The following is a 54,064-nucleotide window of genomic DNA, read 5'->3' on the forward strand; positions in this document are numbered from 1 at the left end:
TGCTGAAGACGAAAGCGCAATTGGCGTGATGTGCACGGATGTGTTTGGGCCTGGATGGGGCAGCTTCCGCATTGCACATCTATCCACTGGTGACCGGGTTGGAGTCGAAATCTTCCAGTTCAATAACGCCGAGCGTCCCGCGAACAACTTCGAGTACTGGAAGTCGGGCGTCTTCCACTTCTGTATTCAGGATCCGGACGTTGAAGGCCTGGCCGCTCGGATTGTGGCAGCTGGTGGAAAGCAGCGAATGCCGGTTCGAGAGTACTTCCCAGGGGAGAAGCCCTATCGGATGGTTTACATGGAGGATCCGCTGGGCAACATCCTGGAGATCTACAGCCACAGCTACGAGCTTACGTATTCAGCTGGCGCGTACGTCTAGCTCCACGCACACCCTCAGCCAGCTTTCGACTGCCAGGCAGTCCTCGCCAAACTGAGACACGACGGTACGGAGCAAGTGTCTCGGCTGTAGAAGTCAGAGGTCTGCAAGTTAGAAGCTGGCGAACGTAATTTTAACGATTCATCGGCGAGCCGCGCCGCTAGCCCTAAGGAGCATATGATGAAAATGAACGGCATTCGTTGGCCGGAAGGCTACCTTCCTGGTTACACCGAAAACTTTGTCTCGAATGAGCTGATCGTCCTCGGCCTTGCCGCAGCTGATGTTTGGCCGTTGCTTGAAGAGCCACGTCTGTGGCCGACCTACTACGGAAATTCAGCCAATGTGCGCTTCCACGATGGCGCCGGCCCTCTGTTGCGAAACGGGGATCGATTCTACTTTGAAACCTTTGGCTTCCCCGTGGAGGCTCAATGCGTCGAGCATGAGGCTCCTACCTCCGAGGGTCCGGGCCGGATCGCTTGGCATGGCTGGGCCGGTGAGCCCGGGTCTGCCGATCGACTTGACGTTCATCATGCGTGGATTGTCGAAGACCTTGATGGTGGCCGAGTGCGGATCCTCACGCAGGAGACGCAGAAGGGACAGCCTGCAGAAGCCCTGCGTCTGGCCAAGCCGAATCCAATGATCAATGGTCACCAGGATTGGCTGGACGGCCTGGTGGAAGCAGCTCGAGCCGCCAAGTCAACGTCCTAAGCCGGAGTAAATCCCCGTGCTTGCTCCTCTTGCTCTCCCCAAAGCCCCGTTTATGTCTGCCCTGTTTAGCCCATTCGAGCTCAAAGGTGTCACTCTTAAGAATCGTATCGCGGTGCCGCCCATGTGCCAGTACAGTGCGGAGGACGGCCGTATCAACGATTGGCATCTCAGCCACTATGCCGCGCTTGCGCGCGGAGGCGCTGGGCTCGTGATTGTCGAGGCTACCGCCGTGTCTCCGGAAGGACGCATCACCCCGGGATGTGCTGGCCTGTGGGGTGATGAGCAAATTCCAGGAATGGCAGCCATCGCTTCTGCCATCAAGCAAGGCGGTGCCGTAGCTGGCATCCAGATCGGCCACGCAGGGCGCAAGGCTAGTGCAAATCGGCCATGGCAAGGCGATGACCACATCGCAGCCGATGATCCCGCAGGATGGGCGATCCTTGGTCCCTCGCCGATCGCCTTTGGCGGCTCGCTCGATAGAGTTCCCAACGAGATGACGGTTGAGGACATTCATCGCGTTCAAGCGGATTTCGTCGCTGCAGCCAAGCGTGCGCTTGCTGCAGGATTTGAATGGCTGGAGCTTCACTTCGCTCATGGCTATCTGGCGCAGAGCTTCTTCAGCCCCGACAGCAACAAGCGGGAGGATCGCTACGGTGGCAGTGCGGAGAACAGAGCACGCTTCCTGCTGGAGACATTGGCGGCCGTCCGTAAGGTTTGGCCCGAGCATCTGCCGCTGACCGCGCGCTTTGGAGTTGTGGAGTACAACTCGCGCGATGGCCAAGCACTGGTCGACTCCATTGAGATTGGCAAAGAAATGCGAGAGTTGGGGCTTGATCTGCTCAACGTGAGCATTGGCTTCAGTGCTCTTGGTGGCCGCGTCCCATGGGGTACACAGGCGTTCCTGGCACCCCTTGCTGAGCGATTTGCTAATGAAACTGGGCTTCCGGTGGCCACAGGTTGGTGCATCGATGATCCACAGACTGCCGAGCGCGTTGTAGCGGACTGTCAGGTTGACCTAGTGATGATCGGGCGGGCCCACCTATCCAATCCGCACTATCCGTACCAAATGGCCATTGCGCTTGGCCAGGAGCTCCCAGCCAGCGTGCTACCCACGCCTTACAGCTATTGGCTGAGCAGATACAAAGGCCCGGGCAAGGCGTCGGCTCAATAGGAGCGAGCCAGCCCCCTCCTCCATCGAGCAATAGGGGCAAATGATCTGGCTCCCATCGAGAATCCCTAACGCCATTGCAAGCTGCTACCCCGCCTCAACACAGGCGGGGACAGGCACCATTAAAGTTGCTCCGCCTTGTCCGCCAGGGGTCACCGAAGCGGCTGCGTGAGCGAGACGGGATGGGAGGTCTGACTAGGCGCCGAAGAAGACTCGAGCTAGCGAGAGGCACTTGGCCGACGCTGCCTTGCCGGCATGCTCAAGCGCGAGCGCTCCGCCGCCGACAAGATGACCATCAGCACAAAGGGGTTGGCTACCTGAATCATGACTACGGACGTCTCTGAGATTGCACCTTGCAGCAGGAGAATCATCGGAATAGTGAGTAGGGCATGGAACAACACTCCCGCACCAACCAAAAGGGCTAGTGCTCGATAGCTCATACGACCCGCGCCAAAGGATGTGTAGATCATCCAAGCGCAGAGGGGGATGAAGATGATGATCGCAGTTAGCGTTCCCGCGCCGTAGCCGACCCCGAGAATCAGCGGGATCACGTGGAAGACAACGTTGATCATGATGATGCTGTAGATCGCATAGCCCCTTGAGCCAGGGCAAGGCTGGAAAGATTGAAGGCGGCGATCGCCTGCCCTGGGTGAAGACGCGTGGTGAGGACAACTACGCGATCTCAGAGCAAATCGGCTGGCAGGTCCATGTCTATGGACGAGCCAGTACTGAACTAAAGGGCTGGTGCGACAGCCGCGGCATGGCTCTTCGCGAGTTTACCTGGCACGAAGAACATGGCCGCGCTGGACGTCAGCAGGACGCTGTCTACGTTCTGCGGCCTGACACTTGGGTGGGATTGGCACAGCCAACGCAGTCCCTAGACGAGCTGCAGCGCTATTGGGATTCCCGCATGGGCAAGAGATTGAGCACGTGAGCGAGATGCAACCTAAGTGGAGTCGTCGCAAGGAGGCGCGGCCGCTCGAGATTGTAGACGCTGCGGTAGATGTTTTCCTTGAGAACGGCTTTGCTGCCGCAAAGCTCTCTGATATCGCGAAGCGCGCACGAGTCGCGAAGGGCACGATCTACCTCTACTTTGAAACCAAGGAAGAGCTGTTTCGAGCCGCAGCGCGCCAGTTGATCTCCACAAATCTGGAAGGCCTTGAGACGGCACAGGCGACCTTCGACGGGTCGATTGAGGAGCTAATCCCGACGCTCCTCCAGCGAGCGGTCTCATCAGGTGGCGATGCCCGCTTGTCTGCAGCATTGCGAATGGTGCTATCGGAGAGCCGAATGTTTCCTGAGCTTGCGAGGATCTGGCATGACGAAGTTGCATCTCGCATGATCCGGCTGGTGGCAAGCGCTGTCGAGCGGGCGCAGGCCAAGGGGACCGTCCGCGCCGGCGACTCAAATCTCATGGCCTTTTCAATCACGGCTCCGATCGTAATGGGTGTGCTGTTCCACGAGCTGTTCGGGACCTCGAGTCCGCATGCACCTGCGCTGGACAAACTTGCGTCCCAGCATGCTTCAATGATCCTTCATGGCATCACTGTGGATGCGATGTAAGCCGCCCTCACGGAGTTGTTAAGGGTTAGGCCACATCTATCCCTCCATGATTGAGATCAGTTGTCCTAGCCCTGCGACTTCGAGGGTGATCGTCTGCCGGCCAGAAGCAGATTCAGCGCGGCACAATCCTAGCCAGCGCATGCGCCCAAGGCATTGCTACTTGAAGGATGGGCAGCCATTGGCAAGCCACCAGCAGGCTACCGTCCTTCGTCGCCCCATGCGCACCGTCACGCAGTTCGAGCAGGGCATCCGGCCCGGGTTAGTCGTCCATCCCGCTGCAGACGATCAGGTCGAAACGACCCGTCGGCCACTCCTGCAGTTTCTGGGCGCAGGCCGCCGGAAGCGATAGAACGTTGAGTGTCGGTCCGAGGGCTGGCGCACCTCGTAGCCGCTGCCTCGATATCCCCCCGAGAACCGCTGGCCGAACGCAAGCGTCAGCGCCTCCACGCTCAGCACCACGTTCCAGATCCTTCGTGGCCCCACTTGCCGCTTCGCTTCCTGCGTTACGACGGCCAGCGCAACGGCCCCGATGACCGCGGACTGGTACCGGAGTTCAGGCACCACTCGCCGAGCTCCCGCGCGCCTGCGATCAGACGAAGACCTCATCGAGCAGGTCCCGCAGCGCGCCGTTCAGCCTCGGGTCGCCCTGTCCCTGCAAGGACAGGTACAGCGACAACGGGTCCACGACGGTGCCCGCGCCACCCAGGCGGGTGGAGTACGCCCAATGCTGCACGTCTGCATAGCCCTCGCCGGCCACGGGAAACCATTCCGGCTCCGGATGCCGACGGAAGCAGTCTCGTCCGATCGCAGCGATCGGACGCGATGGCGCCGCCAGTTCGGTGAGAACGGACAGGCCGGTTTCTCCCGCAGCACGACAATGATCGGCCAGCAGCATGTCCAAGCCACTTTTGCCGATGCAAGTGGTGCGCAGCACCGGCGAGCGCAGCCGCGGCAGCGCGACCGCCCACAAGGAGCGGCGCGCTTTCAAGAACCGTAGCTTCGTCTCCCGCCCCTCGCGCTGGGCGCTGACGAGGTTAGCCGCCACCAGTTCACGGGCGACCCGCGAGGCAGTCATGCGTGAGTAGCCTGCCTCGCGCGCCAGGTCGAGCGGCACCCACGGGACGCTGCCAGGGATGCCGCGCTCCTCCAAGTCGGGCCGCAACAGGGCCGCGATCAGAACCGCTTGTGCCGGATGGCTCAACCGCTCCCCAGCGGATGTGAGCACCCTTGGAGACGAATCGCGCTCGCGTAAGCTCATCAGGAAGCTCGGAGCGAACAGTTGGCTACCAGGCACAACGAAATCCACCCGAGACTCGATGAGCTTGGAGCGAATGTAGGGCGAAACGCCGGAGAGCACGAGAATGACCCTCAAGCCGGCCTTTTCCGCCAATCGATGCACCTGCGCGATCAGCCGCAAAGGTGGCAACGGTTCCGTCTGCGCCGGGACGGTGGCCAGCAGCACCCTGTGGCCGAGCAGGTCAAGCTCGGCCAGGCCGAATAGGGTGGCGAGGAAGTGGGGTAAGCCGCGCGTCTTGGAGCTGGGCCAGGGCTCGAGCTCACCGACCATGTCGGGTAGTAGACCCTGAAGATAGCGGGCTGCGGCGTCGAGGTCGTTCATAGCAGCGAATGTAACGGAGGTTCTTTACCGTAACAAGGCGCGGTGACAGTGAAACTGCTCTGTTACAGTCCAGTGCACCAGGCCCCTGCTACATCGCCAGGCGAGTTCCCCCGTTCAGACGCCAGCTACTCCCTCCGACTCCGCACGATTTGCCGGATAGCCCTCGGCAGTGGATTACTAGAGAGAGGTTTGTGACTATTACCGCGTAGTTGTAACGAACAGCATTTGCATGGGCTATTCATTAGGCAGCACGATTGTGTCGTAGTTGAAGTCTCGAGGCCGCTGACCGGTTGCCTTGATTGCTTCTTCGACGGCTCTATCGAGCATGAGCAGGTACTTTTTAACGATCTCGCTCCCCCGCCCCTTTTTCATCTCTTCTTTTCTCAGAAAGAGTTCCTGGATCTCCTTAAGTGCACTCACAGCCGTTGCTGATTGCTGCAGCGCAATCGCCAAGGATCGGTTCGGCACGTCAACATAGTTGACTGAATCGAAAGCCTTATGAAGCTGGGTCAGATGCGCCAAGATCAGCCGGGGGCCGCCGAATCCTCCCTCGAACTGCGCCAGCATCAGTGTCGCTGGAAATCGCGCATAGGAAATCAGCTCTATGAGGGACTGTGTGACCTCCCGTCTCCTGACTCTGGCGTGCCAAAGGGGGATCAGTCCCGCGGCGATGATGGCTGCGATGCTGCCGATCGCTTGCACCCACGCCGGCCAGTCAAGCGCTAACGTGGCGGATTTGGGACTCGGCTTGCTCATGAGTGCCCAAGTCAAGACGGCTCCTGCGGCAAAGGTCATCACAGCGACCACCGCCCAATCTCTGTCAGTTCTTCCCTGCTTCATGGCGTTCCTCCTCCGGCGTGCTGGTTTCTACCGTTCGTACGGGGCCTGTCGCGCCGTGCTCTCGGGCGCGGTCGAGGATGAACTTTGGGGGGGGGCGTGTACGTCCTCCAAGTCTTTCGGGGAAAGAAGCCTTGATCGAATGGATGGCCTCAAGTCTTAGATTTCCTGCTATTGGGTTCTTGTGTCGGCTCGCCCACTCTTCTGGGCGCGGTGCGGCGTGGCTTGCTTTGCCTGCTTGGCGTTGCCGTGTTCGCTCTCCCTTGTCGGAGTGCCTCGGTAACTTGCCGAGTGGTTTCCTTCAGTGACGTCAGCTGCGCCTCCAAGCCATCAGCCCGCGCGTTCACGCCTTCCAGTCGGCGCAATGCCTGTTGCTCGCGGTTGGCAGCAGCAATGGCTTGTTGCTCGCTCTCTCGCAATGAGGTGGCCAAGGCCATGCGCTCCCGCCCCCACTCCTGCTCGGCTGACCGCAACGCCTGGCGATGCCGGTCAACCTCCGTATGGGCACGATCCTCCACTGCCCTGACGTGCGCCTGGAGCGCCCTCCTCTCTTCTTCGTGAGCGGCCGCGGCCTCGCCCAGACTGCGGCGTACGGCATCCAGTTCCTGCTCGAGTCGCTCCGCCCGTCCATAGGCTCCATCGCGTTGGCGCAGCAGGTCTTGTACTTGTGCCGTCATCTGGGAGACCTGTGCCGCCAACTGCTCCGCGGTGGTGGCGGCGGCCTGAGTCTGGACCTGAGCCTCCCTTTCGCGCTTCTGGCTGGCCTCAATCGCCAGCGTCAGGGCCACCCGGTCCTCCTCCAGCAGGCGCTCGCGTTCCTCCAGTGCGTGCCTGGTCGACTCCAGCTGGGTCTGAGCGAGCTCGCCGGCATCCTGCAGCGCGGCCTGCCACAAACGCTGGCTCAGGTGAGCTACCCGCTCTGGGATGCCTGGAACCGCCGCCTCAATGGCGCGCTGGCGCAGGCGAAAGCCTACGGTCTGCCACCAGGTCTCCAGCCAACGCGTGACGGTGTTGGGCGAGCCGGTGCCCAAGTGGGCTCGGATTCGCTCGACGGTGGGACGTTCGCCGGCGGCGATGATGTCGTCCGCTGCCTGGTGCACATCCAGTTCGCTGATGCCCTTGGCCATTGGGTGTCCTTCTGCGGAACGGTGAGAATTGGCAGGCCATGTCTGATAAGGCATATTTATCAGATGTAGCTCAACCTAATCATAGTGCACAATACATAGTACATATGAATAATATCACTGCTGCGTCAGGGGAACTCGTTTCGGGGCTGGTTCCGGAGCGGCTGGCCACTTCCGCCGCAGAAGCGGTGCGAGACATCCTGCAGGAGGCCGAAGCGCCTAACACCATTCGCAGCTACGCCGGCGCCCTGCGCTATTGGGCGGGCTGGTTCGAAGGGCGCTATGGCAGGCCCATCGCCCTACCCGTCCCCCCGGCGGCAGTGGTTCAGTTCATCGTGGATCACATGGGGCGCTCAGGCGATTTGGGGCTTCGTTGGGATCTGCCTGCAGACTTGGATAGTGCCTTGGTGCATGCGGGCCTGAAGAAGAAGCCTGGGCCGCTGGCGTTCTCCAGCCTGGTCCACCGGGTGGCGGTCTTGTCGGCGGCCCACAAGCAGGCCCGCCAAGACAACCCTTGCGAGGATCGCGCCGTGAGGACCCTACTGTCCAAGGGGCGCAGGGCTTCTCACAAACGAGGCGAGCGCCCGGCCAAGAAGACCGCGCTGTCAGCCGCAGATCTGCGCGCAATGGCGGCCACCTGCGACACCTCGCTCAAGGGGAAGCGCGATCGCGCCCTGCTCTACTTTGCCTTTGCTAGCGGCGGGCGCCGCCGCAGCGAAGTCGCCGAGGCGACGGTGAATCACCTCACCCGACTGCCCGAAGGCGGCTACACCTATCGCTTGGATCACGGAAAAACCTTGCAGTCCGGGCCAGTGGTTGGCAGCAGCCCCGACAAGCCCATCCTGGGAGAGGCAGCCACCGCACTGCAGGACTGGCTGGACGTGGCCGAGATTACCGACGGCCCCCTGTTCCGGCGCGTCTGGCCACGGTCATTGGGCGGCGCGCTCAGCGGCAAGGCGGTCGCCGCCATCGTTAAGGACCGGGCGCGGTTGGCCGGTCTGGACGGGGACTTTGCCGGCCACAGCCTGCGCTCGGGCTTTGTTACCGAAGGTGCGCGGCGTGGGGTGGCCCTGCCGGCGCTGATGGCGATGACCGATCACCGCTCCGTGGCCAGCGTGATCGGATATTTCCAGCAGGGCGGCGTCGGCAGCAACCCCGCCGCGCGCCTGATGGATGAGGACTGAGCCTCCGGCCCGAGCGGCCAGCAGTGCGCGTTGAATGTGCCCCGCTCGGGCCCTATCCTGCACAAGACGCGCACCATCCACGGCAGGAATCAGGGGGCAGCATGAAGCTAGTCAAGGCACGGATCCGAAACTTCCGTTCTGCAGAGGATTCCGGAACGTTCGATGTCGGAGAGCTGACCTGCTTGGTCGGTAAGAACGAGGCGGGCAAGACTGCAATTCTCACGGCGTTGTTTGGTACCCGTCCCATCGCCGACCAGTTTGCTTACGACACGGTGCGCGATTACCCCCGCCGCTTCCTCACGCGGTATGAGGAACGCCACGACGACGAACCCGCACCGGTTGCCACCCTGACCTGGGAGCTCAGCCACGAAGACCAAAAGGCGGTCGCCGACGTCCTGGGTGCCGGCGCGTTAAGTAGTACGACCGTTGACGTAACGACAGATTACAGTGGCCACAGCACTTGGAGCATTCACGTCGATCCCAACGTGGTGCGCGCGTTTCTGCTCGACCAGCACGGTGTGGCAGGCGAAGAGCGGGAGAAGTTTTCCAAGATATTGCTGGATCGACTCGTGGTCGAGATAGATGCGCACCCCGAGCCGTCTGACCAATTGCAGGCGGTCAAGCGGTCCATCAGCGGCTTCCGCAAGGGGAAACCAGTGCTGGCGGCCATCGATATCCTGCAGAAAAGGATGCCGGCGTTCTTCTATACCTCTCACTTTGATCGCATGTCCGGGGAGATATCGCTGGACAAGCTGTCTCGTGACACCCAAAGCGGCGCGACGATCTCCCCGGGTGACCAGATTTTCCTCGACTTCCTCGAGTACGCCGGGACGTCGGTCAGCGAATTGCAGTCCAGCACACGCCTGGAAGAGCTCAACGCACGTTGCCAAGCCGCCTCCAATGAAATTACCGATGAGATCTTCGAGTTTTGGAGTCAGAACGACGCGCTCAGTGTAGAGATAGCGCTTGCCCAAGGCCTCTCCGAGGATCCCGCCCCCTTCAATAGCGGGACTGTTGCCAAAATCCGCATTCGGAATGACAACCACAAGGTTTCGGTGCCCCTGTCTGAGCGCAGCGCCGGATTCGTCTGGTTCTTCTCCTTCCTGTCGCAGTTCAAGCAGATGCGAAAGAGGAACCCCGGTGCGATCATCCTTCTGGATGAGCCTGGATTGACGCTACATGGAAAGGCGCAAGCTGATCTGCTCCGCTACATCATTGAGCGTCTACTCCCCGACCACCAGGTCATCTACAGCACCCACTCGCCCTTTATGGTGCCGGCCGATCGTCTTGCGGACGTTCGCGTCGTCGAGGACGTTGTCACCTACGACCAGCGTCGCCGCCCCACCGTTAAGGGCACACAGGTCTCCGCGGACGTCCTGAGCGTCGATCAGGACACGCTGTTCCCCCTTCAGGCCCATCTCGGTTACGAGGTTACCCAAAGCCTGTTTGTGGGAGCGCATACCCTGTTGGTCGAAGGACCTTCGGATGTGCTCTATCTTCAGGCGGCATCGCACGCGCTCAAGCAACGCAAGCGCCAAGGCTTGGACAGCCGGTGGGTGATCTGCCCCACAGGCGGCATAGACAAAGTGCAATCGTTCGCCTCGCTCTTCTCTGGCAAGGGCATCCACATGGTCGCCTTGTGTGACTACGGCAATGGCGATAAAGGCAAGGTGCAGCGGCTGAGGGAGTCTCAGATCATGAAGACTTCCGGCGTCTTGGTAGCCACGGATTTCACCGGAAAGGCGGAGAGCGACATTGAGGACTTCTTCGCACCCGCCGTCTTCGCCGACATCCTCAACGGTGCCTACGGTCTGAAGGGAAAAGGGCAAATTTCCGCCCGGCAGTTCAGCCAAGACGGTGCCCTGACGCGCCAGGTCAAACAGGCCGAAGCACTGTTTAATGTCATGGGGGCTTCCGTTCCGCCCCTGGATCATTTCACTCCCGCCAACTGGCTCATCCAGAATCAGCACGTGCTGGCCGCGGAAACTACGGCCATCAATGAAACGCTGGAGCGCTTTGAGAAGGCCTTCGCTGAGATCAATGCGGCGCTAGGGGCCGGTGCGTAGATGAACCTCTGCCAGAGCTCCGCAATGGCAGCGGGTTCCTCTCCCGGCGCGCACTCATCGGAGGGCAGGACTCGGCTGCCTGACTCCCGCGCCATGAAATCGGCCTCTAACAGTGCGCCCTTTCCCTGCCATGCTGGCCCTGCGAATGCCGGGTCCGCAGAGGGCGCTTTAGACGCGCCAAGCCCAGTCTGATCCGTGAATGCGGCGACCACCCTGCCGGTTCCAGCGGAACGCCTCCCACATCAGAGTCGGCGGCGTTCCACCGTACTTCAACTCATCAGCCAACCGGATGAACACCTCATCGGTAATCCAGGTTGACGGGGCAAGGTCCAGGTCCGTGAGCTTGGCCGCATGATTGGCCGCGCGTCCAACCCAGACGATGTCGTTGCCGCCTCGAATGCCCGTGCGAGCAGCTCGGATTGGGCTGCTGTCGATTCCGACGACATGCCTCACGGTACCTGTCCAGTCGGGGTACTGCTGTTTCAACGCTGGCATGACGATCATCTTGACCGCATAGTTGATTTTCAACCCGGCCTTAGCCGCCGGCGTGGCTTGCCGGTCACCCACCCAGATGCCCATGAAACGATCTCCGTCGTAGGAGGTGATCTTGCCGCCCTCTTTCCTGATGATCGTCGCTGCACAGTGCAGGAACGCTTTGTAGATCTCTGCACTCAACTGCCAGGCTTCGGTGTCGACCATATTCGTTGAGCCGTTCAGGTCCGCGTACAAAACAGTGGCACGATCAAACTCCACTGCGTCATTGCCCAATCGCAGATCTTCTGGATCGGGTACAACTTGACCTCTCCGTGTAGACCATCGGGTTTGTGCTATCGCCTGCACGGCGGCCGTCATCTCTTCCAGCAGTGCCACCGTCAGTCCCTCGGCCCAGCTTCGAGAATGCGGGAGCGAATTTGTTCGCATGCCGGTGCAATCAAAGCCCGGGCGTCCGGGCCAGGGGTGTATCGGTAGGGGACGGTCGTGAGCCCCGTGAGATCACTGGGAAGCTTCAGCTTGTCTTCGCGCGGCTCCATCAAGAAGGCGCGCCGACGCCCCAGGAATCCAATGAACATACCCAGTTCAAAGACGACGTTGTCGCGCATGACAGGCCACTCGTCACCGCGGCTGATGACCATGTCATCCGCGTGGGCCACGGCAATGGCAAAGTCTGCCTGTTCCAGCTGGCGCTCGAGCTCGTCAAGTGTGTAGTTGGCGGCGCGGAACACCCCGTGGTCCCATACCACCGTCAGGAACGGGTCGTGCTCGAAGTGCTGTACCAGCAACCGCGTGACAGGGAGCGCCTCCACCGACGACATCACAAAGACCCGGACCTGTCCGCGAGGTTGGGTAATCATGTGATTGCGCTCTTTTAGACGGCGCGAAAGGGTCGCGGCCAGCCGCCGCCAGATGACGGGGTGTGAATCCGCAATCCTGCTGAAATCGATTTCCGGCACCTTTAGCACTACGGTCGGCTCGCGTGCAGTAACAGTTGCCGCCCGCAGTTGCGCCGGTTCGATGGCTGCCATTTCGCCGACGTGGTCCCCAGCCCTTCGGGTATTAACCACTTTGCCGTTGACCAGCACGTCCACGGAGCCGGAGACAATGAAGAAAACGTCGGTCTCTGGGGCGTCCTGAGTGATAAAGGCCTGCCCTGTCCCCACGTCGAGCAATTCCCCGGCCTGTGCCAGCTGGGCTGCGGCCGCGTCCAAGCCGGCCAGCAGGCGGAACTCAGCCAAGGCGGCGATCAGTCGCCTGCCATCATCCGCCGCGAGGCGCTCGACGATCCCAGTCCCCATACTGCCCCCTTGAAAGTGTGAACTGGGTCCCAATATACGCCCAAAGGAGCTGGAATGAATCCGGCTGCCAGCCACGCCGTAGGCGACGCGACCCGCCCGGCCTGGCCTCCTCTTGGGCGCAGGGAGTAGCACGATGGGACACAGCTGGAAAAAAGATCGCACCAAGAAGCGCATTGCCACCCGTTACGCCGAAGTCCGCGACGTGGACATCCGCGATTACAAGCGGGAAACCTCGCTGGTGGATATTCCAGTCAATCGCGCCTATCGCGTCCAAGGGGCGCATGTCTACATCGACATCGTCAATCTGGCGGACATGCTTAGCTGCACTGACATCGAAGGCGAAACCTGCCACAAGCGGGCCCTTCGATTCCTGAATCAGCACTACCGCGCCGTCCATCGCATCCTCGTTGAAAGTGATGCCATCCGTGTGGACTTTCACAACCAGCGGCTGCATGCGGTTGTGACCAAGCCGTACGGCGATGCCAACGAACGCGCCCGGATCGAGCGCGCGGTTGCGATCGCCCAGCTCGCCATCGATGTGCTGGCTGAAACGGGCGACTCGGACGCGCACATCCCCAATGCCCAGGTTCGTGTCGGCATTGACAGCGGGATGGCGTTGGCCGTCAACAATGGTCGTCGCGCCAGCCGAGAACCTCTTTTCTTAGGCTCCCCAGCCAATCAGGCGGCCAAGTGTGCCGGGCATGGAGGGGCTGAAGGCATCTACCTGACGCACGGCGCACGTGCCGTGCTTGAACTGCCTACCTTGACCGGCAACAAGGACCGCACCACTTCGCTGACCGATGCTCAGATTTCCGCATGCGTCGAGGCCGCTGCACTCGGCATTTCCAAGTCGCGCATCATCGAACTCTGGAAAGATGAACAGGCCGAGCTCCCTATCGGCGAATTCAAGTTCAGTCGACCGACGCCTCCGCTTTCTGATCTGGACTTCTCCCTGCTCAGCGCGGCGAACTCAAGGCGATTTGATGGCGTTTCGATCTATGCCGACATTGACGGATTCACCGACTTCGTGGACAAGCACTTAGAGGAGGATCCCGAACATCTGGTTCGAACACTGCACGTATTGCGCTCTGAGCTGGATGCGGTCGTACACGAGGATTTTGGCGGGCGTCGTGTCCGTTTTATTGGCGACTGCCTTCATGGGGTGCTGCTGGAGGGCACGTCACGGACGACAGATGCGCAGGACACGGTCAGCACCGCTGCCCAGTGCGCGGGTGCATTGCGCAGCAGTTTCTCCACTGCCCTGGAGCAACTGAGCGCCGAAGGCGCGGAAGTGGCAGAGCTGGGATTGGCCATTGGCTTCGAACTTGGCCCCCTTGCCATTTCCCGCCTGGGCATGAAGGGGAGCCTTCTGCGGTGTGCCACGGGGCGAGCGGTGTTGGAATCTGAAGCCCAACAACGACTCTGCGACGGTGTGGAGACGGCCATTGGTGAAAATGCCTACAAGGCCGCCAGCGCCGCGATACGGACCGTCTTTACCGACAAGCGAAAGGCGGCGAACCTAGACTATGCCGCAGCGGTGGAGGAACTCGCCGCATCCGGGGACCGCGTGGCGAAGGCAACACTGGAGGCACACTACGCTGAAGTGGCACCCGCAGTGGCTCCTGCGCTCGCGCAGCCGATCCGTCCTCATGTGGCCGCGACGTGACGCCAAGGCCTTTGGAGCTGCTGCAGCGCGTGGCACCGGACTACGGTGCCACGTTGATCGTAGACCCTGTCGGGGGGCTGGTTGGGATCACAGTGGTTCGGGCCGGCGGAGCCGAGTACGCATTTAGATTGCTCGTCTCCGTTGCAGGCGAGCACGTCTCAGTGCGCGAGATCGCCGACCCCGGCATGCTGCCGGGGTTCTGTCCCGATCGGCATATCAACGGTGACCGTAGCTTCTGCCTCGGCTGGGGAGAAGACAATCCGAGCCGGATCCAAGACGAAGCAGCAGCGAGGCATTGGTGGGCCACGGTCTACCAGTACCTGACCTACCAGATCGGCGCGAACGCCCGCCGGGTCTTTCCTGGAGCGGAGAACGGCCGCGCGCACGGTCGTGCTGCGCAGCATCAGGCCAATGCTGAGCAGGCAGCCGAACGACTGGGTCCGGCATTCAAGGCAGATGTGCTCGCGGGGCAGTTCATGGTCCGCAAGGATTCGCGCCCTCAGAAGCGGAGGCTCGAGCTCTGGCACGGCAAACTACTCCTTGCTCGGGTGTCGACGCGCACTGAAACCTTGGTCGGGAGACCCCCAGTCTGCCCATGTGGCCGCGATCCTGACGGTGCGATCACTGCATGTGGCGACCACGCTGCGGCCCTGGTCACTTTCATCTTGGAACAGCACCGATGTGCGCTGGCCGACACAGCTTTCCTTGAGGATTGTGCGGCTGCAGGAGCGCGCTGCTGCGGAACGCTGGACATCTGCGGTCTTCGATCTGCCATCAAACGAACACAAACCGTATCCCTCAAGACAGAGAACTCACCCCGTGCAAGAACCTCAAAATTCTGGCGGCCACCCGCCAAATCAAAGCGACCGCGTTAGTGCCGCTTGGCAGCAGCTGAATTTGGTCTTGGGCTTCTTCTCCCGTGTAGACACAAAACTCTCGGTCGGCCTGGGTATCAACCTGGGCATGCTTGCCATGATCGCGACGCGGCTGCCGAAACTTGATGAACTAACGGCCCTGATCTCGGTTGTGGGCGTTTTGTTCCTTACACCGCTTACTGTTAGCTTCTGGCACCTGTGGTACGGATATTTTCCGGAACTGCGAGGCGGGTCAAATTCGCTCATCTTCTTTGAACGGGTGTCGAGCATGGCCGAGCACGAGTTCTTGCAGAAGTGCGCGGAGCGTACGCTGATGGAGTTCGAGGAAGACCTCCTGGGTCAATGTTGGCGCAATTCCAAGATTCTCTCGTCAAAATTCAGCTGTTTGAAGTACGCGTACATTGCCACTGTTCTGGCAATCGCCCCATGGATGGCACTCATCGTTGTGCTGCCTCCGCCGGCAAAGTGACACACAAGTGGCTTCTGCTCATCCAGTTGTTGAGCCGGAGCCCCGGGCAGCGCTGACAGGGCCGGGCCTTCCGGCCCAAGTCGGCCCAAGGTGAGAAACGGTGCTGGCCATTGCCGGAGTTTGGCCATCGGCTATCACACGCACGTCGCAGTTAGCTCCCTTTCGGAAGGGGATGCCAGCCTAGACGTGCAGCAAACTCACGACGATAGACGGTGTCAATCTGGGGCGGGGCTCGCCGGACGTACTCTTCTGCGAGCGTCGCAGTTTGCCCTGAGAGGCTTGCGAGGTAGGCAACTGCTTCTTCCACTGATGGGACGCGTTGATTTTCCCCGTTGAACTTCGGTGGCAGCGCCGTCCATAGCACAGTGGTAATCCCGCGAGCAGCGGCCCAGTCAGCGAGCCCAGGAATACTCGCCGGTGCTGGACAGCCATGTGTCCAGACCCCCAAGTGTCGCTCCATGTTCTTTGAGGGAATGGCTTCCCGCTCACGCAAGGCTCGCTTGGCGTCGCCCTCGTCGTCGGTACCAGCCTCAACCCAGAAGGAGGTGACAGCAGACGCGGCCGCATGCATGACCAACGTAAGCCGTCCATTGCCGGATTGCCTTAAAAACTCTACGCAAACCGTTGGCCCGTCTGCCAGCCACTGTCCACGAACCGGTAGACCGTCGGGTTGCCATACCAGCGACCCCCAACCAAGATAGGCAATCATCTTGAGCCTCTACTCGACTGCGACAGCCGTGCCGCCCACCACAAGCGGCTCATTTCGTAATCGGTCGAGCCTTTAGTCTCTGCGCTCACCATCCTGGATGCCTCCTCGTCTCAACAAGACTCTGTATTGATAGCGCTACCGCGCCATCTGCCGCGATGTTGCGCTGCAGGGTCCGACGCCGGGCGAGAAGAAGCGCGAAGACGGAGCATGCTGCTGATTGCGGACTACCCGCAAGAGCGGGTGACGCATGCCTGGGAGATAGTCGAACCCGCTGTCTTCAAGCTCAAGTACGAGGCGGGAGAGAACCTCATGCTGCAGGAGCAAGCGGCGTCGCGACGATGCAATCCGAACACCCCGGCACCCTGTGAAAGGAAGCACGAAATGGCTGAAGTACCAGAACAGCTCTTCGGCAATAAGCTGGATGGGACTATCCTGCCCCACCAGTAGCAGGCAATCGTGCAGTGCACGCCCCAAGGCAAAGCAGTCATGCCGTCTGCCCTGCTCATGGGCGACCCTCAACATCACCACTAGTGCCGCCAGGCTATCCAGAGTGCCCAGCCCGCACAAGCCCTCGGTGATCTCTCGTAACCGACGGTCTCGGCGGACAAACATGCCGGCTCGCAAGCTCGCTCCGCTGAACACTTCCAGTTGCACAGGTGCACTGAGCGACATGAGTATTGATTCTCCACAACCGCCAAGTGCCTCGTGGACATTCAGAGCGGCCCAGACCGGTGAACATAGAACCATGCGGGAGCCGGGATAGCGCGCCTCGGCTGCTGCCTGCGTCGCCTGGGACGGGACGTGTTCCGCATGGGCATATTTCACCCACACATTGGAGTGGCAGCCGGGACGCTCCGGGGATATCGACTGTCCGAGCGCGTATGCGCTGGATAGGCCCATTCGGCTTCGCAAGCATTCAAACCACAATCCGACACTGAGTGATCGCAGGCAGTACGACACGGCTCGGTTGGCGGGAAGTATGCTCGTGCTTGCACGCATGCGGGCAAGTCGCGCCTCGCCGTAAAAGGGTATCTCTTTGAGCGCCATGGCCGTGCCCCTCCCCATTCACCTTTGATGGGTAACGAAACGCGAGTTTGTTACTCCTTCCACCATCCGTATTAGAGGGGCAGAATCAGGAGGACACAAGCGACGGGGTGTGACCACGCCATGACGGAGCGGACCAACGAATCAATCCTGGCCCCGGAACGCCGTGAGATCGAAAGAGAATTGACCTTTCATTTCGGGCCTCTCATCGGCTATGAAAACTTGCCGCGAGCTCTTGGCTATCGCTCCAGCCACGCGCTCCGCCAAGCAGAGGCACGCGGAACCTTGCCCGTGAAGATATTCAAAGTGCCCGGCCGCCGCGGCAAATTTGCCTTTGCGATGGACATCGCCGACTGGATGGTTGGGCTGAGGGCCGCAATCAGTCCGCCGGCAGTATCTGGCACCCCGCAAGATGAAGCGGCTGCTCTGAAGCCCAACCAGGAATGACGCCCCACAACCCAAACTCAAGGGGCCGGGCTTGTAGCGTTTCAAGAACAGACTCAAGACGTCCCCGAAGATGCGCTCGCCGAGCGCCGAGGAGAGTACCAAGAGCCGGAAACTAACATCTCCGAACCCTGGAAATGACTTGCCCCCGTTGGCGCGGGGGCAAGTGACATCTGTTGGAGCAGATGGTGGTGAAACTCAGCCTGTACCCTGAGGCTCACCCTTTTCCTTGACAAAGTCAAGCGACTTCCCGTTCGCGCGGAGGGGTGCGCCCATTTCCTCCCCATCTCATATGGCGGAGGCGAACCTGAATGGGCACCTTGTTCCAATCTCGAGACCGGGCAGACGTTCGCAAGCCGACGGCTGAGGAGCAGGATGATGACCGCAGGAAAAAGCGCGACCGCCAAACCGACGGACGAAGACCGCCGTGAGGGGCATCTGCCCCATTCCCCTCTCGAGCTAGCACGCGGCAAGCGCGACCGCCGCGAAATCTTTGTATTTCAGTCCCCGAAGAATGGGCGGACCGTAACGGTGGCCGACCTGGTCAACTTTTGCCAGGCGCTGATGCTCGAATTTGACCCCCAGGTGGAGATGTATGTTGAGAGGCCGCGTCGAATCACGGTAGGCGAGAAGCGCGACCTTGAGTTGAGCTTCTGGGTCGGGCGGAGGGATGGCACCCAGCACTACCAGTTTGTAATCCCTACAAAACGGGTGGCTTCACTGAGCGTTGGCTTAGTCAAGCTTCCCGCAGATGACGAGCTCATCCACATGGCCTTGAATCAAGGGCTCGTATTGCGACTTGTCCACGAAAACTCTCTGGCATCTCGCGCCAGCGAGGTCGCTGTTGCCTACGAACTACTTCCGCTTGTCTGGGCCAATGCAAAGATCGCGGGGGCCAGGCAGTTGGAAGTGAGGATTGAGGACATGCTCCAGAACGTTGAGCGCCTCACCATGAGCGCATTACAACTGCAGACGGGCCAGGCCCGGTTCGCAGTGGCTTGCGCAGTGGCAAGCCTCGTCTACACCGGCCGCGTACAACTCGTGGACTATCGCCCAGGGGATCCGGATGCCCTCGTGGAGGTGCGTCATGGCTAGGTACGAAATCTATGATCAGGCGACACTCGACGAGTGGTACTCCCCACATCCGGTTGATATTGCACCAGATCATCTCTCCAAGTTCCGCGTGGCCAAGGAAGCACTCACCGCCTTGCTTCTGGGCCGTTCCACCATCACCGCTATATCCCGGAGATATGGAATCTGCCACAAACGCCTGAAGCGCATGGCAATGAAAGCGCCCACGATAGCCCACGATGGCATGCCGCACGGATTTCGCGTATGCATTCCATGGGGCAGTTACTCGACTGAGCTTTCCTTCGAACCCGCGGAATTGCCGCTGGTTCCAGGAAGATTTGCGTGGCACAAAGTCTCCGAAGCTGTGCCGAGTGTTAAAGCCTTGATCGATGGCTTTGCAACCCATCTGCCGCCGGGCCGCCCTCCAAGCGCGTTCGTAAAATTGCACCAACGAGTCCTTGCGGAGCTGAAGCAGCACAACCTGGAGGACAAATTCCCCCTGAACGATCCTGGCAAGGGGAAGCGCTCGCTGCTTGCTTTGCTCAAGCGGCGGCAGTCGGCAGTAGCCGACGTGGACCTTTATGAACCTCAATCGGCATCGAACGCTCCTGTCGCTTTGGAGCAAGCAGTACGGATGGGCCTGTTCGCCAGAACGGAGTTTGACGCGCACCAAATCGATGTTGAATGCAAGATCTCCATCGATATGCCCAATGGCGCGCGTGTTACGCGCAAAGTGTCACGGCTATGGCTTCTCATCGAAATAGAGACTGAATCCAGGGCGGTAACGGGATGGCTTCTCTGTGTCGGCCAGAGCTATGACAATCTTGATGTAGCGCTCTGCTTGTCCAAGTCAATGGAACCCTGGGCTCCCAGGGACCTGACGATCCCGGACCTCTTCTACGCACCTGGCGCTGGAATGCCCGTCTATCAGGCAGCAACGCCGATAGTCACGCGCTCGGCCGCTGTCGCACTGGACAACTTCCTTGCGCACTCGGCCCATGCACTCGAAGCAGCATTCTGCAGGGCTCGGGGAGGTGTGATGATCTTCGGAAAGTCGCACACACCGCGCTCACGACCCATTGTAGAGCAATTCTTCTCGCGCTTGGAACGTGGTGCGCTGCGTAAGATCCCCGGCGGTTTTGAGCCCGCCAAACGGCTGGGGGAAAACAAGATCAGGATCAGCAACTTCTCTCCGGATGCCCATCCCATCCAGATGCACCTTCTCGAGGAGCTCCTGGACGTCATCATAGCCAACTACAACGCGACGCCTCACTCCGCACTCGGACAGATGACGCCGCTAGCGTATCTCACGAATCGCAAAGAGTCAGCGTTTGCGTTTGCGCCGGAAACCTGTGGCCTGGATGCTGCAGATATGGCTTCGACAATCGTAAGCCTGCCCGTAAAAGGCAACAAGGATAATGGGGAGTTGCCCCATGTCACCTACTTGTATGCGGACTACCGATCCCCTTCCCTTAACGATAAATGGGGACTGATTGGCACCAGGATTCTTGCGCGCGTGAATAGGCGCGATCTTCGTTCAATCGTGCTACTTCAAAGTGCCACCGTGCCATTCGGAGTGGCTACCGCGCGAGCGCCTTGGTCGCGCGCGCCGCATGACGAGAGGACGCGAAGGATCATCTGTCGTTGGTCCAAACAGCGCAGTGATTTCTCAATCGCTGGCGTGGAGTGTGCAATTGAAGCCTTCATAGCGCATCTTCGATCTACTGCAGACACGTCCCAACCCGCAGTCGACCAACTTGCGCGCTTGCAGCAGTTGCACTTCGGCCGTCTGCCCGACATTCGGTCCCAGCCAGCTCACATCCCGGTAAGAGTCCCCCGGGGAGGCAAGGTGAATCTTGATGACTAGATCGGACCTTGCGGAGGCCATCATGGCCGTCCGTCGCCTTGACCCCGACCATCCACTTTTCATTGAGTCTGGCTACCGTATCAACACGAAGCCTGTCGAACGCATGGCGGATTTCGTTCTGTACAACATTCAGCAGGGTCATCATGGATGCTCTCTTTATTCAGAGAGCGGGGTTGGCAAATCCACGGCGCAAGACTATCTAGTCGAAACCGACTGGCGCTGGCTCGTGGAGGACGGACGCCGCGCAGGTGTGGCCAGGGCAATCGTCGCAACCTCAGATGCATGCAGGAGCCCGCTGAGCTTCTGGCACGCGCTTTCACATCAACTGGGAATGCCGCGCTGGTCATCGGCCAGGCCTCACGAGCTGAGGGCACGAGTACACAATCACATGCGCGCCGCGTGTGGGCACGCCGACGTACGCAGGTACGTATTGTTCATCGACAGTGCTCAACGGCTCACCAATCTTGAGTTTCAGTGCTTAGAAGATCTTGATAACTTGATGAGCAAGGACAGGCTTACTCTCTTTTTGGTCTTTGTGTACCAAAGTGACCAGCAGGGCATCGAGCTTGGCGACATGTGGCAGCACCATCCGTCACATGTTGTTCGCCGGTGGTTTCTGGACTCAGCCCCATTTCTTCCTCTTGCGGCGCGAGATGAAGTCAGGCATGCCCTGTCGCGCTACGACGGCGCAGCATGGTGGCCGACAGAGGACATGCCATTTTCTAGATACTTCGCCACCGACGCATTTGATCGCGGATGGCGGCTGGAATCTGAAACGGAGATGATTTGCGATGCTGTGTCCGCCCTCCGGAGGGAGGTGGGACTTCCCGAACATAGTGGCTGGCCGATGTGCTCCTTCACATCGACCGTGCGGAATCTGCTAACGAACGCTTGGTTTCAGCAGAGTTTCGAACGCTTCACTCCATCTGACGTCCGTGCTGCGCTTGTGCATGTCGGGTACCTGCGAACCGAGTTCATTCGCATGCGCGAGAAGATGTCCGACAAGGCAATCGCCATCATTGAGAAGATACAGAATACGGCAAACCAGGTAGGGGGAAGCAATGAATAGCTCTCGCGCCGTAAATCCTTCTACGCCTCGGATTGTCGGCGCAGAGCATGAGTTCTATCCATACATATCGGGCTACGGCGTGCTGCAGCGGATCGTTGCACTGGGCATGCCAACAAGTGAGCAACTCATGATCATGGGGGTGAGGCGTAAGACTGGGCGCTCCATGCTCCGCCCTTTGCTTCTGCCGGGCCGGGTGCAGGATACTTTTGCGTCAGCCATCGAAGTCCGTGACGTCACAACGAAGAATCTATGGAATCCGGCCGCGTGGCTTCCAGTTCAATCACTTCGACTTCTCGCGGGTAGTGAGCTTCCATATATGCGGTGCCCCGCATGCGCACTTCACGGCTACCATTGTTCACTATTTCTCCTTCCTTCCATCTCTGCGTGCCCTTGGCATGGCGAGAAGCTCATCAGCCACTGCGAGGCATGCGGAAGGACGCTGGGCACCAGTTTTGACCACTCCGGTGGTCTCGGGACTTGTACTTGTGGATTTCAGCCAATCGACGCCCACACAGCGCTACTGGACGTCAGGCAATTTCCCGCTCGTGAAGTGTCGCAGTGGGTGGATGACTACCTTCATTGGGCATCACGCCAGCGGGCAGGCCGAGTGATTCACTTCCCCAGTGATGCGCAAAGCTGGCCTTCAGCTCTGGCGCGCCTGATTGATAGAACGACTCCTATGCCGCCCGTCCACCAGGACGATGGCAATGCTCACGTAAGGTATGAGGCTTTCCAGCCATCCGCTGACGATCCGGAGCCAGGGGCGTTCTGGGGCTGGGCAATGATTGGCGGCAACTCGGGCCTCATGTGCGCTCCGCTCCCATTGATGGCCTACGATGCTTTGACGCGGGCCACTGCAGCGGCATGCGCCAGGGTCGGACTTGAAGGCCTATCTGTCCTGAGCTTCCGCTCAACGCACTACGACACCCAAGGACCCACTGAGGTAGAGCGGCACGAGTCGTTCCTAGCTCCCTATGGTGTTTCTGCCAGCGGCGCGACTTGGCTCAATCTCTCGGTTGTCGACCCGATGGTAACGTTAGCGTGCGGCACAGCGCTGGAGCTGGCCGCTGCGGCCTTTGGTATCGCGAACGACAAGCCGGATAGGTCCCCTTCCGTAATCGTCGCTTCGGTATTGGACAGCATTAAGGGAAGATCCGCCTTGGTCGACGCGCTTGTGTGGGTTCTGGCAACCGCTTATGAGGAAGGCTTGGCGTTGACGCTTGCAAGGGTGTTCAAGCTGAATCCGAAGGATGTACTGCCTTCAGGTGGGTATCCGGTCATCGAGCTTCAGGGTTCCGCCCGTTCCTTGAGAGAAGTCCGGGTCGCCTGGGTGACACCTCGAAAAACAGCTAGAATCCAGCAGAAATCCTAAGGCAGGCAGTTCTTAGCAATTTTTGCCATCATTGGGGCAACGGCACTGTCTCGTGCCGGACTGCGAACGGCAGTAGCCTTCATGCGAGTACGCAACACAAGGGGAGGCTTTGCCGCCGCGTGGGCTAATTGGCAATTCTAATGAACCCCCGGCAGTCGTGGGCGTGTTTTATGGGCTTCCGGAACTGTTGGGCGTTATTTATGTACTTCTGGAAATGCCGGGCGTCTTTGGTGAACTTCCGGGAATATCGGGCATCTTTGGTGGACTTCCGGAAATATCGGGCATCTTTGGTGGACGGAAGCTGCCAGGAAGAGGCTAAGCTCACCCCATCCATATCTTCTAAAATCAATGCGTTAGAGGCCGGGCGTTTTCGGTGCGGCAGACATCTGGCTTGGCTCTTGCCTGCCTGCTGGCTCCCCCGACAAGGATGAGCTTGCAGCATGATCAAGATGGATCCGCACGACAGAATTGACCTGACCGGCCCTTGGGCCGGTTTCGGCTTCCAAGCTGGACACATGTTCACGCCCGAAGGTCACCAGCTGGAGCCCTCCGACATGGCCTGGTGGTCCCTGACCTGCAACATTGCGCGGGAATGGCGACTGATGATGGCCGAGGCTCGCGCAGACTTGGCTGCACGATCGGCTCCGGCCTCCACGGGATCCGCCAAGGCGAAATCCGGCGTGATCTACCTTGCCGAAGTCCTCAGAATTCGCCGAGAACGGCGGTTGGGCGTCGGTGATCCCGGCTCCGGCGCCGAAACCTCCAATGTGGTCTACATGAGCCGTGGGCCGAGGCCCCGCCAGCGCGTGTGAGGCGCTTCCGTAGGGGCGCCGCCCCTACACCCCGGCTACTTGCATGATTCATACACCAAGTCGTCCATTTGGCGGCTCAGCGCGAAGGTGCGTCGGTGCCCCGCAGCCTCGAAGGCGGCGGCACGTTGGGCCTTCGCCCAAGCGCAGCGATCCGGATTCTTGTACTGGGAGAACTGGATTGCGGTGCCGCGAGAAGCCGGTGTAGTGCGTGTGCGTTGTGTCCTGGCGGCAGATTCTTGGCGGATCAGATCGAGGCGACGCTCATTGGCGACTACTTCGGGCGATCTTGGGGCAACCTCCGCAGACCACGTCTTGGCCGCAACACCATCATCGCAAGGTCCGGATCGATATTCGGTACCGGTCTTGGTAACGCATTTGTTGACCTGCTGGGCGTGCGCGCTGCACGCGAACAGCAGAAGACCTGCTGAAATCCATGTCTTCATTGCTTCCCCCTCTGCAGGCGGAAGCTTACCTCGCGGAGCGTGTCAGGCCAATCGGGCGTGACGCGTCACGTTAATCAGAAGCTTGGCGGGTAGGGTTTGGATTCCGGGAACGTGCCCATGGGGCGCTCACCTACGCGCACGATGGCGCCTCCACTACTTGCCGCCATGACCGCGCCCGCGCCGCCGCCGCTTCCACTCGCTACGCTCGCAGAACCAGCGGCAGCACGGTCACTGTCCAGGCGGTACAGCGTTGGCTCTTCTTCGCGCCGGGGTGCCTCCCTCGGCCACGCCGTTGCAACCGTCTCAAAAGAACCCGCCGTGAGGCGAACTCCGTAGACGGCAACCCTGAGCCGGTAGCCCATCGCAATCAGCGCATCGAAGCTCAACTGATCGACCGTGTTCCCTGAGCCATCGACCCATTCGACCATGCCGACCGAACGGTCTCCGAACTGAGCAGTGAAGGCCAACCGAATTCGATTCGCCTGCGTCATGGCGGCCACGTAGCGCTGCTCGACGGTCATCCCGGCCAATGGATCCGAGGCGGGCACCGCAACGGCTGCGGCCGGCACAGCGCCGGTGCTGATGGCCTTGTGGGCGCCCTGCCCCTGCGTTGCCTTGGCGCCTGCCGGTGCCTCCACGGTCGCTTCCGGCTCGTCGCTGTGCATCATCCTGATGAAGTAGCCGCCGAATGCCCATACGCCGAAGATGAGCCCCACGGCTGCAATAGCAATCTTGGGTGCAAGCTGTTTCCAAATGTTGGTGCCGCCTTCCTCATACACCTCTGCATTCTCGGCGCCGACTGCATAGCCGTGGTAGAGCGGATAGATGGCCGGATCGTACTTGAGCGTCTTCCCGCCGACGACCTCGAATTTGCCCGGGCTGGTGGTGTGGTAATAGGTGACGCGATATCGCGATTTCAGGCCCACAGCCGTGAGCTTCTGGAAGACATTCTTGCGCTCGATACGCGCCCTCACCGCCTGATGCACGCGGTTGATCCACTGCGTCATGATCAGCACGTCGCCGCCGTTCTGGCCGATCAGTGCGAAAAAGTTCTCCACTTCCTCCGGCAGCTGGTTGCGCTGTGCAACGTAGAACTCGTGCACCTCATCGATCACCGTGAGCGCATCCTTGAACTCATCGGGAATGCACCATTGGCCGGTTTCCGGATGCCTGGAGCATACGAAGGTTGTTGCAACGTCCTTGGTCTCCACCAGCGTCAGCAGCTTGTAGACCTCATCCACGGGCATGTTCAAATACTCGGCGATGCGCTCATGGTTCAGGCCATTGAGGCGCGCAAATACCCGGCGCCCCTTCTTGAGTGTGGGCAGAATGTGATTCTTGACCGCATCGTAGCTCTTGCCTGCACGCGGCACGCCCTCGTTGAAAACCAGCATGTCACCACTTCCCCAAGGTCAGAATTTTCCGGGTGATGAAGAACACGATTCCGAGCGACACCACGGTCATGCACTCGGGAATCTTGAAGATGTTGACGAACCACGCGATGGTCGGCCCCGCGTTTGCGAACAGGGTTCCGAGCTTGTACTCGGTCATGAACTCCGGTACCGGCAGCTTCTCCAGCGCGTGTGCGGCCAAGTCCAGGACTTGTTCGATCGCGTACAGCACGAGGTCACGAAAGAACTCAACGATGGCATTCCACAGGCGTTCCACCTGCTTGCGTATGTACTCGGTCAGGTCGTTAAGCCATCCGGCTTGAAGCGTCACGAATGCGATTAGGTTGATCATGTGAGCGCGATCTTGATTGCGTGGAAGGCGGCGAACGCGAGCAGCAGCCAGCCCAGCAGTTGAAGGATGGCGACAATCTCAGGCTTGCACAGGAAATCAAATGTCATGGCATCCCAATACGCCGTCGCCGGGAAAGTGAAGATCGGGCAAGAGGCGCTGACGCTGATCTCAAAGAAGCTCTTGGTGGCGTCAATGATCGGGGCCTTGCTCACCCGCTCGGCGAAGTCGTCATAAAGCTTCTCGACGGTCTTGCCTTCCGACTCATACAGCGCATCACCATCGCCGCCCGGCTGCCCGGGGCCGTCCCCATCACCATCACCGTCGCCGGGACCCGGTCCGGGACCAGTGCCGCCACCGCCACCGCCATCCCCGCCATCGCCGTCGCCTTCGCCGTCGCCCGGTCCGGTGCCCCCGCCTCCATCGCCGTCACCACCGCCGGGATCGGTGCCGCCCCCGCCATCGCCGCCGCCGTTGTCGCCGCCCCCATCGCCGCCGCCCGGATCGGTGCCCCCGCCATCACCGCCTCCGCCCTCGCCCGGATCACCTCCGTCACCAGCAGGCGTCGGAGCGGGCGCATCGGTCTCTGTGCAGGCGCCCCCTGTTGGGTAGTACGTGAACCCAGATGGGCTCGATGGATCAAGACTGCTGCTGTACATGCAGCCGGTATGACAAACATTCACCGTTGCAGCTGTCTCGCCGCCCTGCCAGCCAGACTCATCAGGCCGCTTATCGCAGCTCTTATCTTTCGACCACGAGAACCATTGCCAGCCCACATCACGCCCGTTCTTGTCCCAAGCGGCGTAATTGCCACTGCCATCGCTTGATTTACTCTCTCTGCACCTCATCGGCTGCCACGCCGCGGTGCCCTTCGCAATTGCAGCCATGCAAGCGGCATACGCCGCCCCCTGATCCGCATACATCGCCGCTATCGCGCGTGGTGACGTAGTCAGGATCATCAAGAGGACGCCGGCAATAAGCGGATGACGAATCACGCACGGATCCCCATGACTACAGCGATGCCGCACAGCGCGCTGATGAAGCCGGCGAACAGGCAGAGGATCATTTGACACCCCGCGTCAAGAACAGCCGGGCCACCTTCGGGCCCGCCCACAGGCCGAACTTCAACTGGGCAATGACGGCACAGCCGCCCAGCACCGCAAGAACCACCATGCCGACCTGGAGGCCGCCGATGATCATCTGATAGTCCATATCACTCCCCTGAAATAGAAAGGGGAGGCATGGCCTCCCCTACCCCACCACTGCTCGGCTTACGACTTGCCGAACAGGCCCGCCACCTTGCGGCCACCCCACAGGGAGAAGCCGACGACGGCGATCAGGGCGAAGCCACCACCCAAGGCGGTGAGCGCAGCAGCGACGGACAGGCCGGTCAGAATCGAATCGAAATCCATGTAAATCCCCTTTCATTGTTGAGTTAATGGCGGCCTACGATTTGTCGAACACAGCTGCAACACGGCCACCGATGTGCGCAGCCAAATACAGGGTCATGATCAGAATGAACGGCCCCGACGCCCATCCTGCGAGTACGTCTTTGTCCGGCACCTTGAACGCCTCAGCGAACATGGCGACGGAGGAAGCCTCTGCGCTGCTCATCAGCACATACCCCGTGCACTGATCGACGGGCTGACCGGTTGGGATCAGCGTTCCGTTCTCCCCTAAAGCAACGCAGAGGCTCATGACTTAGGCCTTCGACGTGGCCGGCGCAGCCTTGAACCCGATGGGAGTCAGGTCCACGTAGCGCTTGAGCACCAGATCGCCATACGGCGACAGCGCGAACGACTTGGGATCAATGTCGTACTCGCCAGCCGGGTACGGCGGACGCTGGCCGAGGCCGACACGGAACGGCAGTTCAAAGCCGTTGCCCAGGTCGAGGCCGACCATCTGGGAACGGATGATGGAATTGGTCTTGGCGTTGTGCTGTTCATCGACAGCAGCCGACTTCACGCGGCAGATAGGCATAGTTCTTCTCTCACATAGCGATGGAGTGGTTCACCCTTTGCAATGCCGCGAAAACGTCCGGGGTGACCATCACGGACGACGCGGGCCAGCAGGAAGTCGGTAAACGAATCACCGAAGGCTCCGTGCAGAACACCGATAGCTGGGCCAGCCTGACGCTCCAACCAGAGCACCATCGCCTCAGCGGAAACTTCAACGTGCTTGCGAATCGTGCGCAGTCGGGTGCACACGCCCTTGATGAGGTCCTGCAGCGCGCTGTACGAACCGCGCAGGTACGCGCCCGGGTTCAACAGCACATCCAGCGGGATTTCCATGTGCTTGCCGTACAGGCGCACTTCCGCGCGCACCCAGCGCGAGGACGGCAGGCCCTCGGCCTTCCCCTTCTCGTATACGCACAGTTCCTTGTGGCCTTTTCCGCCGACGTACAGCGTGCAGCCGGTGTTGTGGCCTTCATCGGAAATGAAGCGGTGACGCGGCGGGCAACCGCCTTCGGTGAAGCCGCCCTGAGCAGCAACCTCGCGGAGCGCATGCACGTCCAGGCGTTCGCCTTCGTAGTCGTCGTGCGCGCAGTCAACGCGGGTAATCTTGGCGTCGAGCATGGAGCACTGCTTGTAGACGCGCGGCCAGTCACGAATCCACTTGCAACCCATGCCAGTGAGGCTGAGGCAAACAGTGTTCTTCTTACCCCCGATGCCAACGCGGCCCACTACCTCGTTCTCTCGGTCGATGAGCACTGCCGACTGCTCATAGAAGTTCCAACTCTTCTCACGGATGGCACCGGCAACGACCTCGCCACGGAAGCCGAAGATGCGGAACAGCAAGAGGTCGAGCTTCTTGCAATTCACTTCCTCAAGTGCAGAGAGCGGGACCACAATGGTCAGGTAGTCGATGATTGCGTCTTCCTGACCCTTTTGGCCCGTGTTACTCCCCGGGCCAATTCCCGCCGCCGCCCGCTGACCCTTTTCACCGGGCGAAAGCGGGGAAAAGCCCCCTGCCCCGCCAACGACAGCCATGCGAAACCGTGCGCGATCAACGGCCATCGTCCGCCCCCTCTTGGTCGACAAGGCGGCCCTCATCCAACAGGGCATCCATGCACCACTTCCAGGCCCCCACGAATGCCCAAAGACCGAGAACAGCGCCGACGAAACCGGCGATGGCGAGCCAGATCGCGCGAAAGGCAGTCCAGAAGTCGTCGCCGAGCAGCGCCCCGACGCCAGCCAATGCGCTCACGACAACGCAAACGAGGATGAGCAGGCCAGCAGCCCCAGCCGTCTTGCGCGCGGCCACGCGAAGGGGCGAGCGATCAACGGCCATTGCGCATGCTCCCCATCACGTAATGCAGGAAGCCGAAGACGACCAGCACGAGTGTTACCGGGTTCGGGACGGCTGCGAAGACGCCGATAGCGAGAAGGACCCACGGGAAGGGGCTGTTACGGAACATGGCAACCCTCCTGCTGATTGATGAGGCAAACCGGCGCCAGCGATGCCGTGCGATGATTCGTGTCCAGGCAAACGGAGACGCCCATGCGCACACCCATGAAGTTCAGCGGCAAGCCGCAGTCGTACGTAAAACAGCTGGAGGCCCGTATTGCGGCACTCGAATCAGCAGTGACGGCACTGGTGATGGTCAACAGATCACCGGAGTTTGCGAAGGCGCTTGGCGCGTCCGCAGACTGGAGCGAGGGATTCATGAGCGCCCCCGAGACGCGAGCAACTCCGGAGTTTGTGCGCGACTGGCGGACAGCCCTGATGCACGTCCTGACGGAGCCCCCGGCACCAGAGGCCCGCTCACCTGACGCCAATCGCGGCGAATCCGGCGATCCGCAGAGGAGTTCGACAGACTGAGGTCTTTCCGAAGCCCGTCACGCACGGCGCACCTCCCGCAGATGCCTCAGGGAAGCGCCCTGTTGGGCGCGAATGGATTGGAACGCAGCTTCTTCCTCAGCGGTCCAGCCTGATGCGGCCAGTTCGGCGCGTGCCTGGGCAACGACGGCCGCTTCCTTGGCGCGCTGGACGGCGGCATGGTCACGCCGGTCCAGCAGCCACGAAACGATGCGAGCGCCGCCAATGGAGATGGCCGCGATGGCCCCCAGAAGCGCGAGGGCAAGGAGGGGCTCTGTCATGGCAGAATCCCCGGCGTAGGACTCATCGCAAAGGGGCGAAGATGGATCTGGATCGCAAGTTTTGGGGTCGAATGCTCATTCGGATGCGAAGCATTACGCCGCATGGCGTCACGACGTTCGCCCTCGGCCTCGCCGTGGCGGTGCTGATCTACCTGCTTCTTAAAGCGCCCGCGCTCCCTCCCCTCTCCAGTTCCGATAGTGCCTCTGACTGGGTCTCCGCACTGGCCGCCGCAGTCGCTGCTGTTGCAACAATCGTAATCGGGCGCTTTGCGCACCAGTTCACCAAGGAGGCAGAGGAAGGCCGAGCGATTGAGGCGCGCAAGCAGAAGAGGCGCATTCACGAAACGATAGTCGCGCGACTGCGCGTAATGAGGAACACCGCGAGAAGAGCTCAGTACCCCGTCGAGGCAATGGAGCGACTTTTCGCAGCCATCGCGGGGGACGGCCAAGCCAATCGAGGCGAAGCGCTTCCAGGATTCGAACCGATGACAAATGAGGTGAGAAGGGAGAGGTTGGCCGTCGTTCTTCAGCTTGAGATGACTGAGCGATATCTGGACAGCATCAGCTGGAGCGATGAGTTCAAAACGACCCTTGATGCGGCCTGCATTGATGCACTCTTTGAACTTGAGAAGAAGGTCCTTTGGTATCGGACTGTAATTTCGCTCAAGATCAAGGAGCTTCGATCGCAGGAGGAGCGAGGAGGACACGAAGCCGGCGCTTACGACGCCGCTCAAGACGCTCATCTGCTCGGCATTCGACAAATAGCGAGGGATCTTGCAGGTGCTGCTGCAACGTTCATGGTTGCACTGGATGAGCGAATTGCCGTGTTCATCGTCGATTAGCATGACCCTGCCCGTTAGCCCCAAGAGGACCCGCCAGCGGCCTTGGGGTGCCGATGGCGGGGATGTTCAAGGTCAATGAACATCGGGTGCATGTATATTCCCCTTGAACACAGCCTGTCAAGGGGCATGAACATGCAAGACATCAATTCGCTGCTGGACGCGTGCAAGGTCGCAGCCGGGGTAAGCAGCGATAACCAGCTGGCGGCAGCCCTTGGCGTAGGCCGCTCAGCAATCAGCAACTACAGGCACGCAAGGGCGCTTCCGGACCCTGTCGTCTGCGCAACCATCGCCGGATTGAGCGGAATTCCGTTGGCCCGTGTGTTGGGAGTTGTCGGTGAGGCGCGTGCCATAAGCCGGGAAGAGAAGGCTGTCTGGCGAAAACTCGCCGCTACCGCGATGGCGCTATGCCTGGCTGTTGGCTTCGCCCTACCCCACAAGGTTCGGGCGGCGGTGCCGGGCTTCGACAAGGCACAAGCTGTATACATTATGCGAAATCACGTACCCACCGAATCTGGGCCTTTATTGGCTCCGCATGGCAATGGCTGGGCCTCTGGCTCGGCTCCTGCCTCCGCCCCGAGACTGCCCAGCCAAGTATGAGATCGCGGCATGATCGTGTTCGACCCGCACCACCGTATTGACCTGACCGGCCTTCGGGCGGGCGTGCCGGAGCCTGCTCTGATGGACCGGGTGCTGCAGCTGCTGGCTGGTGAGATACCTGATGGGGTGCGATGTGGCATGCCGTAGCCGAGCTTGGCTCGGCTCTACTGTGGCGCTGGTTGCGGGGGCTCGGGCTCGTGGGTGGAGCCCTCGAGCAGGGCGACGTAAGTATCCAGGCGGGTGCGGAGGCTGATCAGCATCCAGCCCAGTAGGTACAGCAGCACCATGGCGAAGATCAACAATGCGCCGAGCAGGCTGACGTCGAACGCGCTCGCCCAGTCACCCCATTTCCATTCGCGGAATTGCAGGTAGAGCGCGATCAGCAGTGGAAACGGCCCGAGCCGCTGCAGGCCGCCATACATCATGCCCATGCGCTCGATCATATTGGTGCGCAGCGTGCTGACATAGCGAAGGCGTCGCTCACGCTCGATGCGGGGGAAGCGGCGAAGCTCGGTAACCACCGTTTGCCAGTGCGCGAAGTCGCCGTCCATCTCCTTGGCGTGCGAGAGCCGTGGCTGGCTGAACTGGTGAATTCCTCTGCAGGCGGCCAGGGCGACTCCAACGATGAAGCCGCCGATCTCGATGGCCAGGCACGCAACAACCACTTGCAGCACCACACTCACAGGTAGCCACCGATCAGGCAGCTGGCCACAGAGAATGCCAACGATTGCGGCGGCCAAGCCAATGCGAAACGCCCACGTTTCCACCCTGCCCGCCTTCGGATAGATGCTGTGCTCAGCCAGCCCCTGGACCCGCTGGTAGAGCCAGTGGAAGGTCAGTTCCTGCGAATCAGTCTTTGCCGGCGAATCGAGTTCGCCCGCTGCCTGCATATCCATTGCGTCCCCTGCCACCGGCTACGATGCCGACCGTAGCATCTCAGAAATAGACCCCGATATTGAGGTTCAGCCGTGAATGCCAGCGCGACGGGCCGCCATTGTTGATGCCGATGCCATCACCGCCGGCAAACCACATGTTGCGGCCGGCAATCCAGTCGACATGGGTGAGCATCCCGCCCCTTCTGCAGGCTGCAGCCGGTGACGTTCTGCCAGGAGTCGCGCCCCCCCCGCTGCTGTGCCCCACCAGACGGGTCATGCTGAGGTTGTTGCAGCAGGTCAGGTCGTCCAGCCAGGCGCGCGGGCCAAAGGAATAGGCAACGTTGGCACTGGGCACATCGGCCTCGGCCGCGATTTCAAACGGGGCCGAACCCGCGTGCGACTCACTCAGTATCGACCCAGCCCGCATCGCGCGCACGCGCAAGATCTTCTGGCGTGTCGATGTCCAGGGCCAGTTCCGGTGCCCGTAGGACATGCACCGTATCGGCAGGAAGTTGCCGCAGGCTCGCTCCGAAGCCGCGGTCACCGGCTGCACCCACAGGGATGAACCAGGCGCGCGGTACTACCGCGGGAACGCCAAGCGCACTCCCATGACGGGTGCCAGCGCACCCTGACGCCGAGACGCGGGCACCTGAAAGCAGCGCCTGCAGATGGGAGCGCTCGATTGCGGGCTGGTCACATGCCACGACCATCACGGCGCTCACCGTCGGCGGCAGGTGTGCGCCGGCGACCTGCAGACTGCTCGCCAGGCCGCGTTCCCAGTGGTGGTTGGTTACCGGGGTGGCATCCAGCCCGGCAATGCTGGATGTCACTGCCTGTGCGTTCGCGCCTACCACGACCAACACCTGCGCTGGCGCGAGCGCCAGCGCCAATCGGACCACGCGATGTACCAGGGTCTCGCCCTGCCGGGTCAGAAGCTGCTTGGGCTGACCAAGTCGGGTGCTCCCGCCGGCAGCAAGCACGACGACCGCATGCGGGTCAGTCACCTGCCGTGCGCGCTTCGCCATTGCTGCAGCTGCGCGGCGATGCTGAGCGAAATCGCCTCTGGCCCTCTGCCGCCGATTTTCAGGCCAACCGGTGATCGAAGTCTCGGGGACAGGCGGTGGCGCTGATCCGGTGTCAGCAGTTTGAATAGGTCCTCGCGCCTTCGCTGCGGACCCAGCAGTCCAATGAACGCGACTTTGGTATCAGCCAGGGCCACCAGCGCCTCCCGGTCAAGTTCGAAATCGTGATGCATCACCAGTACCGCGTCGCACGGGTCGCCATGGAGGGCCTCGGCCGGGCTGGTCTGCAACTGTGCATCCGCGCCCTGCCCCGCTGAGGCCCAGCGCGCTCGCCGTTCGGCCACGCTGATCCGCCACCCCAGGCCACGCAGCAACGGAACCAGGAAGGGCGTTTCAGGACCGCCCCCCAGGATCAGGGCCCGCGGAAGCCGGGGCAGCGTCAAACACCACGCACCCTCACCAAAGGGCTGCATACCGTCCATCGGATGCAGCTGCCACGTCCGCTCGCGATGGCCCGCGCGGAAAACGATCTGCCCCGATGCGCGAAGCTCGCGCTGTAGTGGCACACCCTCGCGCAGCCATGCCTCGATGACAACGTCGATGCCGGCCATGGCACGCAATGGCAGAAGTGCAATCCGCAGACGACCACGGCACCCAAGCGCGGACCCACTCAGCAGGTCCTCGTCACTGCGCGTGTCGATCTCGATCCAATCGACCTGCCCTGCCGCGCTCACCTGCTCTGCGCGTCGCGCGAGCTCGGGCTCCAGGCATCCGCCGCTCAGCCAGCCGACCTGGCTGCCGTTGCAGAACAGCACCATGTCGCCGGCACCGGCGTAGGTGGAGCCATCGGTTTCCAGCACCAGCGCCAGCACGGCGTGCTCCCCCGCGCGCGCGCGCGTCAAGGCCGTCTCGAGCACGCTCCGCGGGCTTCCTTCGGTGAGGAAGCCCGGTGCTGCGGACAATTGCCCGGCAGCATCCCTGGGCCCTCCTCCGCCTATCGCGGAGGCCTCCAGAGTGGCTGAGGCCGCGGGTTGGTCCATGCGCAAGGGTCAGCCCACGTCGGGCAAGCCGGGCAACAGCTTGTCCAGGGTGATGGGATAGTTGCGTACGCGCACCCCGGTTGCGTTGTAGACCGCATTGGCGATCGCGGCGCCGACCCCACAGATGCCCAGTTCACCCACGCCCTTGGCCTTCATCGGAGAGATCACCGGATCCAGCGTATCGAGGAAGACCACTTCCTGGTACGGAATATCGGCGTGCACGGGAACCTCGTAGCCGGCCAGGTCGTGGTTGATGAACAAGCCAAGCCGCTTGTCGACCACCAGTTCCTCCATGAGGGTCGCCCCCGCGCCCATCACCATCCCGCCGATGACCTGGCTGCGCGCGGACAGCGGATTGAGGATCCGGCCGCCATCGCATACGGCAAGCATGCGGCGAATGCGCGTCTCTCCAGTGTAGGCATGCACGGCGACCTCGCAGAAATGCCCTGCATAGGTGCCGACGTCGTAGCCTTGTTTGAAGTCGCCGAAGGCAATGCCGTCCTCCGCCGACAGTGTCCCCGCCTCCGCCAGCTTGATGGTCCGCCCACCCGCCTGGATGCTGCCATCGGCGAAGTTTGCGGTGTCGCCGTCGAAGCCCAGTTTCTCGCCCACCTTGCGGCGCAGGCTGACACACGCCGCGTACACGCCTGCGGTGGAGCTTGCCGCGCCCCACTGGCCGCCGGAACCGGCGGAGGCGGGATGACGGGAGTCGCCGAGGGTCACCTGTACCCGGTCCAGCGGCACGCCCATGGTCTCGGCTGCCGTCTGCGCGATGATCGTGTAGGAGCCCGTGCCGATGTCGGTCATGTCGGTTTCCACGATCACGCCGCCTTGGCCGTCGAGCCGCACCCGCGCCGCCGACTTCATCGTCGGTGCGCCGCGATAGCCCGCGGACACGCCCATGCCGACCAGCCAGTGCCCTTCCCTTACCTGCGCCGGCCTGGGATTGCGCTTGTTCCAGTTGAAGCGCTTCGCGCCTTCGCGCAGACAGCGGACCAGGTTGCGGTCGGAGAACTTCTTGGACGGGTCGCCGGGTACGACCTCCGGCTCGTTGAGGATGCGGAACGCGATCGGGTCGAGGCCCAGCTTCTCGGCCATCTCGTCCATCGCCACTTCCAGCGCCATGTGGCCTGGCGCTTCGCCCGGCGCGCGCATTGCATTGCCTTCGGGCATGTCGAGCGTGGCGATGTAGTTGGCCACCAGGCGGTTGGCGCCCGCATAGAGCTTGGGCGTCTGCAGGGTGCCGTTCTCGCCGTCCTCGCCGTTGATGTTGCCCGACCAGTTCTCATGGGCGATGGCAGAGATCCTGCCGTCTTTCGCGCAACCGATCCGGACGCGTTGAATGGTTGCGTGCCGGTGGGTGGTGTTGTTGGCCATCAAAGGCCGTTGCAGCGCGATCTTCACCGGTCGCCCGACCTGCTTGGCCGCCAACGCGGCCAGCACCGCGTCGGCACGGATGAACAACTTGCCGCCGAAGCCGCCGCCGATATAGGGCGAGTCCACGCGCACCTTGGCAGGATCGATGCCGAGGATCGCCGCCATGCCCTGCCTGGCCCAGTCGATCATCTGGTTCGCCGTCCACAGCGTGAGCGTGTCGTCCTCCCAGGCGGCGATGGTGGCGTGCGGCTCCATCATCGAATGACTTTCGTCGGAGGTGTGGTAGGTCTCGTCGAGTTTGACCGCGGCGCTCGCGTAGGCGGTGTCGAAATCGCCCAGCGCCTGCCGGTCGGGCTTGCCATCGCGCCCCTTTGCCAGCGGCGCGGACGGCGCCAGTGCGGGAAAATCGAAGCGGCCCTTGCCGCGCTCATAGCGGGTGCGGATCAGAGCCGCGGCGGCGCGGGCCTGCTCGAAGGTCTCGGCCACCACGCAGGCGATGGCCTGGTGGTAGTGGGCCACATCGGGGCCGCCGAACAGCGGCGCATTGTTCCAGTTCGATTTTCCGACCGGCTTGGTCTCCGGTGCGGTGATGACCGCCAGTACGCCTGGCGCGGCGCGTGCGCGGGAGGCATCCATCGAAATGATGCGGCCCTTGCCGATGCCCGCGCCGACGATATAGCCGTAGGCCTGGTTCGGTGCCACGTCATGGCGCTCGTACGCATAAGGGGCGGTGCCGGTGGTCTTGCGTGGACCGTCGATGCGCGGCGTCGACTTGCCGACGACCTTCGCCTTGTCGAACAGGTTGTCACCGGCGGGGGCGTTGAATTCAAGGGGCATCAGTGCTCTCCTTCCACCAGCACGGCTGCAAGGGTGCGCTCGGCGAGAGCGATCTTGAACGCGTTCTCCCGCGTCGGACGGGCGCCGGCGAACACCTGCCGGGCCGCGGCCTTTACGCCGTCGCGCAGCAGGGGTTCGGCTGCCTCGATGCGCCACGGCTTCGGCGCAACTCCACCGAAGGCGAACCGCGCCGAGCCGTCTTGCTGCACGACCGCGGCGACCGACACCAGTGCGAACGCATAGGACGCGCGGTCACGTACCTTGTGGTACACGTGCCGACCGCCCAGGGGTTCCGGCAGCGTGACGTGGGTGATCAGCTCGCCGCGCTGCAGCACGTTGTCCTGCTGCGGCCTGTCGCCGGGGGATCGATGGAAATCGGCGATCGGGATGCTGCGCGTACTACCGTCACCCCTGACGGTCTGGATCGAGGCGTCCAGCACCCGCAGGGCCACCGCCATGTCGCCCGGATAGGTCGCGATGCAGCTGTCCGAGGTGCCGATCACGCCCATCTGGCGGGAGAACCCTTCGAGCGCGCCGCAGCCTGATCCGGGCAGGCGCTTGTTGCAGGGCAGATGGGGGTCGTAGAAATACGGGCAGCGCGTGCGCTGCAGCAGATTTCCGCCGGTGGTGGCTTTGTTGCGCAGCTGCCCGGAGGCGCCTGCCACGATCGCGCGGGTCAACACCGCGTAGTCGCGGCGCACGCGCTCATGCGAGGCCAGTGCGGTATTGGTGACCAGCGTGCCGATGCGCAGGCCGCCCTCGTCGGTGGGTTCGATCCTGTCCAGGCCGATGTCCTGCACGTCGACCAGGTGCGTTGGCGTCTCGACCTCCAGCTTCATCAGGTCGAGCAGGTTGGTCCCTCCGGCCAGGAACTTCGCGCCCTCGGTACCGGCGACGGCCTTGGCGGCCTCGGCCGGGGATTTTGCACGTTCGTAACTGAAGGCCCTCATGAGCGCCTCCCTGCAGAGGTCACGCCAGCGACCTCCTGCATTGCCTCGGCAATATTGGAATAGGCGCCGCATCGGCAGAGGTTGCCACTCATGCGCTCACGCATTTCCATGCTGGTGGTCCGGGGCCGTGCGCTGACGTCCGCCTGCACATGACTGGGGACACCCCGCTTGATCTCGTCCAGTACCGCCACCGCCGAACAGATCTGCCCCGGCGTGCAATACCCGCACTGGTAACCGTCATGCTTGATGAAGGCGGCCTGCATCGGATGCAGGTCATCGGGGGTTCCGAGGCCTTCGATGGTGGTGATGGCATCGCCCTGGTGCTGCACCGCCAGGCTGAGGCAGGCATTGATGCGCTCACCGTTGACCAGCACGGTACAGGCGCCGCATTGACCGTGGTCGCAGCCCTTCTTGGTCCCGGTCAGCTTCAGATGTTCGCGCAGGGCATCGAGCAGCGTGGTCCGCGTGTCGAGCTCAAGCTCCCGGCGCACGCCGTTGACGGTCAAGGCCACCGTGCTGATGACCGGCGGCCTGGGCGGCGGGGATGCCGCCAGTTCGGCGGCGAGCGATGACGCCCCCGGTGCGGCGGACATCGCCACGGTCGTGGCGCCGCCGGCGATCACCTGGCGACGCGTCAACTTCATTCCTTCATCCCAACTTGGCACAGTGACCTCCTGGCGTTCGGGGAAACCCCGTGGCTGGATGGACGCGCTCACACTACTCAAAGGGCACTATGCCCGTCTGCGGGGTACAGATTTGTGAAACCGGCCCGAGGCGTGCCGGAATCGTCGGTCGAGCCTACTGGCCGGTCATCTTCAATGCTGCCTCTGGCAAACGTGCGCCACTGACACTGACCGCCGCCACTTGCTTACTGATGCGCGCCAGTTCGGTTCCATCCAGCGCCAGATCCACCGCGCCCAGATTCTCATCCAGCCGGTGAAGCTTGGTGGTGCCTGGAATCGGCGAAATGTACGACCCTTGGGCAAGCAGCCACGCCAGAGCGACCTGCGCGGGCGTAGCCTTCTTCGCTGCAGCCAGCGTTTTCACCGCGTCGACCAAGGCCATGTTGGCCCGGCGTGACTCCGTGGAGAAGCGGGGTACCGAGTTGCGGAAGTCCGTCGCATCGAACTGCGTGTGCTCGTCAATCTTTCCGGTCAGGAAGCCAGCGCCCAGTGGACTGAAGGGTACGAAGCCAATGCCCAGCTCCTCAAGCAGCGGCAGAAGTTCTGCTTCCGGCTCACGCCAGAACAGCGAGAACTCGCTCTGCACAGCCGTCAACGGTTGCACTGCATGGGCCCGGCGGATCGTCTGCACGCCGGCTTCAGACAGGCCGAAATGCGCAACCTTGCCCTCTGCAATAAGGGCCTTCACCGTATCGGCAACCTGCTCGATGGGCACCGCCGGGTCAACGCGGTGCTGGTAAAGCAGATCGATGCGATCAATGCCAAGCCGTTTCAGGCTGCCCTCCACGGCGGCCCGGATATGCGCGGGCTGGCTGTTGGTACCGGCGCCACGGGCACCGGTCGCAGGATCGATGTCGAAGCCGAACTTGGTGGCGATCACCACATGGTCGCGAACCGGCGCCAAGGCCTCGCCCACCAGCACTTCGTTGGCGAAGGGGCCGTAGGCTTCGGCGGTGTCGAAGTGGGTGACGCCACGCTCCACCGCCGTGCGGATCAACGCGATCATTTCCCGCTTGTCGGCGGCCGGGCCGTACGCCGAGCTCATGCCCATGCAGCCAAGGCCGAGGGCAGAGACTTCAAGGCCTTGTCCAAGCGTGCGGGTCTTCATGCTCGAATCCTCATCGGGGAGTGTGCGGAGCTGCCAACCAGGCGTTGACGCTCTCCATGGTTTTGCGCTCCTGGTCGGCCTGCATCACGAATGCCTGCAATATGCGTGCATCAGGCGCGTGGCGAGCAAGCACGCGTAGGCTGCTACCCACGCCGTAGCCGCCATGGGTTATGAACGGCACGATGGTCTTGCCACTCATGTCGTGCTGCGACAGTAGTGATCGAATGATCGGCGGCGTGGTTTCACCCCAGATCGGGAAACCCAGGTACACGGTGTCATAGCGATCAATGCCGGTAATACGCGTGCGCAGCGCAGGTTCCACGTCGTCGTCGCGCTCCTGCCGCGCCTTCGCCACCGTTTCCAGGTAGTCCGCCGGGTAGTCCACGGCAGTCTGTATCTCAAACAGGTCGCTGGGCATGCTGCGATGAATGAGCCCGGCGACAACCCGGGTGTTGCCCGAGCGTGAGAAGCAGGCAATCAAGGTCCGTGCACTTGATCGGTCAGCGACCATACCCTCCTCCGGCACTGTGGCGGAACATCCCAGCGGGAGCGAGGCCAGGGCGGCGATGACGGCCCGGCGACCAAGGTTGGGGTTTGGAATCGTCATGGCGCCAATCTACGCCCCCAAAACAAATTCTTGCAGAGGCATAATCGGATATCGCTTATATCCGGTGCGCATCAATGAGCGTCGAGAATTACGATCAGCTGGCCATGTTCGTGCTGGTGGCCAGGGAACGCAGCTTTACCCGGGCTGCGGCCCAGCTCGGCATGTCCCAGCCTGCCCTGAGCCGGTCGATGCGTCAGCTCGAAGAGCGCCTGGGGGTGCGCTTGCTTGCCCGGACCACCCGCAGCGTTTCGCCCACCGAGGCCGGAGAGCAGTTGCTGCGGGTGATTGCACCGCGCTTCGAGGAGATCGACAGCGAGCTTGCGCAGCTGAATGCCTACCGCGACAAGCCCGCCGGGCGCCTGCGCATCACTGCCGGCGAACATGCGGCGATTACCGTGATGCAGCCGGTACTGGGCAAGCTGCTGCCGGCCAATCCTGATCTGAACATCGAGGTGATCGTCGACTACGGGCTGACCGACATCGTGGCCGAGGGCTTCGACGCCGGCATCCGCATGGGCGAGCAGGTGGCCAAGGACATGATTGCCGTGCGCGTTGGGCCCGACCTGCGCATGGCCGTGGTCGGATCGCCTGCCTACTTCCAGCGTCATCCAAAGCCGAAATCACCGCACGACCTCACCCGGCACAACTGCATCACCATCCGCCTGCCGACCCACGGCGGCATTTTCGCGTGGGAGTTCGAAAAGAAGGGCCAGGAGTTGAAGGTGCGGGTGGAAGGCCAGCTGGTGTTCAACAACATTGCCCTGCGCCTGGGAGCTGCACTGGAGGGATTGGGGCTGGCCTACATGCCCGAGGATCTGGTGAGCCCCCACGTGCAGGCAGGCACCCTGGTCCACGTGCTGCAGGACTGGTGCCCCTCCTTCCCCGGCTACCACCTGTACTACCCCAGCCGCAGGCAGTCGTCGCCTGCGTTCACCGTGCTGCGCGATGCTCTGCGCTATCGCGGTTGAACGGCGGCACGGTCATGGCGAAGGCGCGGGGGTTTGCTCCAGTGTCTGCACTGCGCGGGCTGACGCGGCCGCATGACCGCCATGTGCCAGCAGCCGGGCCAGGTGTTCCAATTGCGCGCGACTGAGGCCTACGCGCTGGCTGGCCGCCATGTGCGAGCGCAGTTGCGCCTCCACGCCGGGCATGGCCGCCAGCGCACCCACCGTGGCCAGTTCACGGCTCTGCCAATCCAGGTTGTCGCGCTCGAAGATGTCACCGAACAGGTGGGTCTGCAGGTATTGGTTGATGATGGGCGCGAAGTCCATGACCGGCCCGGTGACCGGGGCGCCGGAGATGCGGGTCTGGTTGGCGGTGCCCACGGCGCGCAGTGCATCGCCCACAGGCACTTCAGCGGTGGGTGGCTGCCCGGCTGCGGTGGCGATCCTCTGCGCCTCGCGCTCGCGTACCACGCTCAGCAGTTCGCCCAGCGCATTGAGGCTCTTGGGGAAGCCTGCATAGGCATACAGCTGCACGAGCACTTCCTTCGCTTCGCTCACGGTCAAGCCGGCATCCAGCCCTCGATTCAGTGCGGCGTTGAGCTGGGGCATGTTGCTGCTGGCAGCTGCGGCTGCAATGAGCGGGATCGATTGCTGCCTGGGCGTTAGCGGCCCGGCCACGGGGGCGTCGACACTTGCTGATGCCTCGCGATACTGGTCATCGGTTACCTGCTCCAGCCAGTCCACCGATTTCCCGCCTGCCACGCCGGTGACCGTGAGGTGGGTCATCGCACTGTGTGGCGCCGCGCCGTGCCAGTGCTTGACGCCGGCTGGGCATACCACCACATCGCCGGCCTGTATCTGCTGCACCGGCTTGCCCCATTCCTGGGTCAACCCCACACCTGAGGTCACCACCAGACGCTGCCCGGCAGGATGGGTGTGCCAGGCCGAACGTGCGCCGGGCTCGAACGTGACGTAGGCAGAGGCGGCCTGCACGTCATCGTTCGCCGGGAACAGCGGATCGACGCGAACCTGGCCAACGAAGGTCTCGGCGGGGCCGGCAACCGACGCCTGGGCCCCTGCCCGGGTGATCTGCTGCGTGGGCGTCTCGCCGGCGTCGGCAAAGGGTGCCGCCACGCTCAATGCAGCGCCCAGCAGCGCGGTGTGCGCGGGTGATTTACGAGGTGTAGTCATAGCGCAAGCGTCCGGCTGTAGAACGTGGTGAGCGAAGCAACGGCGGCATCCACGTACTTGGGCACCCAGTACGTCTCGATGTGCGTGGCACCGTCCAGCAGCACCAGTTGCTTGTCGGTGGTGCCGGTCGCCTTGGCGAAGGCGTCCTGGCTCATGTACAGGCTGTCGGCCTTACTGCCGGCAATCATCAGCAGCGGCTGGTTGATCAGTTCGATCTGGTCGGTGGCGTCCCAGCGCATCAGGTCCAGCAGGCTGCTGGTGGTGTAGCGGAAGGTGGAATTGGGATGGGCATGCGTCTTCCAGTAGTACTCATAGCCTTGCCGATACAGATCGAAGGGTAGTTTGGCGATCTGTTCGTCGCTGAGGTTGGCGTCGCCGGAGTACATCACTTCGCCGCCAGCGGCTTCCTGCGCACGGGCCTGCGAAGCCTGTCGCAGGCGTTGCTGGAGAGTGTCGCGCTGTGAGTCGCCATAGCCGTTGCGGCGCACACGGCCGGAATTGAACATGCTGATGGTGGCGATGGCCTTGAAGCGCTTGTCGGTCTGCGCGGCGGCCAGCGAATAGCCGCCACCGCCACAGATGCCCAGCAAGCCCAGGCGCGAGGTATCCACCCAAGGGAATCGGCTGATGAAATCCGCCATGCCATGGATGTCTTCGATGCGGTGCGACGGCGTGTCCACGTTGCGCGGCTGGCCGCCACTGGCGCCCTGATAGGCCGCGTCGGCGGTAATGGCGATGTAGCCCTGCTCGGCCAGGCGCTGTGCGTAGAGGCCGGCGACCTGCTCTTTCACGCCGCCGTTGGGGTGGGCCACCACGATGGTCGGGTACTTCCGCGAGGCATCAAAGTTGGCGGGCGTGTAGAAGTTGGCCGCGATCTCGATTCCATTCAGCGGATAGGACACCGAATGGATGTTGACCTCGCTGGGTACGTTGCGGGTGATGGCACCTTCATAGGCCAGTTTGAAGGGATTGAGCCTGTAGTCCGCAGCGCAGGCGTTGCCTGTCGCCAGGCCGAGCGATATGGCCAACAGCGTGGCGTGCACGATGTGCTTCATTCAAGTGCTCCCAGTCTGGATATTCCCCGACCGGAGCGCACTGGGCGCCTGCGTTGGCGGGGATCAGAAGTAAAGCTAACCGTCGCGCACTCATGGAAACAGGGCATCATCCGGATATCAGTCATGCACGCATGTTATGAATGGCAATTCGGCTCAGTGATCCAGATGCTTCTTCTCCAGAAATGCACTCACCAGATCGGCGATCTGGACGTTGTTGAGGTCCGAGAACGGGAAGTGACTGTTGCCGCGAATACCCAGGTCTGGCAGATGGACAAGGGTGACATCCCCACCCTGCCGATTGACGGCATCACGCCAGGCGCGGGCCATTTCCAGTCGCGCCCGCCAGCTGTCCTGCGCGGGCAGGTCAACGGGCGTGTCGGGGATGTTGTCGCCATACAGCACCAGAATCGGAATGCGGGTCAGCGCCTTGAACTGTTCGGGCGAAACCACTGCGGGTGCTACGGTGTCGAAGGCACTGGGAATCGGTGCGGGCGCATCACCCTCTGCAAACACGAAGCTGCTGCCTGGCTCGAAGGCAACGATTGCGCGAACGTTCGGGCTCTTTATGGCCGTCATCCAGCCAGGACCACCTGCCTGCGAATGGGTAAACAGGATGGCAGGTCCTGTCTTCTGCAGTAGTGCCGCTACGCCGTCGGAGACCACATCCAGGTCAAACGGCCCGGTGTTGGGAGTGACCGAACGGAAGAACTGCTCAAGCACGGCCTCGCCTTTCGGGAACTGGCTGCCACTGAAGTAGTTTGGCCAGAGCCCGATGCGGAACTGGTTGAACCACATCTGATCGTCTGCCACGGGTGCCAGCGAGGCCTCCACCATGCTTCGGCCGGCTTTGCCTCGGCGTGGCTGATCGATCAGGTAAGTCGTGAAGCCACGACGCAGGAACAGATTCTGGAAGCCCTCGCGCCCATCGGCGGTCGTTTCCCAGCTCTTCGATGACTGCCCTGCCCCGTGCCACATCACGATCGGCAGCGGACGCGCATTCACCGGCTTCTGGTAGAAGGCGTAGACGTGGTCACCGTGGTAGCTCTGCCCGGCCGGGTTGGAGGGCTTGAGCGGATCGAACGTGCCAGGTTCCGTCTTTTTCGTGCCGCCCGCGAGAAGGCTTCCTTGCGATTCGATCTGCAGTGGCTCGCTGGCAAGCGCAGCGGTGGCGCAGAGGGAGGCCGCAATCCAGATCAGTGTGGCGGGAAAACAAGGCACCAGGGTGCGGAGGCGGGTGCGAGTCTGCATGGGTCACTCCGTGACGGATTGTCAGGGGAATCTAGCCTCCGCGCCGTGCCGGAAGAAGCACGTGTGTGCATATGACTGATGCATGCAAGGTATATATGCATGTGTACGCTGCAGTGGTTGCGTGCGAGCGAGGATCTTCAATCGGCAGCTAGTCGGACTGGATGCGAATCTCCACCGGCCCCTTCTTTCGAAGGTGCTGCAACCCGCCTTCTACTCGACCCAGTCTGACCAGGCCTTTCGAGTAGGCAAACGGCCTATGGAAGATCGCCAAATTTCCCCATGGCGCATAGAAGGCGATGTCACCCGCCAACGGCGTGATTCCCTCCGGCTCGCCCGTCACGTTGAGACGGCGCGGAAGCTGCGCGATCTTCTCGGTCTCTGCGTAGTCTTCAAGCTGCAGGGTCAGTGGCAACTGGGCGATGAACTCGCGTGCGGGAAGGCTGTCTTCCAGGGTGGCCGACAGCCGTTGGTCGTTGATGATCAGTCGAATCTTCATGGGATGAACCTCTTGGTTGGCGCTAGTCCTGGTGGTCGCGACAACTTGATGATCGGGCGCGGCTCGGCATGCTGCTGCCGTCGCAGATGCTACGAGGAGCAAGAGAAGTTTCGCGGAAGGCGACGTAAAGCGTGTCATCGCTTCGGAACATCCCTGGGAATCGCCGCTGCTGACGTGTCCAGATCTTCCGAAGCCGTGAGGTAGGCAAGCAGCGCGGCAAACAACAGGAAGCCCGCACCGGCCAGGAAAGTACTGGCAAAACCGCAACTATCGAACAGCAGTCCGCCAAGGGCGGCGCCCAGCGCGATGGAGCACTGCACCACGGCAACCATCAGCCCGCCACCGGCTTCGGCATTATCGGTGAACGTGCGCGCCAGCCAGCTCCACCAGCCAACCGGTGCAGCCGTGGCCAACAGCCCCCAGGCCGAAAGCAGTACGGTGGTCGGCCAAAGGTGCGCCCCCAGCGGAATCAGGCCGACGGCAATCAGCGCCATCAGGGCCGGAAGGGTCACCAGTGTGCGATAGAGCCCGCGGCTGACAAACGCACCGATGGCCAGTGTGCCCACGAAGCCACTCACCCCGATGGCCAGCAGCACCCATGGAACATCAGATGCCCCCGCAAGGGTCACCCGCTCCAGGAACGGCCGCACGTAGGTGAACAGGGCGAACTGCCCCATGAAGAAGGCGGCGCAGGCCGTCATGCCCAGTGCCACCACCCGCCGCCGCAACAACACGACCACCCCGCTGCGTGATTGACCTTCCTCCGCAGCCATGGACGGCAGACAAAACCACTGCCACGCCAGGGCGACAGCAGCCACCGGCAGAAGGCACAGGAAAGCGCCGCGCCATCCGATCATGCTGCCGAGGTAGCTACCCAGTGGCGCCGCAATGACCGTTGCAAGCGCGTTGCCGCTGTTGAATACCGCCAAGGCTCGCGGGACCTCGGCCTCCGGCACCAGCCGCATCGCCGTTGCGGCGGACAACGACCAGAAGCCACCGATCACCACGCCGATCAGCGCACGGCCTGTCATGTAGACCGGATAGTTCGGGGCCAGCGCTACCACCAGTCCCGATACCGCCATCAACGCCGTGAGGATCAACAGCAACGTTCGCCGGTTCACGTTGCCCGCCAACCGGGAGATCGACAGGCTGGTCAGCACCGCAAAGGCACCCGAGATCGCAATGCCGTAGCCGGCAAGGCCTTCGGTCACGCCCAGATCTGCTGCCAAGGGCGTGAGCAGGCTCACCGGCATGAATTCCGAGGCGATCAACGCGAAGACGCATAGCGTCATTGCGAGCACCCCGCCCCAGTTCGCGCGATCCGGGAGGGCCTCGGTGCTGCTCATTTCGCCGCCAGACTGCGCTGGAAGAATGTGGTCAGCTTGTAAAAGGGAATCAGCGGGGTGCGATCGTACAGATCCACGTGGCCGGCGCCCTTCACCCAGTAGAGCTCCTTCGGCTGCCCTGCCCTTCGGTAGGCGTCTTCGCTGAACTCACGGGAATGCGCGGCGTCGCCGGAGATGAAGAGCATTGGCCGAGGCGAGATCGTCTCAATGTCGTTGAAGGGATAGAAGTTCATGAATTTGACCAGGCTGCTGAAGAGCGGCTGGGTTGTCAGTTCGGCCTTGTCACCCTTTGGCGTGTAGGCGCCGCGCGGGGTGCGGTAGAAGTCGAAGAACTCACGCTGGATGGCGGGCGTGTCAGCATCGAGTTGGTTCACGGTGCCAGGCACGAACACCGGCGCCCCGCCCTTGAATTCGGCCAGACGCTGGTCTGTCGCGGACTGGATCACCGCCTTGCGCTGCTCCAGCGACTGGCCATTGTTCAGCCCCTGCCGTGCCGCCGCGCCCATGTCGTACATGCTCACCGTGGCGATGGCCTTGATGCGCGAGTCGATCTTGGCGGCACTGATCACAAAGCTGCCGCTGCCACAGATGCCCAGGCCGCCGATGCGGTCGGGGTCGACAAAGGACTGAGTGCTCAGGAAATCCACGGCCGCACTGATATCGTCCGAGTAGATTTCCGGCGCCACTAGGTGTCGGGGGGCGCCAGCACTCTCGCCCCAGAAGGAAAGGTCGATCGCCAGCGTAACGAAACCCTGCTCGGCCAACTTCTGCGCGTAGAGCTGCGAGCTCTGCTCCTTCACTGCGCCCATCGGGTGGCCAACCACCACTGCGGGGGCGCGGCTGCCGCCAGGCAAGCCTTGAGGGCGATAAAGCGTGCCCACCACCTCCATCTGGTACTGGTTGTGGAAGCTCACGCGCTCCCCCTTGACCGTTGGGCTGCGGTAGAAGTTGTCGGCTCCAAGAGCCCGGGCCGGCACCGGTGCGTCAGCGGCCATGGCCGAAGCCGGAACATTGAGGCTGGCGAGCAGTGCCAGCAGCAGCGTGGTGCGTTTCATGGGCGTGTGGCCTCGGTTGGGGGACTTGGGTCGCCACGATAGGCCCCGGCCCCTATATCGATAAGCCGCTTGAAAGTTGATGCATTGCTGAGTTGAGCTCACAATTGATCCATGAGCACCGTGAAGACTCACGATCTGCAAGCGTTCCTGGTTGTGGCGCAGGAGCAGAGTTTCACCAAGGCGGCTGTTCGTCTTGGGGTAACGCCCTCTGCGCTGAGCCATTCGATGCGGTTGCTGGAAGAGCGCCTGGGCATTCGCCTCCTGGCCAGGACGACGCGCAACGTATCGCCCACGGAGGCAGGCGAGCGACTGATGCGCTCGATCGCGCCGCATTTCGAAGCTATCGGCGCCAGCGTAGAGGCGTTGGGAGACCTGCGCGACCGACCCGCCGGAACGCTACGGATCTCCTGCACTGACGATTCCATGGAAACCGTCATCCGCCCGCGGCTTGCTGGGTTCCTGGCCGAGTACCCGGACATCACGCTTGAGTTCTACGTGGATTACGGCTTCACCAATGTGGTGGAGCAACGCTTCGATGCGGGCATCCGGCTCGGGGAGGCGCTGAGCAAGGACATGATCGCTGTCAGGGTTGGCCCCGATTGGCGTCTGGTCGTGGTGGGCTCGCCCGACTACTTCGAGAAGCATCCGAAACCGAAGAAGCCCGCCGACATTACGCACCACCGCTGCGTCCACATCCGACACCGCCCAAACGGTGCCATCTATGCATGGGAGTTCGAAGAGAAAGGCAAGGAATTCACCGTGCGCGGCGACGGGCCGTTGGTCTTCAACAGCATGACCCACGTCATCAATGCCGCACTGGATGGCCTGGGCTTGGCTTACGTGCCGGAACCGCTGGTGGCCGAGCACATCGCGCACGGCAGGCTGCTGGCCGTGCTGGACAGGTGGTGCGTTCCTTTCCCCGGCTACCACCTCTACTACCCGAACCGTCGGCAGCCGTCGCCCGCATTTGCGGCACTGGTCGCGTGGTGGAAGCTGGATAGGTGATGTGGAGGCCGATGCCGGGTGCGGTCCTAATTCCCCCTTTGTGCCCTGTATCGGCTGGAAATGGACATCCGCCCCACCCTCGATAAACATCCCTAATCACACCTGACCCTTCGCACGTTGCCGAGTGACCAAGGCCCGGGCAAACCAACAACGCACATCCAGGGGCAGCGTCAGAACCCCCTCCTGATAGATGTCAACGCGTGCCCATGCTGACACGCCACTCCATACCTGCAGATACTATCGCCTGTCTCGATTGCCCTGAATTTCTGCAACAACGACTCAGGCAGTCGTCACCACGACAGCCCAAGCCTGAAATCACGCCAAACCCTTGCACGACGGGCGCCTCCCTGCCCTTGCCTGCCATGCGACAACGCAAGAAGCGTCGAGGGCGTTGTCGGCATCTACCCCATGCCCTTGGCCTCCCACATGACCGGGAGTAATTCTTGGCGCGCCACCGAAAACGGGTTCCGGGCTTCGAAGCCTCGGTTCTACGCCGAAGTACACGCTTGCCAGCCAGCTATGGCGGGCGGTGCGCGGAGGCCTTGTGCCTGCCGGTTCCAGCGTAGACCGGGTTTTCGAGCCTCGCACCGTCCGCCACCTTTATCGGTGGCGGCTTCCGTTTATCTGTTCGGAGCCCTGCAACGCCTACTCCCCTCCTCCGCAGCCGATCCGCCTGCATCCCGCCAACGAGCCCACACCGGATCGCAACGCCTTCGTTTCGCTACTGCACAGCATCGGCGCAGGTGCAGCGTCCAACGGCCGGCCCTGGCCGGAGGGTCATCTGCCGCAAGGGCGACGCATGGCGCTGTCCGACGCCGACTGCTCTCTCAACCGCCTGCGCGTGGTGATGGAAATTCTGCTTGCCGCAGAGCGCGCACGGCAGCATGGAGAGCGTGACCAGTATGTCGGCAACCGCGTGCTGGAGCAGCCGGCCAGACCGGCAGGCGGCATCCATTAACGTGACGCATCACACCCAACCACGTACCGTTAACAGCCGCGCACTATCCTCGAAGCCCCTGAACCTTCACGAGCCGAGTCCATGACCAAGCTCCACACCGTGCTGATTACCGGCTGCCTGCTGGCCCTGAGCCCGCTGGCCTCGGCCGAGACCGTGAACCTGACCAACAGCGCCGAAGGCGCCAACCGCGATGCCGGCATTGCTGCGGTCAAGAAGAAGCTGCAGGACGCCTGCACCGATCGCAAGGGCTCGCCGGATACCGACTCGTTCGAGGTGGTCTTCGACAAGACCAGCGACAACCCCAACGTGCCCAAGCCGTACTACGTGGACGGAAAGATGAAGTGCGAGCTGCCGGGTTGAACCCGGCGACCGCTATCGACCGGCGTCGTCCCCGGACATGACGCGGTCGATCCAGTCGGCGTAGCGTGAGATGCGCACGTTGAACACCACCTGGCCATAGAAGCCGGCCTCAAGGGCGTGCTCGGGAACGGCGGTGATCCAGGAGCCCAGGCCGACCAGCTGCCAGCGGCCCTGCGCATTGATGACCAGCGGGCCGCCGCTGTCGCCGTTGCCCAGCACGCCTTCCAGCGGCAGGGCGCTCGGCGGCGGATCGAACCGGTACCAGAGATAGCGGTCGTTGCCGCCAGTGATGGCGTTGCACGCCCGCCGCAGGGCGGTGCGATGCGACCCGCCGGGAATCAACCCCTCGGCGCCATTACCGGTGGCGCCCTTCCCTATCAAGGTGGCCACCTGCGCAACCTCGCCCGCGCCCCGATAAAGCGCGACCGGCTCGACATCCGCGACAGGCGTGGCCAGCCGGATCAACGCAATGTCATCCGATGCCGCCAGGAACACGTGGATGTTCGCGGCACTGCCCGTTGCCAGGGCTTCGTCGCCCAGCGCGGCCGGCATCCGCCTGAAACCGGGGTGCAGATACACACCCGCGACGGCGTAGTTGCGCCCACCGACGGTGACCTCGGCACCCATGCCGTCCATCGGTGCCGCGTGCGCGGCGGTGACCACCCAGCGCGGAGCGATCAGTACGCCGTGCCCCTCTCCCGGCAGGTCGGTCAGGGCCGGGAAGGCAGATCCATCGATGCGGTAACGGGCATCGTCCACGTCGTCACGGATGACGATGGCCCCGGCAGCAAACGGGACCGTTACAAGCATCAGGAAGAGCCAGCGTTTCATGTATTTCTGCATCCCCGTGTTCAAGTGCCCACGCTAGCCGAAATGCACCTGCCTGGTGAGCGGCATGCGACCAGACCCGAAGAAGGCCGACGAAGACCGGCAAACCGGGCGCGGAGTCAGGGCTGTGCTTGCACCTGCTGCGCAGCCGACGGGTTCTCTGCGGCGCTTCCGAAGCATTCAATCAACATCTCGGTCAGCACGCGCACCTTGCGCGCCGGGTGCGGCGTTGGCGGCCTCACCACGTACATGCCCGCGGGCCGCACCGGGTGGTGTTCCATGAGCGACACCAGTGCGCCCGAGGCAAGGTGTTCGCTGACCAGGCCCTCGGGCACCATTGCGATGCCCAGGCCCGCCAGCGCAGCGGCCACCAGCGCCGTACCGTTGTCGCCCTTGAAGCGCCCCTGTGGACGCACAGCGATTACGGTATCCCCGTCCATGAACTGCCAGCTCTCCGTGCCCTGCATCAGGCATTCGTGGGAAAGCAAGGCATCCGGTGTCTGCGGCGCGCCGCGCGTGGCGACATAGCCGGGTGTGGCCACCAGCTTTCCGAAGATCGGCCCGATACGCCGCGCGATCAGGTTGGAATCGGGAAGGTGGCCAAGCCGTATCGCACAGTCGTAGCCCTCGACCACCAGGTCCACATGCCGATCGCTGTAGCAGGCATGCACGTGCAGGTGCGGATGGCGCTGCGCCAGCCTGGCGAAGATGGGCGCCAGATGGGTCGGTCCGAACGACAACGGTGCGGCGATGCGCAGGCGTCCGCGCAGTTCGCCCGCCGGAAGCAGCGTTTCCTTGGCGATATCGATTTCGGCGGTGACCCTGGCCGCATAGTCGCGGAAGGTGGCGCCGGCTTCTGTCAGCGACGCGCCACGGGTTGTGCGGGCCAGCAGCTGGATGCCGAGATCCGCTTCGAGCCGTGCCAGCCGCCGGCTGACGATCGACTTGGCGATGCCGAGCCGCTGCGCCGCCGCGGTGACGCCACCGGCATCGGCCACTTCGACAAATGTCCGCAGTTCCTCGATGTCCATGGCGCGTTCCCCGATGTGCGACACAGTGTAGCCCGGTCGGTGGCTACTGTCCCGAAACGCGGAATGCCAGTATCGATCCCGGGTCGCACCCGCATACCGGCCCTCACATCCATCCGCATCTCACTGCCAGAGGAACAGTCATGACGTTTCGCAACGGTCTGGATTCACTGCTTCGCCCGGAAGATTCCGTCCTCGTGCTGATCGACCATCAGCCCTACCAGCTCGCGAACGTGAACAGCCACGACCCGCAGGCGGTGGTGAACAACGCCACGGCGCTGGCCAAGTCGGCCAAGGTATTCGACGTGCCGGTCATTCTGACCAGCGTGATCGCCGAGCGCGGCGGACTGCTGTTCCGCCACATCACCGATGTGTTCCCGGGCCAGGAGGTCATCGACCGGACCTCCATCAATACCTGGGAAGACAAGGCCGTTGTGGACGCAGTCAAGGCGACGGGCCGCAAGCAGCTCATCATCGCCGGCCTGTGGACCGAAATCTGCGTTGCGATGCCGGCGATCCAGGCTGCGGGGGAAGGCTGGGACGTCACGGTCATTACCGATGCCTCAGGCGGCGTCTCCACCGAAGCGCACGAGGTAGCCATCCAGCGGATGATCGCGGCCGGCGTCAACATGATGACCTGGCTGGCGCTTGCCGCCGAGTGGCAGCGCGACTGGGCACGCGTGGCATCGGGCGAGAAGCTGACGCAGGTGATGATCGATCACGTCGGCGGCAGCGGCATCGCCTACATGTGGGAACAGCAGCTGCTCAATACGCCGGTGCCTGCCAAGGCGGGCTGATCGAACAGTGCCGAGGGTGCGCTCAGGCACCCTTCGTTCTGCCCAGCTCCACCACCCGGTCGGCGTCGGTGACGACACTGCGCCGATGGGTGATGGCCAGCACGGTCACCTCGCTGGCCAGCGCCCGGATATGGCCCATGATCTCGCGTTCGGTCGCCTCGTCCAGGGCGGAGCTCGCTTCGTCCAGCAACAGGATCGCGGGCTCGCCATACAGTGCGCGTGCGATGGCGATGCGCTGCCGCTCGCCGCCGGAGAGCTTCAGGCCACGCTCGCCAACCGTGGTCTCGAAGTGCTCGGGCAGCGCTTCGATCAAGGCGAGGATGGCAGCCTTGCGTGCGGCGTGCCGGAGTCGCTCGTCATCGCGCGGGCGCCCCAGCAGGATGTTATCGGCCACGCTCTCGTTGAGCAGCATCACGTCCTGCGGAACGACCGCGACGGCCGCGTGCCACGTCGCGCGATCAATCCGCGCCAGATCGGTACCGTCCACCCGTATCCGGCCGTGCTGGGGCTCGATGGATTTCAGCGCCAGCTTGAACAGTGTCGACTTGCCGGCACCGGTCTCTCCCATCAGGAAGGTGATGCCGCCGCGTCCGGCGTGGAAGGTTGCATCGGTGACGCCGCGCCCGTTGTCATAGCGGTGGCTCACTCCGTCGAACTGGAGCAGGCCAATGCGGGCGGAGAACCGTTCGGCATGGGCCACCTGCGGTTCCTCGGGCGCGGCCCACAGGGCAGAGAGCGGCGCCAGCATGCTCCACGAACGGGCGACGTCATCGATGGAGCGCGCGATCATCTCCAGCGGCAGATTGAGCTGGAGCAGCAGCAGATTGAACAGGACGATGTCGCCCACGCTCAGCTGTCCATTCTGGTAGCGCGGCAGCAGCAGGCTGAAGGTGACGATGAACTCGATGGCCAGGCCGATGCCCAGCAGGGCAATGAAGCCTACGCGCTGCAGTACGTAGGCGCGCCAGCTGTCGCGCACGCTCTGTGCCTTCTGCTCGAAGCGCTGCACCATCCAGCTGCTGCCGCCAAACTGCCTGAGTGTTTCCATCGCATTCATGGCATTGCCGACGAAGCGGGCGTTCTGCTGGCCGGCCTCGACGGCCGCTTCGCGGTGGATGCGTGCACGTCGGGTAGCGAGCGCGGAAAGCGCGACGGCCACCGTGCCGTAGCCCAGCACGATGGCGACGATCTGCAGGTTGATCAGCGCGCCCAGGGTGACCAGGGTCAACACGATCTGCAGGGCACTGGGAATGAAGGCCACCAGGCCCAGCTGCACGACGATCTTGAGCGCCCCCCGCCCCTTTTCGCCGGCCACTTGCAGTTCCGCTGCGTTGTATTCCACGAAGAAGCTGCTGGTCTTCTTCAGCAGGCGCGCGAAATAGCGGGTACTGGTGATGAAGCTCAGATTCTCGCCGCTGAGGAATGACAGGTACTGCACCGTGTTCTGCAGCACGCTGCCCACCCCGAGCAGCACGGCGTAGAGAACGAACCACCCGGCCAGGACGGCTGCGCCCTGCCCGGGCAGGCGGTCGATCAAGCGAGAGAACAGATAGGGCGCGGCAACGGTGGCCAGGCCGGAGAGCAGCACGGTGCCGGCGATGAGTAGCAGCAGCGTGCGATCGGCTTTCCAGTAGGCCGTCAGTATTTCGCTGACAGGCGCGGGCACAGCGAACGGCTTCATCACTCTCGGTCCCCGG

62 protein-coding genes (1 of these 62 cut by a window edge) are annotated in these 54,064 nt (G+C 62.4%); 27 read left to right on the forward strand and 35 right to left on the reverse strand.

The genetic code is table 11. The features are described 5' to 3' along the window. The 3 genes from ACZLIF_RS10800 to ACZLIF_RS10810 form a co-directional block, all read left to right on the forward strand. Positions 1-379: the 3' portion of a lactoylglutathione lyase family protein gene (locus tag ACZLIF_RS10800; RefSeq protein WP_033836000.1), read on the forward strand. It extends 131 nt beyond the left edge of the window; only the last 379 of its 510 coding nucleotides appear in the window; its start codon lies off the left edge, out of view; the stop codon is at positions 377-379. Between the two features lie 177 nt (positions 380-556). Next, a complete protein-coding gene (locus tag ACZLIF_RS10805; protein WP_223224789.1) occupies positions 557-1,084 on the forward strand; it encodes an SRPBCC family protein in 528 nt (175 codons plus the stop codon). A gap of 121 nt (positions 1,085-1,205) precedes the next feature. Next, positions 1,206-2,255 (forward strand): oxidoreductase, encoded by a 1,050-nt coding sequence (locus tag ACZLIF_RS10810; RefSeq protein WP_478461934.1) that lies wholly within the window; start codon positions 1,206-1,208, stop codon positions 2,253-2,255. 215 nt (positions 2,256-2,470) lie between these two features. Here the strand turns inward: ACZLIF_RS10810 and ACZLIF_RS10815 are convergent, their stop codons facing one another. Continuing rightward, positions 2,471-2,824 (reverse strand): hypothetical protein, encoded by a 354-nt coding sequence (locus ACZLIF_RS10815; protein WP_043033501.1) that lies wholly within the window; start codon positions 2,822-2,824, stop codon positions 2,471-2,473. Between the two features lie 26 nt (positions 2,825-2,850). On the opposite strand from ACZLIF_RS10815, the gene ACZLIF_RS10820 reads away from it, so the two are divergent. Both ACZLIF_RS10820 and ACZLIF_RS10825 read left to right on the forward strand, forming a co-directional pair. Then, positions 2,851-3,186 carry a hypothetical protein gene (locus ACZLIF_RS10820; protein ID WP_043033500.1) on the forward strand — a complete coding sequence of 112 codons (336 nt, stop codon included), beginning with the start codon at positions 2,851-2,853 and terminating at the stop codon, positions 3,184-3,186. A 5-nt stretch (positions 3,187-3,191) separates the two neighbouring features. Continuing rightward, the gene (locus ACZLIF_RS10825) at positions 3,192-3,815 is read left to right on the forward strand and encodes a TetR/AcrR family transcriptional regulator (RefSeq protein WP_208043166.1); all 624 of its coding nucleotides are present in this window, start codon (positions 3,192-3,194) and stop codon (positions 3,813-3,815) included. Positions 3,816-4,404: 589 nt separating this feature from the next. On the opposite strand, the gene ACZLIF_RS10830 is transcribed toward ACZLIF_RS10825, so the two are convergent. The 3 genes from ACZLIF_RS10830 to ACZLIF_RS10840 form a co-directional block, all read right to left on the reverse strand. Next, positions 4,405-5,433: a hypothetical protein gene (locus ACZLIF_RS10830; protein ID WP_049402763.1), complete on the reverse strand. Its 1,029-nt coding sequence runs from the start codon at positions 5,431-5,433 to the stop codon at positions 4,405-4,407. A 234-nt stretch (positions 5,434-5,667) separates the two neighbouring features. Further along, positions 5,668-6,273, reverse strand: coding sequence for a hypothetical protein (locus ACZLIF_RS10835; protein ID WP_033836002.1), 606 nt, complete (start codon positions 6,271-6,273; stop codon positions 5,668-5,670). Between the two features lie 149 nt (positions 6,274-6,422). Beyond that, entirely contained in the window at positions 6,423-7,397 is a 975-nt protein-coding gene (locus ACZLIF_RS10840; RefSeq protein WP_049402764.1) for a DNA-binding protein, read from the reverse strand. A 104-nt stretch (positions 7,398-7,501) separates the two neighbouring features. On the opposite strand from ACZLIF_RS10840, the gene ACZLIF_RS10845 reads away from it, so the two are divergent. Both ACZLIF_RS10845 and ACZLIF_RS10850 read left to right on the forward strand, forming a co-directional pair. Next, a complete protein-coding gene (locus tag ACZLIF_RS10845) occupies positions 7,502-8,578 on the forward strand; it encodes a site-specific integrase (protein WP_049453654.1) in 1,077 nt (358 codons plus the stop codon). Positions 8,579-8,679: 101 nt separating this feature from the next. Continuing rightward, on the forward strand, positions 8,680-10,644 hold the full coding sequence (locus ACZLIF_RS10850) for an AAA family ATPase (protein ID WP_024956865.1): 1,965 nt from the start codon (positions 8,680-8,682) through the stop codon (positions 10,642-10,644). A 168-nt stretch (positions 10,645-10,812) separates the two neighbouring features. Here ACZLIF_RS10850 and ACZLIF_RS10855 read toward each other — a convergent pair whose 3' ends face one another. Together ACZLIF_RS10855 and ACZLIF_RS10860 are read right to left on the reverse strand one after the other, a co-directional pair. Beyond that, a complete protein-coding gene (locus ACZLIF_RS10855; RefSeq protein WP_197585661.1) occupies positions 10,813-11,514 on the reverse strand; it encodes an adenylate/guanylate cyclase domain-containing protein in 702 nt (233 codons plus the stop codon). Positions 11,515-11,516: 2 nt separating this feature from the next. Further along, complete coding sequence (locus ACZLIF_RS10860) at positions 11,517-12,437, reverse strand: TIR domain-containing protein (RefSeq protein ID WP_095052052.1); 921 nt, start codon at positions 12,435-12,437, stop codon at positions 11,517-11,519. A gap of 133 nt (positions 12,438-12,570) precedes the next feature. Between ACZLIF_RS10860 and ACZLIF_RS10865 the strand changes: the two genes are divergently transcribed. The 11 genes from ACZLIF_RS10865 (at position 12,571) to ACZLIF_RS10915 (ending at position 24,263) form a co-directional block, all read left to right on the forward strand. Then, positions 12,571-14,103, forward strand: coding sequence for an adenylate/guanylate cyclase domain-containing protein (locus ACZLIF_RS10865; RefSeq protein ID WP_111205582.1), 1,533 nt, complete (start codon positions 12,571-12,573; stop codon positions 14,101-14,103). Positions 14,104-14,195: 92 nt separating this feature from the next. Continuing rightward, positions 14,196-14,978, forward strand: a complete 783-nt coding sequence (locus ACZLIF_RS10870) for an E2 domain-containing protein (protein WP_369332838.1) — start codon at positions 14,196-14,198, stop codon at positions 14,976-14,978. Then, positions 14,923-15,447, forward strand: coding sequence for a Pycsar system effector family protein (locus tag ACZLIF_RS10875; RefSeq protein ID WP_474752781.1), 525 nt, complete (start codon positions 14,923-14,925; stop codon positions 15,445-15,447). The genes ACZLIF_RS10870 and ACZLIF_RS10875 overlap by 56 nt, the downstream gene beginning before the upstream one ends. Positions 15,448-16,363: 916 nt before the next feature. Then, a complete protein-coding gene (locus ACZLIF_RS10880; RefSeq protein WP_126412177.1) occupies positions 16,364-16,603 on the forward strand; it encodes a hypothetical protein in 240 nt (79 codons plus the stop codon). Between the two features lie 720 nt (positions 16,604-17,323). Beyond that, positions 17,324-17,647 (forward strand): hypothetical protein, encoded by a 324-nt coding sequence (locus ACZLIF_RS10885; RefSeq protein ID WP_024956858.1) that lies wholly within the window; start codon positions 17,324-17,326, stop codon positions 17,645-17,647. A gap of 375 nt (positions 17,648-18,022) precedes the next feature. Further along, entirely contained in the window at positions 18,023-18,739 is a 717-nt protein-coding gene (locus ACZLIF_RS10890) for a hypothetical protein (protein ID WP_049401583.1), read from the forward strand. Beyond that, the gene (locus tag ACZLIF_RS10895; RefSeq protein WP_024956856.1) at positions 18,732-20,582 is read left to right on the forward strand and encodes a hypothetical protein; all 1,851 of its coding nucleotides are present in this window, start codon (positions 18,732-18,734) and stop codon (positions 20,580-20,582) included. The genes ACZLIF_RS10890 and ACZLIF_RS10895 overlap by 8 nt, the downstream gene beginning before the upstream one ends. Before the next feature lie 22 nt (positions 20,583-20,604). Beyond that, positions 20,605-21,651 carry an ATP-binding protein gene (locus ACZLIF_RS10900; protein WP_164972404.1) on the forward strand — a complete coding sequence of 349 codons (1,047 nt, stop codon included), beginning with the start codon at positions 20,605-20,607 and terminating at the stop codon, positions 21,649-21,651. A 562-nt stretch (positions 21,652-22,213) separates the two neighbouring features. After that, entirely contained in the window at positions 22,214-23,023 is an 810-nt protein-coding gene (locus ACZLIF_RS10905; RefSeq protein ID WP_478461936.1) for a hypothetical protein, read from the forward strand. A 440-nt stretch (positions 23,024-23,463) separates the two neighbouring features. Then, on the forward strand, positions 23,464-23,835 hold the full coding sequence (locus ACZLIF_RS10910) for a DUF3653 domain-containing protein (protein ID WP_430543093.1): 372 nt from the start codon (positions 23,464-23,466) through the stop codon (positions 23,833-23,835). A 236-nt stretch (positions 23,836-24,071) separates the two neighbouring features. After that, positions 24,072-24,263, forward strand: a complete 192-nt coding sequence (locus tag ACZLIF_RS10915) for a hypothetical protein (protein ID WP_128990866.1) — start codon at positions 24,072-24,074, stop codon at positions 24,261-24,263. Between the two features lie 89 nt (positions 24,264-24,352). Here the strand turns inward: ACZLIF_RS10915 and ACZLIF_RS10920 are convergent, their stop codons facing one another. The 10 genes from ACZLIF_RS10920 to ACZLIF_RS10965 form a co-directional block, all read right to left on the reverse strand. Next, positions 24,353-25,672: a zonular occludens toxin family protein gene (locus ACZLIF_RS10920; RefSeq protein ID WP_193396963.1), complete on the reverse strand. Its 1,320-nt coding sequence runs from the start codon at positions 25,670-25,672 to the stop codon at positions 24,353-24,355. A gap of 1 nt (position 25,673) precedes the next feature. After that, positions 25,674-26,021: a phage coat protein gene (locus ACZLIF_RS10925; RefSeq protein WP_128990220.1), complete on the reverse strand. Its 348-nt coding sequence runs from the start codon at positions 26,019-26,021 to the stop codon at positions 25,674-25,676. Beyond that, positions 26,018-27,013 (reverse strand): hypothetical protein, encoded by a 996-nt coding sequence (locus ACZLIF_RS10930; RefSeq protein ID WP_478461937.1) that lies wholly within the window; start codon positions 27,011-27,013, stop codon positions 26,018-26,020. Before ACZLIF_RS10930 ends, ACZLIF_RS10925 begins: the two co-directional genes overlap by 4 nt. A 67-nt stretch (positions 27,014-27,080) precedes the next feature. Then, the gene (locus tag ACZLIF_RS10935) at positions 27,081-27,230 is read right to left on the reverse strand and encodes a hypothetical protein (protein WP_164972360.1); all 150 of its coding nucleotides are present in this window, start codon (positions 27,228-27,230) and stop codon (positions 27,081-27,083) included. Between the two features lie 59 nt (positions 27,231-27,289). Continuing rightward, positions 27,290-27,430, reverse strand: a complete 141-nt coding sequence (locus ACZLIF_RS10940) for a hypothetical protein (RefSeq protein ID WP_164972359.1) — start codon at positions 27,428-27,430, stop codon at positions 27,290-27,292. A gap of 34 nt (positions 27,431-27,464) precedes the next feature. Beyond that, positions 27,465-27,716, reverse strand: coding sequence for a hypothetical protein (locus tag ACZLIF_RS10945; protein ID WP_049422019.1), 252 nt, complete (start codon positions 27,714-27,716; stop codon positions 27,465-27,467). 3 nt (positions 27,717-27,719) lie between these two features. Further along, entirely contained in the window at positions 27,720-27,998 is a 279-nt protein-coding gene (locus ACZLIF_RS10950) for a single-stranded DNA-binding protein (protein WP_128988219.1), read from the reverse strand. After that, a complete protein-coding gene (locus ACZLIF_RS10955) occupies positions 27,980-29,035 on the reverse strand; it encodes a replication initiation factor domain-containing protein (protein ID WP_128988218.1) in 1,056 nt (351 codons plus the stop codon). Before ACZLIF_RS10955 ends, ACZLIF_RS10950 begins: the two co-directional genes overlap by 19 nt. Then, on the reverse strand, positions 29,025-29,309 hold the full coding sequence (locus tag ACZLIF_RS10960) for a hypothetical protein (protein ID WP_128988217.1): 285 nt from the start codon (positions 29,307-29,309) through the stop codon (positions 29,025-29,027). The genes ACZLIF_RS10955 and ACZLIF_RS10960 overlap by 11 nt, the downstream gene beginning before the upstream one ends. Continuing rightward, a complete protein-coding gene (locus tag ACZLIF_RS10965) occupies positions 29,299-29,436 on the reverse strand; it encodes a hypothetical protein (protein ID WP_164972358.1) in 138 nt (45 codons plus the stop codon). The genes ACZLIF_RS10960 and ACZLIF_RS10965 overlap by 11 nt, the downstream gene beginning before the upstream one ends. 83 nt (positions 29,437-29,519) lie before the next feature. Between ACZLIF_RS10965 and ACZLIF_RS10970 the strand changes: the two genes are divergently transcribed. After that, complete coding sequence (locus ACZLIF_RS10970) at positions 29,520-29,840, forward strand: hypothetical protein (protein WP_128988216.1); 321 nt, start codon at positions 29,520-29,522, stop codon at positions 29,838-29,840. A 17-nt stretch (positions 29,841-29,857) separates the two neighbouring features. On the opposite strand, the gene ACZLIF_RS10975 is transcribed toward ACZLIF_RS10970, so the two are convergent. Beyond that, complete coding sequence (locus ACZLIF_RS10975) at positions 29,858-30,118, reverse strand: hypothetical protein (RefSeq protein ID WP_128988215.1); 261 nt, start codon at positions 30,116-30,118, stop codon at positions 29,858-29,860. A gap of 41 nt (positions 30,119-30,159) precedes the next feature. On the opposite strand from ACZLIF_RS10975, the gene ACZLIF_RS10980 reads away from it, so the two are divergent. The 3 genes from ACZLIF_RS10980 to ACZLIF_RS10990 all read left to right on the forward strand — a co-directional run bounded on the left by ACZLIF_RS10980 (position 30,160) and on the right by ACZLIF_RS10990 (position 31,704). Continuing rightward, positions 30,160-30,960 carry a hypothetical protein gene (locus ACZLIF_RS10980; protein WP_128988214.1) on the forward strand — a complete coding sequence of 267 codons (801 nt, stop codon included), beginning with the start codon at positions 30,160-30,162 and terminating at the stop codon, positions 30,958-30,960. A 90-nt stretch (positions 30,961-31,050) separates the two neighbouring features. Then, on the forward strand, positions 31,051-31,557 hold the full coding sequence (locus ACZLIF_RS10985; RefSeq protein WP_164972357.1) for a DUF3693 domain-containing protein: 507 nt from the start codon (positions 31,051-31,053) through the stop codon (positions 31,555-31,557). A 9-nt stretch (positions 31,558-31,566) separates the two neighbouring features. Continuing rightward, positions 31,567-31,704, forward strand: coding sequence for a hypothetical protein (locus ACZLIF_RS10990; protein WP_164972352.1), 138 nt, complete (start codon positions 31,567-31,569; stop codon positions 31,702-31,704). A gap of 17 nt (positions 31,705-31,721) precedes the next feature. On the opposite strand, the gene ACZLIF_RS10995 is transcribed toward ACZLIF_RS10990, so the two are convergent. From ACZLIF_RS10995 to ACZLIF_RS11035, 9 genes are all read right to left on the reverse strand, one after another. Beyond that, positions 31,722-32,453 (reverse strand): hypothetical protein, encoded by a 732-nt coding sequence (locus ACZLIF_RS10995; RefSeq protein WP_128988212.1) that lies wholly within the window; start codon positions 32,451-32,453, stop codon positions 31,722-31,724. Between the two features lie 40 nt (positions 32,454-32,493). Continuing rightward, positions 32,494-32,868: a hypothetical protein gene (locus tag ACZLIF_RS11000; protein WP_478461939.1), complete on the reverse strand. Its 375-nt coding sequence runs from the start codon at positions 32,866-32,868 to the stop codon at positions 32,494-32,496. Further along, positions 32,834-33,457: a nucleotidyltransferase family protein gene (locus tag ACZLIF_RS11005; protein WP_128988211.1), complete on the reverse strand. Its 624-nt coding sequence runs from the start codon at positions 33,455-33,457 to the stop codon at positions 32,834-32,836. The genes ACZLIF_RS11000 and ACZLIF_RS11005 overlap by 35 nt, the downstream gene beginning before the upstream one ends. After that, positions 33,433-34,494, reverse strand: coding sequence for an XdhC family protein (locus tag ACZLIF_RS11010; RefSeq protein WP_128988210.1), 1,062 nt, complete (start codon positions 34,492-34,494; stop codon positions 33,433-33,435). The genes ACZLIF_RS11005 and ACZLIF_RS11010 overlap by 25 nt, the downstream gene beginning before the upstream one ends. A 9-nt stretch (positions 34,495-34,503) precedes the next feature. Further along, a complete protein-coding gene (gene paoC / locus ACZLIF_RS11015) occupies positions 34,504-36,708 on the reverse strand; it encodes an aldehyde oxidoreductase molybdenum-binding subunit PaoC (RefSeq protein WP_128988209.1) in 2,205 nt (734 codons plus the stop codon). Continuing rightward, complete coding sequence (locus ACZLIF_RS11020) at positions 36,708-37,658, reverse strand: FAD binding domain-containing protein (protein ID WP_053515781.1); 951 nt, start codon at positions 37,656-37,658, stop codon at positions 36,708-36,710. The genes paoC and ACZLIF_RS11020 overlap by 1 nt, the downstream gene beginning before the upstream one ends. Further along, positions 37,655-38,302, reverse strand: coding sequence for an aldehyde dehydrogenase iron-sulfur subunit PaoA (gene paoA, locus ACZLIF_RS11025; RefSeq protein ID WP_128988207.1), 648 nt, complete (start codon positions 38,300-38,302; stop codon positions 37,655-37,657). The genes ACZLIF_RS11020 and paoA overlap by 4 nt, the downstream gene beginning before the upstream one ends. Positions 38,303-38,456: 154 nt before the next feature. Then, a complete protein-coding gene (locus ACZLIF_RS11030; protein ID WP_128988206.1) occupies positions 38,457-39,449 on the reverse strand; it encodes an aldo/keto reductase in 993 nt (330 codons plus the stop codon). A 10-nt stretch (positions 39,450-39,459) separates the two neighbouring features. Then, the gene (locus ACZLIF_RS11035) at positions 39,460-40,056 is read right to left on the reverse strand and encodes a flavodoxin (protein ID WP_128988205.1); all 597 of its coding nucleotides are present in this window, start codon (positions 40,054-40,056) and stop codon (positions 39,460-39,462) included. A 74-nt stretch (positions 40,057-40,130) separates the two neighbouring features. Here ACZLIF_RS11035 and ACZLIF_RS11040 point away from each other — a divergent pair, with 74 nt between their 5' ends. Further along, the gene (locus ACZLIF_RS11040; protein WP_128988204.1) at positions 40,131-41,024 is read left to right on the forward strand and encodes a LysR family transcriptional regulator; all 894 of its coding nucleotides are present in this window, start codon (positions 40,131-40,133) and stop codon (positions 41,022-41,024) included. Positions 41,025-41,036: 12 nt separating this feature from the next. Here ACZLIF_RS11040 and ACZLIF_RS11045 read toward each other — a convergent pair whose 3' ends face one another. From ACZLIF_RS11045 to ACZLIF_RS11070, 6 genes are all read right to left on the reverse strand, one after another. Then, complete coding sequence (locus tag ACZLIF_RS11045) at positions 41,037-42,191, reverse strand: (R)-mandelonitrile lyase (protein ID WP_128988203.1); 1,155 nt, start codon at positions 42,189-42,191, stop codon at positions 41,037-41,039. Further along, positions 42,188-43,246 carry an alpha/beta hydrolase gene (locus tag ACZLIF_RS11050; RefSeq protein WP_128988202.1) on the reverse strand — a complete coding sequence of 353 codons (1,059 nt, stop codon included), beginning with the start codon at positions 43,244-43,246 and terminating at the stop codon, positions 42,188-42,190. Before ACZLIF_RS11050 ends, ACZLIF_RS11045 begins: the two co-directional genes overlap by 4 nt. A 153-nt stretch (positions 43,247-43,399) precedes the next feature. Next, complete coding sequence (locus ACZLIF_RS11055; protein WP_128988201.1) at positions 43,400-44,494, reverse strand: alpha/beta hydrolase; 1,095 nt, start codon at positions 44,492-44,494, stop codon at positions 43,400-43,402. A gap of 148 nt (positions 44,495-44,642) precedes the next feature. After that, positions 44,643-44,990, reverse strand: a complete 348-nt coding sequence (locus tag ACZLIF_RS11060) for a cyclophilin-like fold protein (RefSeq protein WP_206733966.1) — start codon at positions 44,988-44,990, stop codon at positions 44,643-44,645. 134 nt (positions 44,991-45,124) lie between these two features. Beyond that, positions 45,125-46,336, reverse strand: coding sequence for an MFS transporter (locus ACZLIF_RS11065; RefSeq protein ID WP_128988199.1), 1,212 nt, complete (start codon positions 46,334-46,336; stop codon positions 45,125-45,127). After that, entirely contained in the window at positions 46,333-47,391 is a 1,059-nt protein-coding gene (locus tag ACZLIF_RS11070) for an alpha/beta hydrolase (protein WP_128988198.1), read from the reverse strand. Before ACZLIF_RS11070 ends, ACZLIF_RS11065 begins: the two co-directional genes overlap by 4 nt. 111 nt (positions 47,392-47,502) lie before the next feature. On the opposite strand from ACZLIF_RS11070, the gene ACZLIF_RS11075 reads away from it, so the two are divergent. The 3 genes from ACZLIF_RS11075 to ACZLIF_RS11085 all read left to right on the forward strand — a co-directional run bounded on the left by ACZLIF_RS11075 (position 47,503) and on the right by ACZLIF_RS11085 (position 49,714). Beyond that, positions 47,503-48,396, forward strand: coding sequence for a LysR family transcriptional regulator (locus ACZLIF_RS11075; protein ID WP_128988197.1), 894 nt, complete (start codon positions 47,503-47,505; stop codon positions 48,394-48,396). A gap of 799 nt (positions 48,397-49,195) precedes the next feature. After that, the gene (locus tag ACZLIF_RS11080) at positions 49,196-49,354 is read left to right on the forward strand and encodes a hypothetical protein (protein ID WP_164972356.1); all 159 of its coding nucleotides are present in this window, start codon (positions 49,196-49,198) and stop codon (positions 49,352-49,354) included. An 81-nt stretch (positions 49,355-49,435) separates the two neighbouring features. Continuing rightward, the gene (locus ACZLIF_RS11085) at positions 49,436-49,714 is read left to right on the forward strand and encodes a hypothetical protein (protein WP_128988196.1); all 279 of its coding nucleotides are present in this window, start codon (positions 49,436-49,438) and stop codon (positions 49,712-49,714) included. A gap of 12 nt (positions 49,715-49,726) precedes the next feature. Here the strand turns inward: ACZLIF_RS11085 and ACZLIF_RS11090 are convergent, their stop codons facing one another. Both ACZLIF_RS11090 and ACZLIF_RS11095 read right to left on the reverse strand, forming a co-directional pair. Continuing rightward, entirely contained in the window at positions 49,727-50,545 is an 819-nt protein-coding gene (locus ACZLIF_RS11090) for a S1 family peptidase (RefSeq protein WP_128988195.1), read from the reverse strand. 116 nt (positions 50,546-50,661) lie between these two features. Next, positions 50,662-51,573, reverse strand: coding sequence for a LysR family transcriptional regulator (locus tag ACZLIF_RS11095; RefSeq protein WP_128988194.1), 912 nt, complete (start codon positions 51,571-51,573; stop codon positions 50,662-50,664). A 140-nt stretch (positions 51,574-51,713) separates the two neighbouring features. On the opposite strand from ACZLIF_RS11095, the gene ACZLIF_RS11100 reads away from it, so the two are divergent. Next, positions 51,714-52,367 carry a hydrolase gene (locus ACZLIF_RS11100; RefSeq protein ID WP_128988193.1) on the forward strand — a complete coding sequence of 218 codons (654 nt, stop codon included), beginning with the start codon at positions 51,714-51,716 and terminating at the stop codon, positions 52,365-52,367. A 22-nt stretch (positions 52,368-52,389) separates the two neighbouring features. On the opposite strand, the gene ACZLIF_RS11105 is transcribed toward ACZLIF_RS11100, so the two are convergent. Continuing rightward, entirely contained in the window at positions 52,390-54,048 is a 1,659-nt protein-coding gene (locus ACZLIF_RS11105) for an ABC transporter ATP-binding protein (protein ID WP_128988192.1), read from the reverse strand. Positions 54,049-54,064 lie beyond the last annotated feature (16 nt).

The organism is Stenotrophomonas sp. 2201_Sma, assembly GCF_056486685.1.

Excerpts from the sequence above, each read along its gene's own strand:
- ACZLIF_RS10895 (WP_024956856.1), top strand. The coding sequence starts at position 18,732 with ATGGCTAGGTACGAAATCTATGATCAGGCGACACTCGACGAGTGGTAC.
- ACZLIF_RS10990 (WP_164972352.1), top strand. The coding sequence starts at position 31,567 with ATGATCGTGTTCGACCCGCACCACCGTATTGACCTGACCGGCCTTCGG.
- ACZLIF_RS11035 (WP_128988205.1), bottom strand. The coding sequence starts at position 40,056 with ATGACGATTCCAAACCCCAACCTTGGTCGCCGGGCCGTCATCGCCGCC.
- ACZLIF_RS11090 (WP_128988195.1), bottom strand. The coding sequence starts at position 50,545 with ATGAAACGCTGGCTCTTCCTGATGCTTGTAACGGTCCCGTTTGCTGCC.
- ACZLIF_RS11065 (WP_128988199.1), bottom strand. The coding sequence starts at position 46,336 with ATGAGCAGCACCGAGGCCCTCCCGGATCGCGCGAACTGGGGCGGGGTG.
- ACZLIF_RS10995 (WP_128988212.1), bottom strand. The coding sequence starts at position 32,453 with ATGGATATGCAGGCAGCGGGCGAACTCGATTCGCCGGCAAAGACTGAT.
- ACZLIF_RS11105 (WP_128988192.1), bottom strand. The coding sequence starts at position 54,048 with ATGAAGCCGTTCGCTGTGCCCGCGCCTGTCAGCGAAATACTGACGGCC.
- ACZLIF_RS10975 (WP_128988215.1), bottom strand. The coding sequence starts at position 30,118 with ATGACAGAGCCCCTCCTTGCCCTCGCGCTTCTGGGGGCCATCGCGGCC.
- paoC (WP_128988209.1), bottom strand. The coding sequence starts at position 36,708 with ATGCCCCTTGAATTCAACGCCCCCGCCGGTGACAACCTGTTCGACAAG.
- ACZLIF_RS10970 (WP_128988216.1), top strand. The coding sequence starts at position 29,520 with ATGCGCACACCCATGAAGTTCAGCGGCAAGCCGCAGTCGTACGTAAAA.
- ACZLIF_RS10835 (WP_033836002.1), bottom strand. The coding sequence starts at position 6,273 with ATGAAGCAGGGAAGAACTGACAGAGATTGGGCGGTGGTCGCTGTGATG.
- ACZLIF_RS11095 (WP_128988194.1), bottom strand. The coding sequence starts at position 51,573 with ATGGACATCGAGGAACTGCGGACATTTGTCGAAGTGGCCGATGCCGGT.
- ACZLIF_RS10825 (WP_208043166.1), top strand. The coding sequence starts at position 3,192 with ATGCAACCTAAGTGGAGTCGTCGCAAGGAGGCGCGGCCGCTCGAGATT.
- paoA (WP_128988207.1), bottom strand. The coding sequence starts at position 38,302 with ATGAAGTTGACGCGTCGCCAGGTGATCGCCGGCGGCGCCACGACCGTG.
- ACZLIF_RS10830 (WP_049402763.1), bottom strand. The coding sequence starts at position 5,433 with ATGAACGACCTCGACGCCGCAGCCCGCTATCTTCAGGGTCTACTACCC.
- ACZLIF_RS11055 (WP_128988201.1), bottom strand. The coding sequence starts at position 44,494 with ATGCAGACTCGCACCCGCCTCCGCACCCTGGTGCCTTGTTTTCCCGCC.
- ACZLIF_RS10810 (WP_478461934.1), top strand. The coding sequence starts at position 1,206 with ATGTGCCAGTACAGTGCGGAGGACGGCCGTATCAACGATTGGCATCTC.
- ACZLIF_RS11005 (WP_128988211.1), bottom strand. The coding sequence starts at position 33,457 with ATGGCGAAGCGCGCACGGCAGGTGACTGACCCGCATGCGGTCGTCGTG.
- ACZLIF_RS10955 (WP_128988218.1), bottom strand. The coding sequence starts at position 29,035 with ATGGCCGTTGATCGCGCACGGTTTCGCATGGCTGTCGTTGGCGGGGCA.
- ACZLIF_RS10880 (WP_126412177.1), top strand. The coding sequence starts at position 16,364 with ATGCTGCTGATTGCGGACTACCCGCAAGAGCGGGTGACGCATGCCTGG.
- ACZLIF_RS10950 (WP_128988219.1), bottom strand. The coding sequence starts at position 27,998 with ATGCCTATCTGCCGCGTGAAGTCGGCTGCTGTCGATGAACAGCACAAC.
- ACZLIF_RS10865 (WP_111205582.1), top strand. The coding sequence starts at position 12,571 with ATGGGACACAGCTGGAAAAAAGATCGCACCAAGAAGCGCATTGCCACC.
- ACZLIF_RS11030 (WP_128988206.1), bottom strand. The coding sequence starts at position 39,449 with ATGAAGACCCGCACGCTTGGACAAGGCCTTGAAGTCTCTGCCCTCGGC.
- ACZLIF_RS11080 (WP_164972356.1), top strand. The coding sequence starts at position 49,196 with ATGGCGCTGTCCGACGCCGACTGCTCTCTCAACCGCCTGCGCGTGGTG.
- ACZLIF_RS10900 (WP_164972404.1), top strand. The coding sequence starts at position 20,605 with ATGGCCGTCCGTCGCCTTGACCCCGACCATCCACTTTTCATTGAGTCT.
- ACZLIF_RS10925 (WP_128990220.1), bottom strand. The coding sequence starts at position 26,021 with ATGATCAACCTAATCGCATTCGTGACGCTTCAAGCCGGATGGCTTAAC.
- ACZLIF_RS10885 (WP_024956858.1), top strand. The coding sequence starts at position 17,324 with ATGACGGAGCGGACCAACGAATCAATCCTGGCCCCGGAACGCCGTGAG.
- ACZLIF_RS11045 (WP_128988203.1), bottom strand. The coding sequence starts at position 42,191 with ATGACTACACCTCGTAAATCACCCGCGCACACCGCGCTGCTGGGCGCT.
- ACZLIF_RS10920 (WP_193396963.1), bottom strand. The coding sequence starts at position 25,672 with ATGCTGGTTTTCAACGAGGGCGTGCCGCGTGCAGGCAAGAGCTACGAT.
- ACZLIF_RS10910 (WP_430543093.1), top strand. The coding sequence starts at position 23,464 with ATGATCAAGATGGATCCGCACGACAGAATTGACCTGACCGGCCCTTGG.
- ACZLIF_RS10985 (WP_164972357.1), top strand. The coding sequence starts at position 31,051 with ATGTATATTCCCCTTGAACACAGCCTGTCAAGGGGCATGAACATGCAA.
- ACZLIF_RS10845 (WP_049453654.1), top strand. The coding sequence starts at position 7,502 with ATGAATAATATCACTGCTGCGTCAGGGGAACTCGTTTCGGGGCTGGTT.
- ACZLIF_RS11100 (WP_128988193.1), top strand. The coding sequence starts at position 51,714 with ATGACGTTTCGCAACGGTCTGGATTCACTGCTTCGCCCGGAAGATTCC.
- ACZLIF_RS10850 (WP_024956865.1), top strand. The coding sequence starts at position 8,680 with ATGAAGCTAGTCAAGGCACGGATCCGAAACTTCCGTTCTGCAGAGGAT.
- ACZLIF_RS10935 (WP_164972360.1), bottom strand. The coding sequence starts at position 27,230 with ATGGACTATCAGATGATCATCGGCGGCCTCCAGGTCGGCATGGTGGTT.
- ACZLIF_RS11010 (WP_128988210.1), bottom strand. The coding sequence starts at position 34,494 with ATGGACCAACCCGCGGCCTCAGCCACTCTGGAGGCCTCCGCGATAGGC.
- ACZLIF_RS11085 (WP_128988196.1), top strand. The coding sequence starts at position 49,436 with ATGACCAAGCTCCACACCGTGCTGATTACCGGCTGCCTGCTGGCCCTG.
- ACZLIF_RS10815 (WP_043033501.1), bottom strand. The coding sequence starts at position 2,824 with ATGATCAACGTTGTCTTCCACGTGATCCCGCTGATTCTCGGGGTCGGC.
- ACZLIF_RS11020 (WP_053515781.1), bottom strand. The coding sequence starts at position 37,658 with ATGAGGGCCTTCAGTTACGAACGTGCAAAATCCCCGGCCGAGGCCGCC.
- ACZLIF_RS10940 (WP_164972359.1), bottom strand. The coding sequence starts at position 27,430 with ATGGATTTCGATTCGATTCTGACCGGCCTGTCCGTCGCTGCTGCGCTC.
- ACZLIF_RS11040 (WP_128988204.1), top strand. The coding sequence starts at position 40,131 with ATGAGCGTCGAGAATTACGATCAGCTGGCCATGTTCGTGCTGGTGGCC.
- ACZLIF_RS11060 (WP_206733966.1), bottom strand. The coding sequence starts at position 44,990 with ATGAAGATTCGACTGATCATCAACGACCAACGGCTGTCGGCCACCCTG.
- ACZLIF_RS11070 (WP_128988198.1), bottom strand. The coding sequence starts at position 47,391 with ATGAAACGCACCACGCTGCTGCTGGCACTGCTCGCCAGCCTCAATGTT.
- ACZLIF_RS11050 (WP_128988202.1), bottom strand. The coding sequence starts at position 43,246 with ATGAAGCACATCGTGCACGCCACGCTGTTGGCCATATCGCTCGGCCTG.
- ACZLIF_RS10890 (WP_049401583.1), top strand. The coding sequence starts at position 18,023 with ATGACCGCAGGAAAAAGCGCGACCGCCAAACCGACGGACGAAGACCGC.
- ACZLIF_RS10980 (WP_128988214.1), top strand. The coding sequence starts at position 30,160 with ATGGATCTGGATCGCAAGTTTTGGGGTCGAATGCTCATTCGGATGCGA.
- ACZLIF_RS10960 (WP_128988217.1), bottom strand. The coding sequence starts at position 29,309 with ATGGCCGTTGATCGCTCGCCCCTTCGCGTGGCCGCGCGCAAGACGGCT.
- ACZLIF_RS10860 (WP_095052052.1), bottom strand. The coding sequence starts at position 12,437 with ATGGGGACTGGGATCGTCGAGCGCCTCGCGGCGGATGATGGCAGGCGA.
- ACZLIF_RS11075 (WP_128988197.1), top strand. The coding sequence starts at position 47,503 with ATGAGCACCGTGAAGACTCACGATCTGCAAGCGTTCCTGGTTGTGGCG.
- ACZLIF_RS10840 (WP_049402764.1), bottom strand. The coding sequence starts at position 7,397 with ATGGCCAAGGGCATCAGCGAACTGGATGTGCACCAGGCAGCGGACGAC.
- ACZLIF_RS10965 (WP_164972358.1), bottom strand. The coding sequence starts at position 29,436 with ATGTTCCGTAACAGCCCCTTCCCGTGGGTCCTTCTCGCTATCGGCGTC.
- ACZLIF_RS10945 (WP_049422019.1), bottom strand. The coding sequence starts at position 27,716 with ATGAGCCTCTGCGTTGCTTTAGGGGAGAACGGAACGCTGATCCCAACC.
- ACZLIF_RS10805 (WP_223224789.1), top strand. The coding sequence starts at position 557 with ATGAAAATGAACGGCATTCGTTGGCCGGAAGGCTACCTTCCTGGTTAC.